The 57,014-nt window shown below is 69.0% G+C and carries 52 protein-coding genes (1 of these 52 running past the window's edge); 22 read left to right on the plus strand and 30 right to left on the minus strand.

The genetic code is table 11. The annotated features are described in order from the left end of the window. Nucleotides 1-319: 319 nt before the first annotated feature. From xerC to LW840_RS12675, 20 genes are all read right to left on the minus strand, one after another. On the minus strand, nt 320-1,300 hold the full coding sequence (gene xerC, locus LW840_RS12580; protein WP_291269137.1) for a tyrosine recombinase XerC: 981 nt from the start codon (nt 1,298-1,300) through the stop codon (nt 320-322). Next, a complete protein-coding gene (gene trmFO, locus LW840_RS12585; protein WP_291262851.1) occupies nt 1,297-2,646 on the minus strand; it encodes a methylenetetrahydrofolate--tRNA-(uracil(54)-C(5))-methyltransferase (FADH(2)-oxidizing) TrmFO in 1,350 nt (449 codons plus the stop codon). The genes xerC and trmFO overlap by 4 nt, the downstream gene beginning before the upstream one ends. After that, entirely contained in the window at nt 2,643-5,183 is a 2,541-nt protein-coding gene (gene topA / locus LW840_RS12590; protein WP_291262850.1) for a type I DNA topoisomerase, read from the minus strand. The genes trmFO and topA overlap by 4 nt, the downstream gene beginning before the upstream one ends. A gap of 4 nt (nt 5,184-5,187) precedes the next feature. Next, nucleotides 5,188-5,625 (minus strand): DUF494 family protein, encoded by a 438-nt coding sequence (locus LW840_RS12595; RefSeq protein ID WP_291262849.1) that lies wholly within the window; start codon nt 5,623-5,625, stop codon nt 5,188-5,190. A 3-nt stretch (nt 5,626-5,628) separates the two neighbouring features. Continuing rightward, nucleotides 5,629-6,165, minus strand: coding sequence for a shikimate kinase (locus LW840_RS12600; protein ID WP_291277091.1), 537 nt, complete (start codon nt 6,163-6,165; stop codon nt 5,629-5,631). Between the two features lie 24 nt (nt 6,166-6,189). Further along, nucleotides 6,190-7,386 carry a chorismate synthase gene (gene aroC, locus LW840_RS12605; RefSeq protein WP_291269135.1) on the minus strand — a complete coding sequence of 399 codons (1,197 nt, stop codon included), beginning with the start codon at nt 7,384-7,386 and terminating at the stop codon, nt 6,190-6,192. 212 nt (nt 7,387-7,598) lie between these two features. Next, nucleotides 7,599-9,989 (minus strand): hypothetical protein, encoded by a 2,391-nt coding sequence (locus LW840_RS12610; protein ID WP_291277092.1) that lies wholly within the window; start codon nt 9,987-9,989, stop codon nt 7,599-7,601. Between the two features lie 22 nt (nt 9,990-10,011). Beyond that, nucleotides 10,012-12,354, minus strand: a complete 2,343-nt coding sequence (locus LW840_RS12615) for an AMIN domain-containing protein (protein WP_291277093.1) — start codon at nt 12,352-12,354, stop codon at nt 10,012-10,014. Further along, nucleotides 12,351-12,905: a hypothetical protein gene (locus tag LW840_RS12620; protein ID WP_291273986.1), complete on the minus strand. Its 555-nt coding sequence runs from the start codon at nt 12,903-12,905 to the stop codon at nt 12,351-12,353. Before LW840_RS12620 ends, LW840_RS12615 begins: the two co-directional genes overlap by 4 nt. Then, the gene (pilO, locus tag LW840_RS12625) at nt 12,902-13,519 is read right to left on the minus strand and encodes a type 4a pilus biogenesis protein PilO (RefSeq protein ID WP_291273987.1); all 618 of its coding nucleotides are present in this window, start codon (nt 13,517-13,519) and stop codon (nt 12,902-12,904) included. The genes LW840_RS12620 and pilO overlap by 4 nt, the downstream gene beginning before the upstream one ends. 7 nt (nt 13,520-13,526) lie before the next feature. Next, nucleotides 13,527-14,291 (minus strand): PilN domain-containing protein, encoded by a 765-nt coding sequence (locus LW840_RS12630; RefSeq protein ID WP_291266612.1) that lies wholly within the window; start codon nt 14,289-14,291, stop codon nt 13,527-13,529. 19 nt (nt 14,292-14,310) lie between these two features. Further along, on the minus strand, nt 14,311-15,354 hold the full coding sequence (gene pilM / locus LW840_RS12635) for a type IV pilus assembly protein PilM (protein WP_291266611.1): 1,044 nt from the start codon (nt 15,352-15,354) through the stop codon (nt 14,311-14,313). Nucleotides 15,355-15,579: 225 nt separating this feature from the next. After that, nucleotides 15,580-16,632, minus strand: a complete 1,053-nt coding sequence (locus LW840_RS12640) for a hypothetical protein (RefSeq protein WP_291277094.1) — start codon at nt 16,630-16,632, stop codon at nt 15,580-15,582. Beyond that, on the minus strand, nt 16,629-17,510 hold the full coding sequence (locus tag LW840_RS12645; RefSeq protein ID WP_291266609.1) for a hypothetical protein: 882 nt from the start codon (nt 17,508-17,510) through the stop codon (nt 16,629-16,631). The genes LW840_RS12640 and LW840_RS12645 overlap by 4 nt, the downstream gene beginning before the upstream one ends. Next, nucleotides 17,507-17,929: a hypothetical protein gene (locus tag LW840_RS12650; RefSeq protein ID WP_291277095.1), complete on the minus strand. Its 423-nt coding sequence runs from the start codon at nt 17,927-17,929 to the stop codon at nt 17,507-17,509. Before LW840_RS12650 ends, LW840_RS12645 begins: the two co-directional genes overlap by 4 nt. A gap of 57 nt (nt 17,930-17,986) precedes the next feature. After that, on the minus strand, nt 17,987-19,189 hold the full coding sequence (locus LW840_RS12655) for a HAMP domain-containing sensor histidine kinase (RefSeq protein WP_291268482.1): 1,203 nt from the start codon (nt 19,187-19,189) through the stop codon (nt 17,987-17,989). Between the two features lie 118 nt (nt 19,190-19,307). Beyond that, nucleotides 19,308-19,673: a prepilin-type N-terminal cleavage/methylation domain-containing protein gene (locus LW840_RS12660; protein ID WP_291268483.1), complete on the minus strand. Its 366-nt coding sequence runs from the start codon at nt 19,671-19,673 to the stop codon at nt 19,308-19,310. A gap of 211 nt (nt 19,674-19,884) precedes the next feature. Continuing rightward, complete coding sequence (locus LW840_RS12665; protein WP_291268484.1) at nt 19,885-20,271, minus strand: prepilin-type N-terminal cleavage/methylation domain-containing protein; 387 nt, start codon at nt 20,269-20,271, stop codon at nt 19,885-19,887. Further along, a complete protein-coding gene (locus LW840_RS12670; RefSeq protein WP_291277096.1) occupies nt 20,258-21,637 on the minus strand; it encodes a sigma-54 dependent transcriptional regulator in 1,380 nt (459 codons plus the stop codon). Before LW840_RS12670 ends, LW840_RS12665 begins: the two co-directional genes overlap by 14 nt. Then, nucleotides 21,637-23,313 (minus strand): ATP-binding protein, encoded by a 1,677-nt coding sequence (locus tag LW840_RS12675; RefSeq protein WP_291268486.1) that lies wholly within the window; start codon nt 23,311-23,313, stop codon nt 21,637-21,639. Before LW840_RS12675 ends, LW840_RS12670 begins: the two co-directional genes overlap by 1 nt. A 168-nt stretch (nt 23,314-23,481) precedes the next feature. On the opposite strand from LW840_RS12675, the gene LW840_RS12680 reads away from it, so the two are divergent. The 3 genes from LW840_RS12680 to arfB are packed head-to-tail and all read left to right on the plus strand — an operon-like array spanning nt 23,482 to nt 26,110. After that, nucleotides 23,482-24,840: a hemolysin family protein gene (locus LW840_RS12680; RefSeq protein WP_291261730.1), complete on the plus strand. Its 1,359-nt coding sequence runs from the start codon at nt 23,482-23,484 to the stop codon at nt 24,838-24,840. A 53-nt stretch (nt 24,841-24,893) separates the two neighbouring features. Next, the gene (locus LW840_RS12685) at nt 24,894-25,646 is read left to right on the plus strand and encodes a class I SAM-dependent methyltransferase (protein ID WP_291268487.1); all 753 of its coding nucleotides are present in this window, start codon (nt 24,894-24,896) and stop codon (nt 25,644-25,646) included. A 47-nt stretch (nt 25,647-25,693) separates the two neighbouring features. Continuing rightward, nucleotides 25,694-26,110: an alternative ribosome rescue aminoacyl-tRNA hydrolase ArfB gene (gene arfB, locus LW840_RS12690; RefSeq protein WP_291268488.1), complete on the plus strand. Its 417-nt coding sequence runs from the start codon at nt 25,694-25,696 to the stop codon at nt 26,108-26,110. 57 nt (nt 26,111-26,167) lie between these two features. Here arfB and LW840_RS12695 read toward each other — a convergent pair whose 3' ends face one another. Then, nucleotides 26,168-26,899, minus strand: a complete 732-nt coding sequence (locus LW840_RS12695) for a hypothetical protein (protein WP_291268489.1) — start codon at nt 26,897-26,899, stop codon at nt 26,168-26,170. A gap of 108 nt (nt 26,900-27,007) precedes the next feature. Here LW840_RS12695 and LW840_RS12700 point away from each other — a divergent pair, with 108 nt between their 5' ends. From LW840_RS12700 to LW840_RS12740, 9 genes are all read left to right on the plus strand, one after another. Continuing rightward, nucleotides 27,008-27,442: a hypothetical protein gene (locus tag LW840_RS12700; RefSeq protein WP_291268490.1), complete on the plus strand. Its 435-nt coding sequence runs from the start codon at nt 27,008-27,010 to the stop codon at nt 27,440-27,442. Nucleotides 27,443-27,556: 114 nt separating this feature from the next. Continuing rightward, nucleotides 27,557-29,788 carry an ABC transporter ATP-binding protein gene (locus tag LW840_RS12705; protein WP_291269842.1) on the plus strand — a complete coding sequence of 744 codons (2,232 nt, stop codon included), beginning with the start codon at nt 27,557-27,559 and terminating at the stop codon, nt 29,786-29,788. 3 nt (nt 29,789-29,791) lie between these two features. Next, nucleotides 29,792-31,138, plus strand: coding sequence for a biotin/lipoyl-binding protein (locus LW840_RS12710; RefSeq protein WP_291268492.1), 1,347 nt, complete (start codon nt 29,792-29,794; stop codon nt 31,136-31,138). Further along, nucleotides 31,135-32,634 carry a TolC family protein gene (locus LW840_RS12715; RefSeq protein WP_291261723.1) on the plus strand — a complete coding sequence of 500 codons (1,500 nt, stop codon included), beginning with the start codon at nt 31,135-31,137 and terminating at the stop codon, nt 32,632-32,634. The genes LW840_RS12710 and LW840_RS12715 overlap by 4 nt, the downstream gene beginning before the upstream one ends. A 197-nt stretch (nt 32,635-32,831) precedes the next feature. Then, nucleotides 32,832-33,023, plus strand: a complete 192-nt coding sequence (locus LW840_RS17605) for a CPXCG motif-containing cysteine-rich protein (RefSeq protein WP_343213684.1) — start codon at nt 32,832-32,834, stop codon at nt 33,021-33,023. Then, nucleotides 33,016-34,488 (plus strand): CHAD domain-containing protein, encoded by a 1,473-nt coding sequence (locus tag LW840_RS12725; protein WP_291277097.1) that lies wholly within the window; start codon nt 33,016-33,018, stop codon nt 34,486-34,488. The genes LW840_RS17605 and LW840_RS12725 overlap by 8 nt, the downstream gene beginning before the upstream one ends. A 7-nt stretch (nt 34,489-34,495) precedes the next feature. After that, a complete protein-coding gene (locus LW840_RS12730; protein ID WP_291277098.1) occupies nt 34,496-35,704 on the plus strand; it encodes an HDOD domain-containing protein in 1,209 nt (402 codons plus the stop codon). 16 nt (nt 35,705-35,720) lie between these two features. Beyond that, on the plus strand, nt 35,721-36,152 hold the full coding sequence (locus LW840_RS12735) for a hypothetical protein (RefSeq protein ID WP_291268495.1): 432 nt from the start codon (nt 35,721-35,723) through the stop codon (nt 36,150-36,152). After that, a complete protein-coding gene (locus tag LW840_RS12740) occupies nt 36,149-36,580 on the plus strand; it encodes a S4 domain-containing protein (protein WP_291261718.1) in 432 nt (143 codons plus the stop codon). The genes LW840_RS12735 and LW840_RS12740 overlap by 4 nt, the downstream gene beginning before the upstream one ends. 105 nt (nt 36,581-36,685) lie before the next feature. Here LW840_RS12740 and LW840_RS12745 read toward each other — a convergent pair whose 3' ends face one another. Further along, complete coding sequence (locus LW840_RS12745; RefSeq protein WP_291269580.1) at nt 36,686-36,961, minus strand: hypothetical protein; 276 nt, start codon at nt 36,959-36,961, stop codon at nt 36,686-36,688. Nucleotides 36,962-36,980: 19 nt separating this feature from the next. After that, the gene (locus tag LW840_RS12750; protein WP_291269581.1) at nt 36,981-37,418 is read right to left on the minus strand and encodes a RidA family protein; all 438 of its coding nucleotides are present in this window, start codon (nt 37,416-37,418) and stop codon (nt 36,981-36,983) included. A 24-nt stretch (nt 37,419-37,442) separates the two neighbouring features. On the opposite strand from LW840_RS12750, the gene LW840_RS12755 reads away from it, so the two are divergent. After that, a complete protein-coding gene (locus LW840_RS12755) occupies nt 37,443-38,579 on the plus strand; it encodes an alanine racemase (RefSeq protein ID WP_291269582.1) in 1,137 nt (378 codons plus the stop codon). Nucleotides 38,580-38,632: 53 nt separating this feature from the next. Here the strand turns inward: LW840_RS12755 and ybaK are convergent, their stop codons facing one another. Next, nucleotides 38,633-39,103 carry a Cys-tRNA(Pro) deacylase gene (gene ybaK, locus LW840_RS12760; protein WP_291261714.1) on the minus strand — a complete coding sequence of 157 codons (471 nt, stop codon included), beginning with the start codon at nt 39,101-39,103 and terminating at the stop codon, nt 38,633-38,635. 35 nt (nt 39,104-39,138) lie between these two features. Here ybaK and LW840_RS12765 point away from each other — a divergent pair, with 35 nt between their 5' ends. From LW840_RS12765 to LW840_RS12790, 6 genes are all read left to right on the plus strand, one after another. After that, entirely contained in the window at nt 39,139-40,470 is a 1,332-nt protein-coding gene (locus LW840_RS12765) for a DNA polymerase IV (protein WP_291267891.1), read from the plus strand. Nucleotides 40,471-40,588: 118 nt separating this feature from the next. Beyond that, complete coding sequence (locus LW840_RS12770) at nt 40,589-40,852, plus strand: hypothetical protein (RefSeq protein ID WP_291267892.1); 264 nt, start codon at nt 40,589-40,591, stop codon at nt 40,850-40,852. Nucleotides 40,853-41,041: 189 nt separating this feature from the next. Continuing rightward, nucleotides 41,042-42,034, plus strand: a complete 993-nt coding sequence (locus LW840_RS12775; RefSeq protein ID WP_291261711.1) for a sodium-dependent bicarbonate transport family permease — start codon at nt 41,042-41,044, stop codon at nt 42,032-42,034. Between the two features lie 10 nt (nt 42,035-42,044). After that, nucleotides 42,045-42,371, plus strand: coding sequence for a hypothetical protein (locus LW840_RS12780; protein ID WP_291267894.1), 327 nt, complete (start codon nt 42,045-42,047; stop codon nt 42,369-42,371). 1 nt (nt 42,372) lies between these two features. Next, nucleotides 42,373-43,104 carry a carbonic anhydrase gene (locus LW840_RS12785; RefSeq protein ID WP_291261709.1) on the plus strand — a complete coding sequence of 244 codons (732 nt, stop codon included), beginning with the start codon at nt 42,373-42,375 and terminating at the stop codon, nt 43,102-43,104. After that, nucleotides 43,104-44,018 (plus strand): LysR family transcriptional regulator, encoded by a 915-nt coding sequence (locus tag LW840_RS12790; RefSeq protein WP_291267896.1) that lies wholly within the window; start codon nt 43,104-43,106, stop codon nt 44,016-44,018. The genes LW840_RS12785 and LW840_RS12790 overlap by 1 nt, the downstream gene beginning before the upstream one ends. Nucleotides 44,019-44,036: 18 nt before the next feature. On the opposite strand, the gene LW840_RS12795 is transcribed toward LW840_RS12790, so the two are convergent. Continuing rightward, nucleotides 44,037-45,662, minus strand: coding sequence for a PAS domain-containing sensor histidine kinase (locus tag LW840_RS12795; RefSeq protein ID WP_291273921.1), 1,626 nt, complete (start codon nt 45,660-45,662; stop codon nt 44,037-44,039). A gap of 107 nt (nt 45,663-45,769) precedes the next feature. On the opposite strand from LW840_RS12795, the gene LW840_RS12800 reads away from it, so the two are divergent. Beyond that, nucleotides 45,770-47,638, plus strand: coding sequence for a heavy metal translocating P-type ATPase (locus LW840_RS12800; RefSeq protein ID WP_291267898.1), 1,869 nt, complete (start codon nt 45,770-45,772; stop codon nt 47,636-47,638). A gap of 26 nt (nt 47,639-47,664) precedes the next feature. On the opposite strand, the gene LW840_RS12805 is transcribed toward LW840_RS12800, so the two are convergent. Next, on the minus strand, nt 47,665-48,798 hold the full coding sequence (locus LW840_RS12805; protein ID WP_291273923.1) for a GGDEF domain-containing protein: 1,134 nt from the start codon (nt 48,796-48,798) through the stop codon (nt 47,665-47,667). Between the two features lie 157 nt (nt 48,799-48,955). Continuing rightward, nucleotides 48,956-50,746: an acyl-CoA dehydrogenase C-terminal domain-containing protein gene (locus LW840_RS12810; RefSeq protein WP_291261704.1), complete on the minus strand. Its 1,791-nt coding sequence runs from the start codon at nt 50,744-50,746 to the stop codon at nt 48,956-48,958. A 219-nt stretch (nt 50,747-50,965) separates the two neighbouring features. On the opposite strand from LW840_RS12810, the gene sppA reads away from it, so the two are divergent. Beyond that, nucleotides 50,966-52,861: a signal peptide peptidase SppA gene (sppA, locus tag LW840_RS12815; protein ID WP_291277099.1), complete on the plus strand. Its 1,896-nt coding sequence runs from the start codon at nt 50,966-50,968 to the stop codon at nt 52,859-52,861. A 71-nt stretch (nt 52,862-52,932) separates the two neighbouring features. Here sppA and LW840_RS12820 read toward each other — a convergent pair whose 3' ends face one another. The 3 genes from LW840_RS12820 to LW840_RS12830 all read right to left on the minus strand — a co-directional run bounded on the left by LW840_RS12820 (nt 52,933) and on the right by LW840_RS12830 (nt 56,035). Continuing rightward, the gene (locus LW840_RS12820; RefSeq protein ID WP_291261702.1) at nt 52,933-53,310 is read right to left on the minus strand and encodes a hypothetical protein; all 378 of its coding nucleotides are present in this window, start codon (nt 53,308-53,310) and stop codon (nt 52,933-52,935) included. Nucleotides 53,311-53,440: 130 nt separating this feature from the next. Next, nucleotides 53,441-55,588 (minus strand): TonB-dependent receptor, encoded by a 2,148-nt coding sequence (locus LW840_RS12825; protein ID WP_291277100.1) that lies wholly within the window; start codon nt 55,586-55,588, stop codon nt 53,441-53,443. A 48-nt stretch (nt 55,589-55,636) separates the two neighbouring features. Next, complete coding sequence (locus LW840_RS12830) at nt 55,637-56,035, minus strand: hypothetical protein (protein WP_291273925.1); 399 nt, start codon at nt 56,033-56,035, stop codon at nt 55,637-55,639. 407 nt (nt 56,036-56,442) lie between these two features. Between LW840_RS12830 and LW840_RS12835 the strand changes: the two genes are divergently transcribed. After that, nucleotides 56,443-57,014: the start of an MBL fold metallo-hydrolase gene (locus tag LW840_RS12835; protein ID WP_291261699.1), read on the plus strand. Its footprint extends 850 nt past the window's final position; only the first 572 of its 1,422 coding nucleotides appear in the window; it begins with the start codon at nt 56,443-56,445; its stop codon lies off the right edge, out of view.

Here is a 57,014-nt window from a genome sequence, read left to right on the forward strand (position 1 = left end):
ATGTGCGGTGGCAATCTCGATGCGGAGCGGGCCGCGCACATCCTGCTTGGGGGCATGCCGCATTTCCCGAGCGGTACGGGCGAGTTTCTCACGGTACGCTGAGGATGGCCAACAGCTGTGGCGCTGGTGCACATCGGCAACCGCCTGTGGCATACGCGCGATGGGGGGTACGCGCGCCGTCGGCGCGTTGACTGACAAGGCAGGGAGCAGGGTGCAGGGGTCAGATGGCAAGGGGGAGGGGGCGAACACGCCGCCTTCCCTCTTTGCCCTGATCCCCGTCGCTCTGCCCCCTGCCTTGCCAACAGACGCCCATCCTCACCTACGCGCGGGGGTGCGCCTGCCGGTACACCTTCTTGAGGCGTTCCACACTGGTGTGCGTGTAGATCTGCGTGGTGCTGATGCTGGCGTGGCCGAGCAGCTCCTGCACCGCGCGCAGGTCGGCGCCGGCGTCCACCAGATGCGTGGCGAAGCTGTGCCGCAGGGAGTGGGTCGTGAGGTCGGCGCCCTCACTCACCGCCTCCAGCAATTGCACCATGGCGTGCTGCACGGCGCGCGGGCTGATGCGACTGCCCCGTTCGCTGAGGAAGACGGCGCCACGCGCCACCCGACCGGCTTTCACCCCACCCACCTGCTGCAGCAGCGCGTCGCGCTTCATCAGATAGTTGCGCAGGGCACGCTGGGCATGATCGCCGAGCGGGACGATGCGCTCCTTGCGGCCCTTGCCGCGCACCTTGACCTGCTGCGACACGAGATCGAGATCGGCGAGGTCCACGCCACGGAGCTCGGAGAGCCGGAGGCCGCTGGAGTAGAACAGCTCCAGCATGGCCAGGTTGCGCACGTCGGTGAAGGCGAGGCTTTGGGCACGCGTGGCGGCGTGCTGGAGCAGGGTCTCCGCCTGCTGGCGGTCGAGATAGGCCGGCAGCGTCCGCGGCAGACGCGGCGTGCGGACGGCGCGGGCGGGATTCACGTCCACCCGTTCGTCGCGGTGCATCCAGCGATAGAAGCTGCGCACGGCGCTGAGCTGCCGCGCGATGCTGCGCTTGGCCAGGCCGCGCCGCGTGAGATGGGCCATGTACCCGCGGATGCTCGTCCGCGACAGCTCGTTCCAGTCCCACCCCTGCGCTCCATGCAGCTGCGCCAGCCAGGTGGAGAATTCACGCAGGTCGCGGGTGTACGCGGCGCGCGTGTTGGGCGACAGATCGCGCCCCTTTTCGAGGTGCACGAGAAACTCGCGGATCTCCGTGGGGAGCGGCACCTCGGGGAGCGACTCCGGGAGCGACTCGTGCGGAGCGTCGCTCACGCCACCGCCGCCGCCAGCGCGTGCGCATCCCGCCAGGCGCTCACCTGCGCCAACCCACGTTCGGCGAACAGCTCGCGCTTGCGTGCCTTGTCCTTGAGCACCCTGGGGGGCACGCCGTCGAGTTCGTCGAGCAGGCCGAAGTTGGCGTTCATGGGCTGGAAGTGCCGGGGATCGGCCTCGCGCAGGTAGCGATAGAGGGCGCCCATCATGGTCGTGGGGGGCGGCACGACTGGCGTCTCCCCGCGCAGCAGGCGCGAAAGATTGATGCCGGCCAACAGCCCCGTCGCGCTGCTTTCGGTGTACCCCTCGACCCCCGTGATCTGCCCGGCGAAGAGGGTGGTGGGCGCATCGCGCAGCGAGAGGTGCGGCGTGAGCGCCGCCGGGGCATTCACGTAGGAGTTGCGGTGAATGCTGCCGAAGCGCAGAAACTCCGCCTGCGCGAGCCCCGGAATGAGCCGGAAGACGCGGGCCTGTTCGGGAATGCGCAGACGTGTCTGGAATCCCACGAGGTTCCACATGCGACCGGCCCGGTCTTCCTGACGCAGCTGTACCACCGCGTGCGGACGCGAGGCGCGGCGGGGGTCCTGCAGCCCGACCGGCTTCATGGGGCCGAAGCGCAACGACTCGCGCCCGCGCCGCGCCATCTCCTCCACCGGCATGCACCCTTCGAAGTAGGGCACGTGGTCGAACTCGTGCGCGGTGAACTGGTCGGCCGTGGTGAGCGCGTCGATGAAGGCCTCGTACTCGTCGCGCGTCATGGCGCAATTGAGATACGCGCCGTCCTCCCCGGCCCCCTCCATCGTTTCCTTGCCCCAGCGTGACGCACGGAAGGCAATGTCCTGATCGATGGACTCGACCGCGATGACCGGGGCAATGGCATCGTAGAAGGCAAGCGACTCGACCCCCAGCCGCGCCCGAATGCGCTCGGCCAGCGCATCGCTGGTGAGCGGTCCGGTGGCCACGATGCCGACGTCGGGGAGTTCGCGCACTTCCTCGCGCGACACGGTGATGCGCGCGTGCCCGTGAATGCGCTCGTGCACCCCCTGCGCAAAGAGCGCACGGTCGACGGTGAGGGCACTGCCCCCCGGCACCCGGGCCTCGTCGGCACAGGCGAGGATGAGCGAGCCAAGGGCGCGCATTTCCGCCTTGAGGAGGCCGTGCGCGTTGGTGGTCTCGGTGCTCTTGAACGTGTTGGAGCAGACGAGTTCCCCCAGGCGGTCGGTCTTGTGCGCCGCCGTTCCGCGCACCGGGCGCATTTCGTGGATGACCACGTCGTGCCCCCGCTCCGCCAGCTGCCAGGCGGCCTCACTGCCGGCGAGGCCGCCGCCCACCACATGGACCGTCACGCGACCTCCGCCACCTCGACATCCTCGGGCGTGTGCACATCCCACTCGTTGCCGCACTTGATGCACTTGCGGAACGAGCCGCGGGTCTTGTTGGCCTTGGCTTCGGCGCCCACGTAGCCGCACTCGGGGCACGTTTCCGCCACGGGCTTGTCCCACACGACGAAGTCGCAGTTGGGGTAGTTCTCGCAGCCGTAGAACGCCTTGCCGCGCTTCTTGCTGCGTCGTTCCGCGATTTCCCCGCCGTCCTTGGGGCACTTCACGCCGGTGGGCATGCTGCGCGTACCGCGGCACTTGGGGAACTTGCTGCACCCCAGGAAGTCACCCGAGCGCCCGTGGCGCACGACCATGGGCGCCCCGCACTCCTGACACAGGTAGCTGGTCAGTTCCGCCGGCTTCTTCTCGCCCTTGATGGGGCGCGTGTACTTGCACGCCTTGGGATGATGCTCGCAGGCAACGAAGGGCCCGAAGAAGCCGCCCTTGGCCACCAGTTTGCCCCCGCAGTCGGGGCACTGTTCCGAGGCGAGGGCCGACAGGTCGTAGGCCTCCCCGATGAGTGCGGGGAGGTCTTCGTCGTGGAGGTTCTTCTTGATCTTCGACCATTCCTCGTCGAGCACCGCCACCCACCCGGTCTCGCCGTCGGCGATCTTGTCGAGTTCGAGCTCCATTTTGGCCGTGAAGTTCACGTCGAAGAGATCGGGGAACTTCTTCACCATGACCTTCTCCACCGTCTCGCCGAGCGCGGTGGGGAAGAAGCGGCGCTGCTCGAGCAGCACATAGCGCCGTTCGGCGAGCACCGAGATGATGCTGGCGTAGGTGGACGGCCGCCCGATGCCAAGTCGCTCGAGTTCCTTGACCAGCGACGCTTCCGAGAAACGCGGCGGCGGCTCGGTGAAGTGCTGGGTGGGCGTGATGGCCTTGACCGGCACCCGCTCACCCTGCTCGAGGAAGGGGAGCGCCTGCTCGTCTTCCAGCGCCTTCGAATCGCCCTCTTCGCGCGCCTCGCGGTAGAGGGCGAGGAAGCCCTGGAACTTGACCACCGAGCCGGTGGCGCGGAACAGGTACGCCCGCCCCTGCGTGGGAATGGCGAAATCGACCGTGGTCGTGTCGAACACCGCCGGCGCCATTTGCGACGCCATGAAGCGCTGCCAGATGAGTTGATAGAGCTTGAACTGGTCGGCCGTGAGGAACTTCTGGATGGCCTCGGGGCGACGCGCCGGATCGGTGGGGCGGACGCCTTCGTGCGCGTCCTGGGCGTTGGCCTTGCCACTGGGATACAGCTGCGGCTGCGCGGCGAGGAACTCGTTGCCGAACTGCGCCCGCAGCGACTCGCGGGCGGCGTTGGCGGCATCCTCGGAGACGCGCGTGGAGTCGGTACGCATGTAGGTGATGAGACCCGTTGCGCCATCCACGCCCACGTCGATGCCTTCGTACAAGTCCTGCGCCAGGCGCATGGTGCGCTTGCTGCCGAAGCCGAGCTTCTTGGCCGCTTCCTGCTGCAGTGTGGACGTGGTGAAGGGGGCCGCCGGATTCTTGCGACGCTCGCGCCGCTTGACTTCGGTGACTTCGAATTCCTTCCGTCCCTTGAGGTCGGCGAGGATGCGCTCGGCCTCGGCGCCGTTGGGGATTTCCGGCTTCTTCCCGTCCACCTGATGGAGCTTCGCCGCGAAGGGCTGCTGCCCCTTCTGCAGGTCGGCGGCGATGCTCCAGTACTCGACGGGGGTAAAGGCGCGGATTTCCCGTTCGCGCTCGACGATGAGCCGGAGCGCCACCGTCTGCACGCGTCCGGCGCTCAGCCCCTTCTTGACGGTCTTCCAGAGCACGGGGCTGGCCTTGTACCCGACCAGGCGATCGAGGACGCGGCGCGCCTGCTGCGCCTCGACTTTCTTGTTGTCGATATCCATGGGCTTCGCCATGGACCGCTGCACCGCGTCCTTGGTGATCTCATGGAACATCACGCGACGAATGGGCGCCGACACGGCATGGCGCTTGGGTTGCGTGAAATACTGTTCGACATGCCAGCCGATGGCTTCGCCTTCGCGATCGGGGTCGGTGGCGATGAAGATCTCGCGCGCGCCCTTGGCGATCTTCTTGAGGTCGGTGAGGATGTCTTCCTTGCCCTCGATCGTGACGTATTCGGGTGCGAAGCCTTTGTCGATGTCGATGCCCAGCTTCTTGGCGGGCAAGTCACGGACGTGTCCCACGGTGGCGCGCACGGTATAGCCGCGGCCGAGGTACTTGCCGATGGTCTTGGCCTTGGCGGGCGACTCGACGATGACGAGCGAGGTCCCTCCGGCCGTGTTCGGCTCCACCTCCTCCTCGACCTCCACGGCAGCCACCTTGCGGGCGCTCTTGCGTGCGGTGGCCGGGGCGGCGGCTTTGCGAGCCGTTTTCCTGGCGGCCTTCTTGGCCGGGGCCGGTACGGCGGCCGCTGTTCGCGCCGCCGCCTTCTTGGCGGGTGCCTTTTTCGCGGCCGAGGCGGAGGCGGACTTCGCCGCACCCTTCCCGGCCGTCTTGGTTGCAGCCTTTTTTGTTGGCATCAGCTCAGTGAATCAGGGGGTGCTCGCCGCCCATGGCGCCATCATCGAGGCCGGCGTCATCCGCGAGAGAGCGAATGTCCGCGAGCGTGATGCGGCCGTCGACATGGACGAGCGCGCGCTCCACCAAATGTTCGAAGTCGTTGAGGCTCACCGCCCCCGAGGCATACAGCACGACCAGGTAGCCCCAGGCTTCGGTGGTGAACCGGCCACGTTCGTGAGGCCCCTGTACCCGCAGGGACGGCTCACGGTCGGTGTCGGTGGTACGCTCGGTGCCGCCGGTGGGCGACGCCCCAGTATCGCTATACAGCAGGGAAAGAATCTCACCGATCTGACGCCGATCGTATCCTTTCGACGAGAGGTACGCCTCTACCTCCACCACATCCGTGTCGGCAGCAAAGCGCTCTCGCAATTCGTCCAAAACCGGCGCCCAACGATCGTCCATTTCCTAACCTATCCCCGGCGTCCCCCCGTGGGCAAGTTTGACCACGGAATCTATAACCTGTTGCGATGTAAGGCTTTCCACGTCCAAAACGACATCGGCTTGCGCATAGAGCGCGCGTCGAGCCGCCCACAGCTCCCGCATCTTCGCTTCCGGATCGGCTTCCTGCAACAACGGTCGCACGTGGCGGGATCTGGCAATTCGCCGCATGGCCTCCTGCGGCGATACCCGCAGGTGCACGATTCGTCCCGGCGGCCTCAGCAGTTGCATGACACCGGGGTTGGTGACCCACCCCCCGCCGGGCGCGAGGACCATTGGGGCGGCCGTCGCGAGTTCGCGCGTGAGGAGGCGCTCCAGCTCGCGGAAGGCGGCCTCTCCCGAGCGGGCGAAGTACTGCGCCACCGTGCAGTGGACGCGCCGTTCGATCTCGGCGTCGAAATCGAGGAACGGTCGCCGGAGCTGACGTGCCACGACGCGGCCGATGGTGGACTTCCCCGCCCCGGGGAGGCCGACGAGCACGAGATGGCCGTCGCTCTGGGTCACGGGCGAACGCGCAGCGGCTGCCGGTCAGCGCTCGACGCGTTCGTCGAGGCGCGCGAGGTAGGCGTCGAGATTGCGCTGCGTCTCCCGGAGGGAATCGCCGCCGAACTTTTCGAGCAGCGCCGAGGCCAGCACAAAGGCGGCCATGGCTTCGGCGATGACACCCATCGCCGGCACGGCGGTGACATCACTGCGCTCGGCGACGGCCTGCGCGGCCTCCCCGGTGGCCATGTCCACGGTGCTGAGGGGGCGCATGAGGGTGGCAATGGGCTTCATGGCCACGCGCACCACGAGGTCCTCGCCCGTGGTCATCCCGCCCTCGGTGCCACCGGCGCGGTTGCTGCGCCGGCGGAGATGGCCGGCCCGCGTGCGCCCCGCGGCGGCTTCGATTTCGTCGTGCACGTCGGCGCCGGTGCGCCGCGCCGTCTCGAATCCCAGCCCGATCTCGACGCCCTTGACGGCAGGGATGGAAAGCATGGCCTGGCCGAGCCTGCCATCGAGACGCGTATCCCAGGAGACATGCGAGCCCAGTCCCACCGGCAATCCGCGCACGACCACTTCGCAGATCCCGCCGAGGGTGTTGCCCTCCTTTTTGGCCGCATCGATGCGCGCCATCATGCGTGCCTCCGCCTGGGCGTCGAGGGTGCGCACCGGCGAGGCATCGGCGGCCGCATTGAGATTGTCGGGCAGGGCGTCGGGGCGGTCGGCGTCGATACCGCCCAGGTGTACGACATGGGAGCCGATGTGCACCCCGACTTCCCGGAGGAGCACCTTGCAGATGGCGCCGGCGGCCACGCGCGCGGTGGTTTCGCGCGCCGAGGCGCGTTCGAGGATGTCGCGGGCGTCGCGGCGATCGTACTTGAGCAGCCCGGTGAGATCGGCGTGGCCCGGGCGCACCCGGGTGACGTGCCGTTTGCGCGGGCCATCCGCATCGGCCTCGCGGGGGGCGGGGTCCATGATGTCGACCCAGTTCTTCCAATCGCTGTTGCGCACGAGCATGGCGATGGGGGACCCGAGCGTTTCGCCGGCCCTTACGCCGGAGAGGAACTCGATGCGGTCGGTCTCGATCTGCATGCGCCGTCCGCGCCCGTAGCCCTGCTGACGGCGCGCGAGCTCGCCATCGACGTCGTCGGCGCGCAGCGGTACGCCGGCGGGCATTCCCTCGAGAACGGAGACGAGCGCTGGACCGTGCGATTCGCCGGCCGTGGTGAAGCGGAGAGGCATGGTCGCAACGTACCGAGCGGCGCCTCGATATGGAAAGGGCGCGCCGACGGCGCGCCCTTCGTGACACGGGAGGGAGCAGAGCGCAGGGCGCAGGGGGCGGGAAGCAGGAGACACAGGCGTGGTTGCCCCCTGCCCCCTTCCTCCTGCCTCCCTGCGACCTGCTGCCTTCCGTGTAAACGCACGGGGCGCGTCCTGAGACGCGCCCCGTGTCGTTACTGGCAGGTGGTGGTGAAGTTGTCTGGCAGTGCCACCAGCGTCACACCGCGGATGGTGGCGCCGACGAGTACCAGCTGACCGTTGGGGCGGACCGTGGCGCGCACCGGACCGATGATCGGGTCGCGGATGGGCACGGTGGCGATCCGCCGATAGCAGTAGGTATCGAAGACATCGATGACCGGCTCGCTCGACGCAACGAACGCCAGCCGCGTGCGCAGCGGCGTGGAGTTCGCGCTGTTGTTGAGCGGATGGAAGTCGAGTCCACCGCCGCTGGGCCGGCTCTGCAGGATGCCCTGCAGGCGCAGCGTGTTGTCGAACAGGTACGTGGAGTCCCCCTTCACCGCGTTGAGTTCACCGTCGAAGTTGATCCCGACCCCCTGGACGCGGGCGAACGTGTTCGCGATGAAGTCGCTCACATCGACCGGACGGGAGATGCCCCGATCAATGACGGGCAGCGGCGTGCCGTTGTCCAAGCCCCGGGTGACGTCGTAGGTGAGCGCACGGCTGCCGAGCACCGGTCCGCCTTCGCCGATGATGGCGCGCCGGAAGTTGCCGGAGTTGCGCACGTAGGTGGTATCCCGGAAGGCCAGCTGATCGAGGCGTGCCACCACGGAGTAGTTGAACGTGCCGTTGGGGGTGACGATGGACTGTCGGAACGGCAGCAGTACGGAGTCGGCGCCCACCCCACCGGCCGCAAAGCGCTCGATCTCGAGCGTGTCGGAGCGGTTCTGCGTCTGCCCCATGGCCTGCTCGAAGAAGAAGTGCGAGGAGTTCTTGTTCAGATTCTCCCAGCGCACCGTGCCCTTGTTGGGGAAGGGCGCGCTCTGCCCCGGGGTGGGCGTGGTGGAGTACACCGCCACGACGTCACCGCAGGGGGTCCCCGGGTTGGGGGAGGCCACACACGTCGTCGCGAGGTACTGCGGACGGTCGCTGAAGTCGTAGACGGTGCGCTGCGTGATGACCTGATCGGTGAGCTGCGACTTCACGCTGGTGACGGAGTACACCATGATGTTCGGCAGCGGGTACCGGTACACCTCGCGGCCGGTGGGACCGGCATTGAGGTTCACGTAGCTGATGTTCGTACCGCCCGAGTTGGCCACCAGCAGCGTATCGCCCATGGCGCCATCGCGGTCGCGCGGCCAGGCGGCAAGGCCCCAGGGGCGCGACCCCACGCCCACGGGGGCGCGGAAGGTCGAGTCGGCCAGGTTGAACACCTCGAGCCAGTTGCGCTCGATGTTGGACAGGTAGAGGCGATCGGTGCGCGGCACGTAGATCGCATCGGCAATCTGACCGCCGCCCGGCAGCGGATTGGTGTACCCGGCGACCACCTGGACGCTATCGGCCCGCACGGCGCCCGATCCGAAGCGCGCCACATCGCGACGTCCGTTCGCGTTGCGGGCGAAGCCGGCGATGGTGACGGTCGTGGGGAAGACGTTGACCGGGAGGCGCGACCGGAAGGTTCGGACGAGCGTGGAGAAGGCGCCGGTGGACGTTACCGAGTCGGCCACCAGGAGCTGGCCCGTGAGGGAGCGGACCTCGTACCCGATGACACTGATGCCCACCGGATCGGTGGCCTCGACGAAGACGGTGTCGCTCACCTCGACGCGGCGGGAGACCCCGGTGCGCACCACGGGAATGGTGTTCGCGTTGGCCGGGCTCTGCACCGCATACGCGACCGCGGTCCCGAGCACACGCTGATTGAGCGAGTCGGTGACGAAGGGCGTCACGTTGATGGTGGCGCCGCGCACCGTGTCGGGGATGGTGAGCGTGTCGAGGATGGCCAGGGAGTCGCGCAGCGGTGAGGTGAAGCCGAGCGAGTCGGCGGCATTGAAGGCGCCGCTGATCTGATAGCCGAGCGTCCGCACCTTGTAGCGCGCCTTGGCCGAGATCGAGAGCACGAGGGCTTTGCCACTCACCACCGGCGACGCGGCGACCGGGCTGGTGATGATGGCGCGCGGCGGCTCGAGGTTGCCGACCGTGAGCGCCACGAGCGCGGTGTCGCTGAAGTTGCCGGCGCCGTCGATCGCGACCGATCGCGCGTTGACGGTGGCGCCGATGGGCGCGCTGGAGGGCACCTTCACGTTCACCGCCAGGGTGAGCGAGGTGACCGCGCTCGTCATGGTGGTGTCGTACGTGGCGGTGATCCCGCCCGACAGGAACAGGCGAACGCGCTTGAGCCCGATGTTGTCGGTGGCGTTGATGGTGACCGACACGAGGGTGTCGGCCACGGCGTTACCCTTGGCGATGGTTACCCGCGGCTTCACCGTATCGGCGAAGGGCGGGTCGATCACCTCGTCGCCGCTGCAGGCGCCGAGGGCCACGGCGGCCACGAGGGCGCCGAGGCCCGCGCGCAGGCGCGGCCGGGGGGTGGAGAGGAGTGAGAGCATGTCGGGTATGTTCCTCGTCGCGTCAGCGGCCCGGCGGCGGCGTGATGCCTTCGTCCAGGATGTGCGGCGTGACCAGAATGAGCAGGTCGCGCTTGGTCTCGTTTCTGGAGTTCTGCGAGAAGATCCGGCCCACGAAGGGGAGGTTCATCAGCACGGGGATCCCGCTGCGGAAGCGCGTGGTTTCCGTGACGGTGAGCCCACCGATGACGGCCGCTTCGCCGTCGGCCACGAGCACCTGCGATTCGGCGCGCTGGCGATTGAAGATCACGCCCACGTCGGTCTGCGAGATTTCCGCGCTCGAGTTTTCCGCCTTGATGTTGAGCAGCACCATCTTGTTGTTGGTGATCTGCGGCGTGACGGAGAGCTTGATGCCGGCTTCTTCCTTCGACACGGCGGCACGCGGGAAGAACGTGGCCGCGTTGGGGGCCATCTGGCCGCCGCCGCCGCCACCACCGCCCCCGCCACCACCGCCACCACCGCCACCCTGCGCACCCTGGCCGCCGGCGTCGATGACGCGGATGGGGATTTCCTGGCCGACGAAGATTTCGGCGCTGCGGTTGTTGAGGATCGTGATGCTGGGCTCCGACTGCACGTCGGCGAGCGACGAGGTCTGCAGGGCGTTGAGGAACGCCGTCAGCTGGTAGCGACCCAGGGCCGTGCTGTAAATGAGATTGAGCGCGTTCGGCTTGATGGCGTTGTTGGCGTTGGCGATACCGGCGATCGCGTTGCCGCCGAGCGCAATGCGGGCCGGCCCCTGGAAGGGCTGTCCGCCACCGGTGGCATCAGGCACCCCGTCCCCGTCGGTGTCGACCGGCGTGAGCGTGTTGGGGTCGGTGCGCGGCACGAGCTGCTGGAAGAACTGCCGATTGCCGGTGCCGAGGTCGTAGGCGAGCCCGATGTCCTGGATGCCCGTGCGGTTGACGAAGACGATCTTCGCCTTGATGGCGACCTGCGGCGTGCGGATGTCGAGCTGCTGGAGTCGCGACACGATTTCCGGCAGGCGCGACGGCACTTCGGTGATGATGAGCTTGTTGGTGGCGCTGTCGGCGGCCACGGAGCCGCGCACGACGCACCCCTGCCCGCCCATCTGCTGCTGCGCGCCGCCACCCTGGCCACCGCCCGGATTCATGGACATGCCCATTTCGCGGCCGGTCTGCATGGTGGCGAGTCCGGTGCAGTCACGCGCCAGGAGCGCCTGCACGGTGCCCTGCAGGACGGCGGCCTTGGCGTAGTTGACGTCGACGATCTGGGTGACGAGCGGCTCCAGCGCCTGGTTGGAGGCGAGGTTGCGATAGCTGTCGACCGAGATGATCCCACTGGCGTCTTCGGTGGCGGCGAGCCCCTGGGACTGCAGGATGGCCTGGAGTGCCACATCCCACGGCTTGTCGGCGATGTCGGCAGTGACCGTGCCTTCCACATCCTTGCCGACCACGATGGTGCGGCCGGAGAAGGTGGCGAAGGCGGCGATCACGTCGCGGATGTTGGTGCCGTCGTACGAGACGGTGATGCGCGGCTTCTGCTGTTGGCGGCGCGCCGCGGTGATGGACGCGGCCGATGCCGGGGTGCGCGGCGTGAGCATGTCATCGGACGCGCTGTGCCGCGGCTCGGCTTTGGCCTCGACCGTGGCCGGCTCGTTTCTGGCCGGTTCTGCCTTGGCCGGTTCTGCCTTGGCCGGTTCTGCCTTGGCCGGTTCTGTCTTGGCCGGCTCCGCCTTGGCCGGTTCTGCCTTGGCCGGCTCCGCCTTGGCTGGTTCTGCCCTGGCCGGCTCCGCCTTGGCTGGCTCCGCCTTGGCTGGCTCCGCCTTGGCCGGCGCCGCCGGTGTTTCGGCATTCGGTGCGGTGCCCGCGGGCACCACGACGGGTGACTCGAGGCGTCCGGTGGCAACGGCCGTGACGTGGGCCGCGGAGCGTCCCGTGCTCCAGCGCGCAAACGACGAGACCGTGGCCTCGATGTTGATGCGGACGCTGTTGCCGTCACGTTCCACCGTGTACTGGTGCGCGGCATCGAGGTCGATGACGAGGCGCGCCGTATCCGCGCGGAACTGCGCAAGGCGCACGTTGCGCACGGCGCCGCGGGCCTTGCCGTCGTAGTTCGACCGGATGGAGAGACTGGCGCCACCCAGGTCGACAACCAACCGGGAGGGATTGTCGAGCATGAAGTGATTGAGCGCCACGGCGGCATCGACATCGAGCACGATGGCGGTACCGTTCGGGGCGGGCGCGACCTCGAGTCCGCGCACGCGCCCGCGAATGGCGGCGTCGTTGGTGATGGCCGTGGCGGCCGGGGGGGCGGTGTGTACCGCAGGGGCAGGCGAGCCGCCTGCCAGAAGCGCGGCGATCACCGCAACGGTCGTCGGTCCCATCATGGATTCCTCACTTTCGTCGTATCGCTGCTCAGCGGCAGCGTCTCCTGCCGATTGAATCCGAATTCATCGATCGTGAACTGCACCGCCTTCTGGCGGATCCCGCTGACGCGCAGGCGGCCGAGCTGCTGCCCGACCCGCACGCGGTACTGCGTCTTGGAGTAGGAGTCGCGGAGAATCGCCACCGAGTTGCCGCCGGCGGGGTCGAAGGCCACCGCGGTGAGGCGGAGGTCGCTCAGCAGCGGTCGCACTTCACTGCTCGACATGAGCGACTTGTAGGGATCGCGACGTCCGCTCCCGCTGTAGGCGTACGATTCCCGCTGGAGCGTGATCTCCGAGGGGATCGCGCTCTTCCGGGCGTTCTCGCGCGGTGTGCGCGTGGTCTTGGCGGCGGGGGCCGTCTTGACGGGGGCCGTCTTGACGGCGGCCGCGCTGACGGTCCCGACCGAGTCCCTCCGGACGGTGGTGACGCGGGGCTGCTGAGCAGCGGCGTCCGGGGTCAGCATGACACTGGCGAGCGCCGCACCCATGAGCAGGCGGAGGGCGGAGATCATGACGACCGCTCCTTCGCGCGCGGCGCAGGCGCGGTGCGCTCGACGTAGGTCTGCAGGGTAATGGTGGCGGCCAGGGATCCCTTCTCCGACGTGCGGACACCACTGCGCTGGCGATTGGTGGTCCCGGCGGTGATGGCGAAGTTCACCGGCGCCACGATGCGCGCGAGGGACCCGACGTTGGCGAGGAACTCGCCGAACTGGTGGTACCCACCGATGATGGTCACCGTGTAGCGATAGGTATCGAAGCGATCGCCGGCCACCACGGGCTCGGGCACGACCCCGCCCACATCGAGTCCGGCGCGGCGAGCGGCCGTACTGACTTCCTCGAGGAGTGCGGGCACTTCGTTGCCGGTGGGTACGAGGCGGCGCATCACGGTGAGCGCCGAGCGATTCTGCGCCGCCTGCGATCGCAGCTGTTCGATGCTGCCGCTGTCGAACTCGCGTGCCGCCTTCTGATTGGCCACCTCGAGGGTGGCGATGCGGGCTTCATCGGCCGCCAGCTGCTCGTTCTTGGCGGCGTAGGGGTACATCCAATAGACCACCGCAAGCGTGATGGCGGAAAAGCCGATCAGCAGCTTGATCTGGTCTCGTTGGGCGGTTGGGAGGAGGGCCATAAACAGCTCAGCGAACGGGGACGACGAGCGGCGTCGTGCGAACGACACCCGGGGGCGGAACTTCGTATTCGGCGTGGAGCTCGAACTGCGTGACGTCCTTGCCCTCGACGATCACGATCTCCGACTTGGACAGCGAGACCTTCTGCACGAACGGCGAGCTTTCGAGCTGGCGCATGAACAGCGTGAGCGCCTGGATGTCCACGGTCTGGCCGACGATCCGGAAGCCGAGGGGCGGGTGCACGGTGATGGTATCGGCCGGCGCCTTCTCGTCCGTGTCCTTGCCCTTCTTCTCTTTGGCCGCCTTGGGCGCCGGGGTGGTCTCGGTGGAGTCCATGCCGGGCGGCAGTGGCGTCTTCGTGGTCTGCTCCATGACGGTGAGCCACGTGTACGCCGGCAGGGCGCGGCTCACCTCATCGAGGATGTGGGCCCAATTGTACCGATTGTCATCGATCGTGCGGATGATCTGCAGCTGTCGCATCACCGAGTCGCGCTCGGCCGTCAGCTTGTGTCGCGCCGACAGGACCTTGGCGTAGCGCGTGGAATCACGAACCGCTTTTTCGACGCGTGTGCCGAGTTCGGTGGCGCGGGCGCTCTGCGCGGAGAAGAGCAGACCCACGGCGGCCACCGACACCACCACGGACGCGGCGGCGCCGATGAGCCACGGATCGCGGATCCCGGCCGCCAGGGCGGAGAGCGAGCCGAGGGAGATCCCGCCGCCGGCGCTCTTGCCCTTCTTCCTGGCGCCGGGGAGCAGGTTGATTTCGATCATCATGAGTCGTTTCCTCGGGCGCTCAGGCGGCGGCGCGCAGCGCGAGTCCCACCGGCAGCATGAGCAGCGGCGCGATCTCGTCGGTGGACAGGAACTCGAGCGCCCCTTCGCGGACGTTCAGCTGGGCCAGTGCATTGGCCGACTGCACCGGAATGCGGAGCCGGTCGGAAAGCCACGGCAGCAGTCCCGGCACGCGCGACCCGCCGCCGCACGCGTACATGGCGCGGATCTGGCCGAAGTTGCGCTGTGACGTGGAGAGGAAGGTGGCGGCGCGCACGAGGCCGATGGCGATTTCCTCTCCGCGCGCCGCCACGATGGCATCGAGCATGGGGATGCGATCGTAGCCCCGCAGCAGGTTCTCGGCGTCTTCGGCGCTGATGCCGTGCTCGCGCTGCAAATCCTCGCGAAACCGGCGGGTTCCGACGCCGAGGTCGCGCGTGAGAATGGGTACGCCGTCGTCGAGGATGTTCAGATTGGTGGTTTCATTGCCCACGTTGAGCAGGGCAATCGTGCCGTTCAGCGCTTCCGGATAGTTGAGTTCGAAGGCGTTGTGGAGGGCGAAGGCATCCACGTCGATGACGGCCGGTGCGGCGCCCGATTCGGTGAGCAGTGCCTGCTTGGCCTCCACGAGATCGCGCTTGGCAGCCACGAGCAGCACGCTCATGTCGAGGCCATCGCCATCGGGGTCGAGGACCTGGAAGTCGAGTTCGACCGAGTCCATGTCGAAGGGCACATGCTGCTCCGCCTCCCAGCGCATGAGCTCGCGGGCCTGTTGTTCCTTGACCCGTTCCATCTGGATCTTCTTCACGATGACGTCGCGTCCGCCCACGGCGGCCACCACGTACTTGGTCTTGGCCCCTGTGGCGGCGATGGTCTGCCGAATGGCGTCGGCCACGATGCCATGGTCCATGACTTCCCCTTCGACGATGGCGGTGTCAGCCAGCGGCGTGATGACCACCTTCGCCAATTCGGGGACCGGGCCGCTGTGGTCGATGACCACGGCCTTCACAAGCCCTGAACCGACATCGAGCCCGACAGTGAGTTGCTTCCGGCCGAAGAGCGCCATAGGGACGGGGGGGTTGCACAGTGGTTGCTTTCGTATGTCCCGCACCAAACCGGTGAACGGGACGGATTGACCCGCCCTGAAACGGGCGTGTCACCCTTGAAACGACCCGTACCTCGCGAGGTAACGCTCCCCGTGGGGAGACGGGTGGGTACGGGGGTCGACTTCGTGATACTGTCGGCCTGCGGTCCGGGGGCCACTCCCGAGGTGTGACGCGGGGGCGCCCGGTTATCGGGACAGGCGGTGCCAGAGGGAGAACGGCGCCAGCGAGGGACGAGCGCCGATGGCGAGTGCCATCTGCACGGCACAGCGGTCGTAGCGCACGGTTCCGGTGGTGCCGAGCGTTACCCCTCCGGTACTGGTATCGGTTGCGACGACCGCCCCCTGCACCGTGAGCTGTGCGGCCGCGGCGTCGAGGTTGCCGAGTACCACCAGCAGGCCGGTCACATGCAGCGCTCCGGTCACTGTGGTATTGCCGTCGAGCACGAGCAGCCCCTGCCACGACGACGGGCCGGTCACGGCGATGGACGGGGCGCGGAGGATCACGCCAGCCCACCCGTGAGACGCAGGCAGAGGCCGCGGTGTCGCATTCCAGTGCCTCACCGGGATCTGAGGTCCGAGTGCCTGCATGGCCCCGTGCGTGCGCAGCCGGAGATCGGCTGGCGGTGGGCGCCATGGTGGCGGCGCGGTCCACGCCTGCGGTGCGGCGGCGGCAACCCCAGCGGCGACCACGTCGGGCACGCTCGCCGTGTCCCGATCCGCACCGCAGGGGGAGTTTGGCTGCTGCTGGTCGAGGCCGCTCACGACGGCACCGCCGGACCCATGGAGCGTACCGGCCGTGCTGATGGCGGCCATGATGGGGAACGGTGGGGGCTCAAGCCAGACCGCGCGCAGCAGTTCCCGGGAAGTGACGTCGAGGCGGCGTGCGGCCTGCCCGTGGCTCCGGGCACGCAGAATGAGCGTAAGTGGATGCAGCCGCTGCCATTCGACCACGACCGGCTGCCGCGCGGTGGTCACCGAGAGCAGGCGTCGGGTGCCGACCCCCGTTTCCCATAAAGAGTCCTGGGGCCAGCGGGCGAGCGCGGTGCCGAGTGCCGCTTCGGCGCGATACTCCGCGTCGTCGGCCCCCAGCGAGGCCCGGGCACCGCGCGCGCCAAGCAGCGCCTCGTGAATGAGGGCGAGGGCGAGCAGCGAGGAGGCAGCAAGTGCCACGATGACGAGGGGCAGGACGAAGCCGCGGCGGCGCCGCGGGCAGTGCACGCCGTGGCGACAGGTCATCATGGTCGTTGCCGGTAGGCCGTGGCCCGCAGCGGCATCACGGCCGTGACCGTATCAATGACTGGCTGGGGTGTGCGACTGGCGCGCCGCCGGTGGCTGAACGTGACCTGTGCCATGGCAATGCGTCCGCGACGGTTGCTGGCGGGTGCGGGGAGCGGTCCCACGGGTGCCCCGGTCGCGTCGAGCAGGCGTATGCGTACGCCGCCGAGGGCGGCGGCCTGCAGCGGGCCGGCGACTGGCTGAATGGCATCCCAGACGGCGCCGTCGCGACTCTGGCGCCCCCACCACCAGGCGCTCCCGCTGCGGTAGTGACGGTAGCGCACATCACGATGCACGGTGAGCGGCCCGCTTGGGGAAAACGGCACGGCACCCGAATCGAGTGGTACGCGCCAGCGACGGCTGGTGGTCGACCTGTCGGTACCGCAGCCGGTCCCACCAACGACCGACGGCGGGGCGGTCACCGCACGCTCCGTGGCCACGGGCGTGTCCACGGGCGTGGTGGTGGTCTGCCATCCTCGCACGCGATCACCCGGACGCACACCGGCGAGCCAGGCATCGGCGCTCTGGTCCGGGACGGCCACCACGACCGCGTGTGGCGCCGAGCGGTCGCAGAGCAGCAAGACGCCCAGGGGAGACTGGAAGGCCAGCAGGGTGTCGGATACGACCAGCAGGTCCTCGCCGCGGAGGGGCGCAAGCTCGCCGGCCAGCATGACGCTGACCTGTCGCAGTTCACGCGACGACGCCAGCCGGGCGGATTGGGCGTGCACCGTACGGGCGATGCGCAGCAGCAGCAGGGTGGCCGCCGTTGCCACCAGCAGCGCCACCGGCAGCGCCACGAGCAGCTCGACCAGCGTGGTACCTGTCCGCGGGAGGCGCGTCATGGCTGGCACCACGAAGAGGCGAAGGCCACGTGCTGTTGCCGAGCCGCGCGTGGCGCGGAGCCGGCCGTTCGGGCACGGGTGAGCGGCGAGCGGTACCACGTGACCCCGACAGCCACCGCCGGCAGGGCCCCCTGCCGGGTGCTCGTGACGACGTAGTCGACTCCTGCGCGGGTTGCCTGGTAGCGGGCGACGGCCGGTGCGGCGCAAGGCGCCGCGAGGAGGGGGGCGAGGTAGCTGGCGGTTTCCCGCTGTACGGCATGGTGATGAACCGCCGCGTCGATGAGTCGCGCACTGCCGGCGGCCACCAACAGCATGACGGTGCTGCCGCCGGCGAGGAGCACGAGAGCGACGCAGCTTTCGACGAGCAGCCGGCCATGCCGCGGGCGCCGGCCGGAACGGAGCAGTGAGGGGGAGCGCATGGCGACACGATAGGTCACCCGCGCGCCCGCTCCGTCACCAAAATCGTGCCGACCGGATCAAATCACCGCTTCACCGTTGGGTGGGGTGATGGGCCGGACCCCGCTGGCGTGCAGCGGCAGCAGAATGACGAACGCCGCGCCACCTTCGCGCGCCCGCTGTACCCAGATCGTGCCCCCGAGATTCTCGATGGTACTGGCCACGATGGCGAGCCCGAGGCCGGTGCCCTTCCCCGGTTGCTTGGTGGAGAAGAACGGTTCGAAAATGCGTTCGGCATCTTCGGGCGCCACGCCGGTCCCCGAGTCGGCGAGGACCACCTGCAGGAAGCGCGGCGGTGACTCCGGGCGGGCGAGCCAGGCGAGCGCGCGCTTGCTGGGGCGATGCGCCCAGCGCTGGGGGTGGGGGTCGGTGCGGCGCTTTTCGAAACTGTCGCCGAAGGCGGTCGCGTCGTTGATGCGCGACCGGATCACGATCTCCCCTTCCCGATCCATGGCATCAACGGCATTCAGCAACAGGTTCACGAACGCCTGCTCCAGGTCATGGCGCTCGGCGTACACCACGCCGTCGGGCGCCTCGAGCTGACGCGTGACGCGGAAGCGCCGGGTGATGCCCTGGTCGGCGAGCAGCCGCAGCACATCCTCGATGATGTCGTCGACGACGATGGGCTTGGGGGTGAGGCGACGGGGGCGCGCGTAGTCGAGCAACCCGCGCATGATGCGATCGATGCGGGTGATCTCGCGTTCCAGGGCATCGAGTGGTTCCGTGGTGCCCTGCACATCCTGCGTGCGCATGCGGAGCAGGTGCGCGTAGTTGGCGATTGCCGACACCGGATTGCCGATTTCGTGCGAAATGCCGGCCGCGATGCGCCCCATGGTGGCGAGTTTTTCGACGCGCATGCGCGACTGGGTGGCCGCCGCCATCTGCTCGGTCATGTGGTTGATGCTGGTGGCCAGCTGGTGGAACTCCTGCGTGCTGGCCGGGGGCACCAGCTGCGCCACATCGCCGCGGGCAATGGCATCGGCCGCCTGCACGCAATGGCCGAGCGGTTCCTCGATGAGGCGTGCCACGAGGCGCTGGAGAATGCTGGCCGAGAAGAGGGCGACGACGAAGACGAAGACCACGACGAGGGGCCACCGGATTCCCGCGGGCAGCTCCTCGGTGAACCACATGGTGGTGATGATCGCGATGATCAGTCCGGCGCTCGCGGCCACGAGCACGCGTTGCAGACGATCGTGGATGCTGGGGCGCTTGATCTCGGGCACGGGCAGAGGATGCGCTCACGGACCTGCCGCCGCAACCGGGGGAACGGCGAAAGGGCCGGGCAATCGCCCGACCCCTCCCCCAATGACCCGGTCGGCGCCGCCGCCCGGGTCATGGTGCTTACTCGCAGACCGGCTCGCCTTCCGGGTTGGCGCCCGCTTCCGAGCCAACGCCGATCGTGCACGTGACCGCGGTCGACCCGTGCGTGGCGGTCGCCGACCAGCCGGTGGCGGTGCCTTCCTGCGTGATCGACACGCCTGACGAGCCCGGCGGGGTGGCCGGGATGCTCGCGTAGCTGTTGTCGTCGGAGTACACGGCCTCGTTGGCCGACACGAGGTTCTTCAGGTCCGACTTCATGGCGGTGATGTACGCCTTCTCCTTCGTCTGGGCGAACTTCGGGATCGCGATGGCGGCGAGGATGCCGATGATGACGACGACGATCAGGAGTTCGATGAGCGTAAAGCCCTTGCGCGTACGATGCTGCATTGGTTTGGATCTCCAAAGGGGGGGATTGTCGCGATGCCGGGAGTGGCGGGTCGCGCGACACCATCGCTTATGGCAACAGGCTTGCCACCGCGCCGTCCTGACTGTAAAGCATTGTCCGACAAGGCCTTTCATCATTTCCACGAGGCCGGGACCTATCCGCTGCACCTTGCGATTCGCAAGAAGTGTTGCAGCGTGCAAGCGGTGCCGCGACTCACCACCCCGCCTCGAGACAGGTGGGCTGCGTTCCCCCGCCGGACTCGAGTTGGCAGGTGATGCCCGGCAGGCCGGGGTGAGTGGCCGTGGCCGACCACTCGTGGGCGGTGCTCCGAAACGAGATCAGGGTGCCCGAACTGCCCTGCGTCGGAATGTCGACGTTGGCGTAGGAGCTTTCCGTCGTGAAATGCGTTTCGGCCATGGTGGCGATGTTGCGCAGGTCGGCCTTCATGGACACGAGGTACGCCCGCCGTTTGGATTGCCCGAACTTCGCAATGGCGATGGTCGTGAGGACGGCAAAGAGCACCACCACGGCAAACAGCTCGATGAGGGTGAACCCCCGGCGCCGGGGCGCGCGGAGCGCCGGGGCGCTAGGCCTCGCCATATCGCGCCAGTTTCCGGTACAGCGTGGAGGGATCGATGCCCAACATGTCGGCCGCGCGGCTCTTGTTGCCGCCCTCGTTCTGCAGGACCCACTGGATGTACGCGCGCTCGACGGCTTCGAGGGTGGGGGAGACGGGGGGGCGCTCCGCGACGAACGGTTCGGCGCGGCGCGCGGTGACCCGCTCGGGGAGCGCGTCGGGACGAATGCGGTCGCCCGGCGAGAGGATGACGGCGCGCTCGAGGGCGTTTTCGAGTTCGCGCACGTTGCCCGGCCACGCATACGCCATGAGTGCGTCGAGCGTGTCATCGGCCAGTTCCTTGACCGGCTCCTGCCGCAGCTGTGCCGAACGGGCGAGGAAGCCCTCGGCCAGCAGCGGAATGTCGTCGGGGCGCTGCCGCAACGGGGGCAGGTGCACGGCGATCACGTTCAGGCGGTAGAACAGATCGGCGCGGAAGCCCCCCCGCTTGATTTCTTCTTCGAGATCACGGTTCGTGGCGGCCAGCACCCGCGTGTTCACGGGCTGCGCTTCGGTGGCGCCCACGGGAATGACTTCGCGCTGCTGCAGCACCCGCAGCAGCTTCACCTGCGTGGACGGCGTGGTTTCGCCGATTTCATCGAGGAAGAACGTCCCGTGGTCGGCGGCGGCGAAGAGCCCCGTCTTGTCCTTCACCGCTCCGGTGAACGACCCCTTCACGTGGCCGAACAGCTCGCTTTCCAGCAGCGACTCGGGGAGCGCCCCGCAGTTGATCGACAGGAAACTGTGGTCGGTGCGGGCGCTGAGGTCGTGGATGTACCGGGCGATGACCTCCTTGCCGGTTCCCGACTCCCCGGTGATGAGCACCGTGGAATCCGTCGGGGCCACGGTCTCGGCCAGCTGCAGCACGTCCAGCCAACTGCGGCTGCGACCGACGGGACGGGAGGTGCTGCGCCGGTCGCGTTTCCTGAGTTCCTGCTGCAGCGAGTGGTTTTCCACGCGCAAGCGCCGGTGCTCTGCCGCTCGGCTGAGAATGGCCACCAGTTCGTCGTTGCGGAAGGGCTTCTGGATGTAGTAGAAGGCGCCTTCGTTCACCGCCTGCATGGCCGATTGCAGCGTGGCCTGCGCGGTCATGAGGATGACCGGCACTTCGCCGTCCATCTGTCGCGCATGACTCAACACCTGCACGCCGGTCACGTCGGGCATGCGCACATCGGTCAGCACGATGTCGGGCTTGATCTCGTTGAACTTCTCGATGCCCTGTCGACCACCCTGCGCCGTGAATGGCTGGAAGCCCTGGGTCTTGAGCAGAATGCGCAGGGAGTCGAGGATCCCCGTTTCATCATCCACGACCAGGACGCGCGGTGCGGCGTCGGCGGAAACACAGCCCATCAGGAGGTCACTCGCGGCAAAGCATGGTCAGGCAGGTGCGTGACGCCGGAGGTATCCGGCGCCACGGGCAGCACGATGGAAAAGCGGGTACCCTGCGGCAGGCGCTCCACGAGCACCACGCCGCGGTGCGCCTCGACGGCGCGATGCACGACGGGGAGGCCGAGCCCGACCCCCCCGGCCTTGCCGGAGACGAAGGGTTCGAAGAGCCGCTCTCCGAGCTCGTCGGAGAACCCCGGCCCATCGTCGGTCACGGTGATCGTGAGGAGCTCGCCGGTGATGGCCACCGCCGATCCATGCGGACCGTCGGGTGCGTGCCGGTCGGCTTCGACGAAGATGTGGCCCGTCTCGCCCACCGCCTGGATCGCGTTGAGCACGAGATTGAACACCGCGCGATGCAGCAGGTCCTCGTCGCCGTGAAGCCGCGGGAGATCGGGACCGATACTTACCTGCACCTCAACGCCGGCGTGGCGATCGGGGTGCGACGCGGCCAGCATGGCGGCGGTGTGCACGAGGGCGCCCACATCCAGTGTATCGAGGCGAGTGACACGCGCCCGCGCGAAGTCGAGGAAGTCGGCCAGCAGCCGACTGAGCCGGTCGGCTTCGCGCACGATCAGCGCGTGGAGGACGTGCTCGTCATCATCGTCCGGCGCCCCCTGCGGCAGGCGCAGTCGCGAGAGTTGCTCGGTGGCGCTGCGGATGGCGGCCAACGGATTGCGGATCTCGTGCGCGAGCGAGGCACTCAGTTCGGCCACCGCCTCCAGCCGCTCGGCACGGATATGCAGCGCCTGCAGGCGCTTGCTGTCGGAGATGTCCTGAAAGATGGCGGTCGCCGTGACACTGCCGTCGGGGCGTGCCCCGTCGGCCACCGTCGTCGACACGCCAATGGGCACCTCGTCGGCGCCGCGGCGAAGGACCCCTTCCGCCCGCGTGGTGCGCACGCCGTCGCGCGCACTCCGTTCGAGCAGCTCCACCAGATGCGGCGATACCTCCCGCAGCGACGGCAGCAGTGGCTGGCCGATGAATGCCCGCAGGTCGATGCCGAGCAGTTCGGAGGCCGCCGGATTGGCGTAGAGCAGCCGCTCGCGGCCATCCACGGTGATGATCCCGGAGCGAATGGTGCGGAGGATCTCCGCGGCTTCGAGCTGCACCTTCGCCAGCTGTGCGGCGAGCGCTTCGCGGCCCGATCCGGCCAGGCGCAGGCGCGCCGCCACGAATCCGGACCCCACCGCGACCACGGCGAAGACCGCGAGCTGCACCCCGACGCCAGCAAAGGGGGTACCCGTTCCCGGGCGCCACCAGATCACATCGATGGCGTAGAGCACGCAGGCGGCGGCGGCGACCGCGAGGCCACCACGGAACGGGAGCAGCAGCGACGCCCCCGCGATGACCAGGATGTACAGGGCCGCGAACTGGGAACTCCAGCCGCCCGTGATGTGCACGACGGCCGTGACGAGGAGCAGATCGAGCGCGCACTGCGCACCGTAGAACCAGAGCCCGAGGGGCCGCTGCGTGAGCTGCGCGTAGAACGCCGACCCGACGGTCGCGAGGGTGGCGACGGCAAACGCCAGCGTGGCCAGGAGGGTGTCGGCGGGCGCCGCCTGACTCCAGACAAACACGGCGGCCACGAGGATGGCGCACGCCAGGGCCACGCGCGCAAGCCAGACCCACCGCAACATGCGCCGGGGGTCGAGCAACTCCTGTATGGGGTCGTGTGGAAGGGCCGGCGTCGGTCTCACGCGCGAATCGTTGCAGGGTCGTGCAAATTGCAGCAGCGGTCAGGGGCCCCGAGTCTTGCAGATTGCACTACCCTGACGAATCAGCCGCCCGCCCGTTTCCTTTGGGTCATGTTCGCCGAACCTGCGTTGTCTGCCGACCCCGCGCTGTCGATCGGGACCATTTCGATCCGGCTCCTGTTCGTTTTGGTCCTGGTGCTGCTCAATGCCTTCTTCGTGGCAGCCGAGTTCGCCCTCGTGGCCGTACGACGGAGCCGGATCGACCAGATGGCCGCCGAGGGGGACCGCAGCGCGGCGGTCGTCCAGCGCGCGCTCTCGCAACTGGACCGATACATCTCCGGCACCCAGCTGGGGATCACGCTGGCCTCGCTCGCCCTCGGGTGGATCGGGGAACCGGCGTTTGCCGTTTTGGTGGATATGGCGCTTCACCAGGTGGGGATCACCCCGGATCCGGGGGCCGAACACACCGGTGCCGGGATCGCCGTGGCCTTTCTCGTGATTACGTTCCTGCACATCGTGCTGGGCGAGCTGGCGCCCAAGTCGGTGGCGCTGGCCCGCCCGGAAGGGGTGAGCCGCCTCGTCGCCCGACCGCTGATGCTCTTCTCCCAGGCCATGTCCCCCTTCATTGCCATGCTCAACGGCACGGCCAACCGCCTGCTGGCCCTGGGCGGGATCGAGCCCGTCTCCGAAGGGGGACACGTGCACAGCCCCGAGGAACTGCGGCTGCTGGTCATGCAGGCCCGCGCGCACGGGACACTCGACGAGAGCGACTCGGCCATGCTCGCCGGGGTCTTCGATTTCCACAACAAGCGGGCGCTGGACGTGATGCGCCCTCGCACGGAAATGGTGGCCATTGCCGAGGATGTCGAGCTGGAAGAGCTGCGGGAGATCATGCGCCGGGAACGGTATTCCCGGTATCCGGTCTTTCGGGACACGGCCGACGATATCGTGGGGGTCTTTCTGGCCAAGGACTTCTGGCTGGCCGATGATCCTGAGTCCTTCGCCCTCCGGGACCATCTGCGCGAACCGCTCTTCGTTCCGGCGAGCCGGGCCGCCGAGCGGGTACTCGACGATTTGCGACGCACCCGGGCCCATCTGGCCGTGGTGCTGGACGAGTACGGCGGCACCGCCGGCATCGTGACGATGGAAGACCTGGTGGAGGAGGTGGTGGGGGATATCGCCGACGAGTACGACCCCTTGTCGCGGGACGCCCTGATGTTCGACGGGGTCCTTGAACTGGCGGGCTCGATGTCGCTGGTGGACGTGCGATCGGATCACAAGCTGCCCATCCCGGAAGGAGACTGGAGCACGCTGGGCGGTTACGCGTTCGCCGCCCTGGGGCGCCTGCCCCGTGTGGGAGACCGGGTGGGGTATCCAGGCGGCGAGCTGGAAGTCGTGGCCATGGATGGCCGCCGAGTGGCGGCCCTGCGTGTCCACCGTCGCGCAGAACCTGTTGCCGGAGTGCCATGATGATGCGGCGACACGCGCGGTGGACCGTTCTGTCGTTGGGGATACCTCTCGTATTGGCGTGCCGACCGGCGGGGGAGCGGGTGGTGCTGCGGAACGGCACGCCCGGTGTGGCCGTGGGTTCGGATACGGTCACCCCTGCCGCCCAGGCTGGCGCTCAGGCGGCGGACTTCCCGCCTCCGGCGAGAGAGGTGGCCGACATTGTGGCGCCGCGATGGACCGCCGAGGATGATCGCGACGAAACGGGAGAGTTCGACACGGTCGTGAAACTGGCCCGGATCGCCCGCGGTCAGGCCGTGGCGGACATCGGCGCCGGCGACGGGTACTACGTGGCGCGGCTGTCCCCGCTCGTGGGGAGTGAGGGGGTGGTGTTTGGCCAGGACATCATGCCCGAGTACTTGGCCCTGCTGCAGCGTCGCGTCGTTCGCGATGGGCTCTCCAACGTGCGCGTGGTGCTGGGCGAAGCACATGATCCGCGCTTGCCGGCGGGGAGCGTGGATGTCGCGCTCATGATTCACATGTATCACGAGATTTCCCAGCCGTTTGCCCTGTTGTGGAATCTTGCGTCGTCGATGAAGCCGGGAGGACGTCTCGTGATTCTCGATTTGGATCGCCCGACCTACGGGCACGGCACGCCGCCGTCGCTGCTCGACTGCGAGCTGTCGCGCGTGGGGTACCGGCGCCTGTCGCGGCGCGAGACGGGGCCCGAGGAGTATGTGGCGATCTACGCGGCGCCGACGCCGGCGCAGCGCCCTGCACCGGCCGCCATTTCGGCGTCGCTTCGGCGCACGCCGTGCCGGGCACCATGAACGGCGCCGACGGTCCACGGTCGCCGCGAGGCGAGGAGACGGACGGCGTGACCGTGGCGCCAGGGGTACACATACCAGCGACCGAGTTGCAGCTGTCGGCGATTGCCGGCGGCGGCCCAGGGGGACAGCATGTGAACCGCAGCGCGACCCGCGTGGTGCTGCAATGGAACGTGCGCGCCACGCGGGCGTTGCGCGCCGAGCAGCGGGAGCGGGTGCTGGAGAAGCTGGCCTCGCGTCTGGACAGCGACGGGGCGCTGCGCATCGTGGCCGGGGAATATCGCAGCCAGCTGCAGAATCGCCGGGCGGCGCTCGAGCGACTGCGCCAACTCGTGGCGCGGGCGCTGGTGGTGCCGCGCGCCCGCAAGGCCACCACGCCCACCTTTGGCTCGGTGCAGGAGCGGCTGAGCACGAAGCGGCAGCGCGCGGAAACCAAGCGGCAGCGACGCCGGCCGCTGGACGATTGAGGGCCGGGCGTTGGGGCGCGGCGCTCCTCCTGCCGCCGCGCCCACCCCTCCGGTGGTTCAGAACGCGATGATGTTGGCGCCGAGGTAATAGGTAATGAAGTCGGCGCGCCCGCGAACGGGCACCGGCACCGCGTTGTTCTCGAAGGCCTGCCGCACCCGATCGGAGGTCAGGTAGCGCACGTCGTCATGGCGGAGAAAGCGGGCCCCGAGGTCGAGGCGGACGGGGAAGTTGCCGCCAGTGAGGCGAAGGTAGCTGCCCACCGCTCCACCGTAGGCCCAGACGGCATCACTGGAGTTCGTGGTGCGAGCGAAAGGCGAGTTGACGTTCTGCGACCCTTCGACATTGCTCTCGGTCCAGAAGACCGAGAAGCCGCCGAGCACCGTGGCGTAGGGCGTGAAGGCCCCGGTGGGCCCAAGCAGCTGCGGGCCAGCAACGACGGACATGATGTTGCTGGACGTGCGCAGGTCGAGCTGCACGAGCCCTCCGGTTCCGGCCAACGGAATGCGCCGCCGGCTGTTGGCGTACGAGACGAAGGAGAAGTCACCGCGCACATTGAGGAGCTTGTCGCGGTCGAGCGCGCGGAGGACGTAGCCGCCCAGCCCGAAGCCGTTGTTGGTGTTGGCAGCGAATTCGCCTCTGGGTTCGGTGACCTGAAAATGGAGGCCGAGCGCGCCGAGACCCGACGGGACTCGCGCATCGTCGGTGCGGGGGCGCGGGGTATCCTGGGCGGCGGCCCGTCCACTGACGAGGAGGAAGGCGGCGGCCAGCATGGCGTGATGGAGGTGCATAGCGGCTCTATACGCCGAACGGGCGCGAAGGTGTCACGGATGGGCTCCCGAAAGTTTCCAGGGACGTCCCTTGAATCCCGACCGAGGGAATCGACATTCTTCCCCGCTATGCCTTTCCGCCACGTGTCCACGCTCTGGCTCTGGTTGGCGCTCCTCTGCGGAGCACCGGCCGGCAGTGCCCATGCGATCGCGCCGCGTGCGCCGATCGCGGAGGCCGTGGTCGCGAGTTCAGCGGTCGCGCCTGCCGTCGCGCCGCGGGCGGTAGACGCGCCCGCGCTGCGCCCGGCGCTTCCCGGCGCCCCGCGGCTGTCGGGGGGTGAGCCGGCCGAACACCGCCAGTCGCGCTCGTGGCACCGCAGCACCAGCCGCCGCTCCCAGCGGGACGCCGGCGGCCTGCTCACCGCGTCGGGGGGGACGGGGATCATTCCTGCCCCGGTGGCGTTGTATCGTGAGCGTGCGCCATGGCAGCGACGCGGTGCCTTTGCGGGACGCGTCACGGGTCGCTTCGCCGCCCCGCCGCGCGCGCCGCCCGCGCACAACTGACGAACTGCTGGACATCGCCCGTTCCCTCCGCACGTTTTCCTGCGGGTGGGCGGGCAGGCACAACGCGCCTCCGCGTTCGTGCTCCGCCCTTCCTCAGTCCCTTGAATTGCGAGCATGTCGGCACAGGCAACCCGCGTCAATCAACGCATCTCCGAGTCGCTCGGCCTCGACGTCGAGCAAGCCCGCTGGCGGGCGCTGACGCGCCAGATCTCTCCCCAGGACCCGCTCCCCGGTCGCATCCGCTCCATTGGCGGCGCCGTGGACATCGGGTTCCTCGACCGCACGCTGAGCCTCGAGGAGATACGGACCGCGATGGCGAAGGGGCAGCTGCCGCTGGTGTTGCTCAGCCGCGACGGCGGCGACGCCATTGTCCTGGATCGTGACGAGGAGGGGCATGCGCGCGCCTGGCTGGTGGGCCGGGATGGCGCCGAGCAGCGCATCGATGCCGATGCGCCCCAGCTGGCCGACGCGGTCGTGCGCCGGTTGGGGCACACGGGTGCCGTGCCGGCGCTGGCTCCCATGGCGCTCCGGTCACCGGTGGCCATTCAGGGAGATGGCGCCCCGCACAGCCCGCTCGAGGGGCATGGCGCACACGAGGCGGAACATCTTTCGCCGATCGACCGCACCTTCGCCCTGCTGGCACGGGAAAAGCGCGAAATCACCACGGTGTTCTTCTACGCCACGCTGGCGGGCGGCCTGAGCCTGATCCTGCCGCTGGCGGTGGGTGGCATCGTGCAGCTGGTGCAGGGACGCCTGTTCCTGCAGCCGGTCGTCGTGCTCATTTCGTTCGTCATTCTGGGCACGATCGTGGCCGGGGTGCTGCAGATCGGCATCCTCAAGGTCGTCGAGCGCATCCAGCAGCGCATCTTCGCGCGCATGGCGCTGGAGTTCGCCTTCCGCGTGCCGCGCATGAAGTACGCCTCGTCGCTCGAGCAGAACCTGCCGGAGCAGATGAACCGGCTCTTCGAGGCGGTGGCCATCCAGAAGGGCATGCAGAAGCTGCTCATCGATGTGCCCACGGCGCTGCTCACCGTGCTGTTCGGCCTCATCCTGCTCACGGTGTACAGTCCGTGGTTCTCGCTCTTCGCGGTGGTGGTGATCTTCATTCTGTACATGATCATCCGCCTGACCGGACCGGAGGGGCTGGCCACCTCCATCGTGGAGTCGAAGTACAAGTACAAGGCGGTGCACTGGCTGGAGGAGATCGCGCGCGCCTTCCACGCCTTCAAGTATGCCGGCGACTCCACGTTGCCGGTGGAGCGCATGGATGATGTCATCACGGGGTACATCAAGTACCGCAAGAAGCACTTTGCGGTGCTGGTGAAGCAGACGATCGCGCTGATCGGCTTCAAGACGTTCATCACGGCGGCCGTGCTCATCATCGGGGCCACGCTGGTGCAGACGAATCGCCTGCTGCTCGGGCAGTTCGTGGCCGCCGAAGTGGTGATCGTGACGGTGCTGGTAGGCGTGGAGAAGCTCATGACGAGCCTGTCCACGGTGTACGACGTGCTCACGTCGGTGGACAAGTCGGGGCACGTGGCCGATCTGCCGCTCGAGGCGCGCGGCGGCCTGGCGCCCATCCACACGCCCGGCACGGGGGTGGCCATCGAGACGCGCGACCTGCGCTACCGCTATCCGGGTGCCAAGTCGCCCTCGGTGGATGGCGTGTCGGTGCGCATCGCGCCGGGGGAGCGGGTGGCCATCATGGGCGTGGACGGCTCGGGGCGCAGCACGCTGGTGAAGCTGCTGGCGGGGCTCATCGACGATTACGACGGCACCATCCGCTTCGACGGCATCACGCTGCGCGATCTCGACCGGCCGGCGTTGCGCGCACGCATTGGCCAGATGCTCTCGTGGGGTGACCTCTTCGATGGCACCATCGAGGAGAACATCAGCGTGGGGCGTGCGCACATCACGCCGCTCGACGTGCGCGAGGCGCTCGACGACCTGCAGCTGACCGACGAGATCCAGCATCTGCCGCAGGGCATCCAGACGGAGCTCACCAACGGCGCCCGCAACCTGCCGGCCCACCTGGCCAACAAGCTGCTGGTGGCGCAGGGCATCGTGGGGCGTCCGCGCCTCGTCGTGCTCGACGACTTCTTCCAGAACCTCGACGCGTCGTCGCGGTCGCTCATCATCCGGCTGCTCACCGATCGGGAGCGGCACTGGACGGTCCTTACCGTATCCCACGATCCCCAGCTGCTGTCGGCCTTCGACCGGGTACTGGTGGTGCACGACGGCAAGGTACTGCGCGATGGCACGTTCCAGCAGCTTCGCAGCGATCCGCTCTGCCGCAGTCTCCTGCACGAGTACGTGAACGAATCCCCGGCCGCGAACGGCGCCTGATCCATGGCCTCCTCCGACATCAACATCGAGCGCGAACTCAAGGCGCTCCCCCTCGAGACCACGACCCTGCTTGGCGCGGCGGACAGCGGCCGTGTGGTGTCCCGCTGGCTGATCGGCATTCTGCTGGTGCTCGTGGCCATCATGTTCCTGCCCTGGCAGCAGAACGTGCAGGGCAACGGCAACGTCACGGCGCTCAGTCCGGCCGACCGTCCCCAGCAGCTGCAATCGCGCATCGACGGCCGCATCGAAGCGTGGTTCGTCTCCGAAGGCCAATTCGTGAAGAAGGGCGACTCGATCGTCCGGATCTCCGAAATCAAGGAAGAGTACCTCAACCCGAACGTGCTGCCGCTCACGCAACAGCAGCAGTCGGCCAAACAGAGCGCGATCGAAGAGAAGCTCAACAAGGCCGCCGCACTGTCGCAGCTGATCGAGCGGCTCGAGCAGCAGCGGGACTTCAAGCTGCAGCAGACGGCCAACAAGGTGTTGCAGTACCAGGCCGAGGTGCGGCAGGCCACCCTCGAGGATTCGGTGGCCCGCGACCAGCTGCGTCGGCGTGAGCGCCTGTTTCGCGACTCGCTGGGCCTGGTTTCGGTGAACGACCTGCAGACCTTCCAGATTCGCGTGCAGTCGGCGGCGGCGAAGCTGGTGGAGAAGCAGCAGATGCTGGCCATTACGCAGACGGACCTGCAGAGCATTCCCGCCGAGTACGGCGAGAAGATCGCGAAGTCGCGCTCCGACCGCGCGGCCACGCTCGCCGAGGTGAGCGAGGGGCGCTCCGATGTGGCGAAGCTCAAGGACAAGGTGGGGTCGCTCACCCTGCGCAACTCGTTTTACGTGATCGAGGCCCCGCAGGATGGGTACGTGGTGCGGGCCACGCGCGCCGGCCAGGGGGAAATCGTGAAGGCGGGTGAGCCGATCGTGAGCATCCAGCCGGCGCGCCCCCGCAAGGCCGTGGAGCTGTACGTGAAGCCGATGGACGTGGCGCTCCTCAAGCCGGGGCGCCATGTGCGCGTGTTCTTCGATGGGTGGCCCGCATTGCAGATCTCGGGATGGCCGCAGGTGGCGGTGGGCACCTTCGGCGCGCAGGTGGCGGTCATCGACCAGTTTCCGAGCGCCGATGGTCGCTTCCGCGTGCTGCTGGTGCCCGACACCACCCACGATGAAGACTGGCCTGCCCAGTTGCGGCTGGGCACCGGCGCCGAAGGATGGGCGATGCTCGACAACGTGACCGTGGGGTGGGAACTGTGGCGTCAGCTGAACGGCTTCCCGCTGTCGATCAAGCCCGGCGACGCACTCTCCGGCGATGAAGTGGCGGGCGGCAAGGGCAAGGATGGCGGAGGCAAGAAGTGACGGCGACGTGGCGACTGGCAGCCCTGCTGCTGCTCGGAACGGCGCTGCCCGGCCGCCCGGTTGGCGCCCAGGCCATGTCGGCCGCCGACAGCGCGCGGCTCCGCACCAGCGCGCTCATCGGCATCGTGGTGGATACCTCCGGCACGCCGTTCACCTTCCCGGCGTTCGTTGACGTGGTGCTGGCCAACCACCCGGTGGCGCAGCAGGCGCGCCTGGTCTCGGAGCAGGCCCGGGCCGAGCTGCGGCAGGCGTGGGGGGCGTTCGACCCCAAGCTCATGGCGTCGTGGGATCAGAAGCGCTATGCCGGCACGGAGTACTTCAAGTACTTCGATGCCGAACTCAAGCTCCCGCTGCCCATTGGCGCCGACGTGACGCTGGCGTTCGACCGTACCATGGGGCGCTACTTCAACCCCGACCGCCGCACGGTGGGGAACGGCACCTTCTCGGCCGGCATTTCGCTCCCCCTGGGGCAGCGCATCATTACCGACGAGCGGCGCACGGCGCTGCGGCAGGCGCGCGCCGCGCGGGATGCGGGCGACGCCGACCGCATCGGCATCCTCAACAAGCTGCTGTTCTCGTCGGCCAAGGATTACGGCACCTGGTACGAAATGTGGCGGCGGCGCGCGATCGCGCAGGAGGGGGAGGCGCTGGCCGACTTCCGCCTGCGCGCGGTGCGCCAGCGGGTGGCCAACGGCGAAAGCGCGCCCATCGACACCGTCGAAGCGTTGTTGGAGCTGCAGCGCCGTCAGGTTACGCGCTTCGAGACCGAGGCCGCGTTCTACGTGGCCACGCTCAACCTCATGGCCTACCTCTGGGACGACGCCGGACGCCCTGCGGCGTTGCCGGAGAATGCCAAGCCGGTGCTCGACGGCATCGGGCGGGGTGGCATCGATTCGCTGCGCCTCGATGGCCTGTTGGCGCTGGCTACCCGGCGCAACCCGGACCTGCTCAAGGTGCAGGCCAAGGTGCAGCAGGCGGAGGCCGAGCGGCTGCTCGCCACGCAGGGGCTCATTCCGCTGGCCGAGGCCAAGCTGGCGGGGCTGGCCGAGCGCGGGAGCGACGCCGCCTTTTTCAATCGTGAGCGGCTGGACAACAACTACAAGGCCGCGCTCACGTTCAGCACGCCACTGCTGTTTCTCAAGGAATCGGGCAAGTTCGCCGCCACCGGTGCCAAGCTCGAGTTTCAGGAGTTCGAGCGCGACCGGCTGCGCCGCGACGTGGAGTTCGACGCCCGGGCCGCCATCTTCGAGCTGTCGAACCTGCAGCGGCTGCTGGACCGGCAGGCCGCCAACGTCCGCAACGCGCGCCTTCTGCGCGATGCGGAGCAGGTACGCTTCGAGAACGGTGAAAGCACCCTGCTGATTCTCAACCTGCGGGAACGGCTGGTGCTGGACGAGGCAACCAAGCTGGCGGCGCTGGAGGCCAAGGTGGCCTCGGCGCGGGGGGCGCTGGCGCTGGCCACGGGTGATCGAACGCTCATCACGGATCAGCGGTAGATTGGAGCATGGCCGAACGGATCTGGGATGACGACGCCGACTACGCCGGCGACCTCGACGAGGAGCAGGAGGAGGACGACCTCGACGAGGGGTACGAGGATGAGGACGCCGAGGATGACTCGGATGAGGCACTGGACGACGACGACCTGCTCGACGAGGAGTTTCCCGCCGGCGACGGCGCGGCGGACTCGTCGGGGGTGGTGTTCTGCCCGTACTGCGGCGAATCGGTGGAGATCACGCTCGATCCTGGCGGCGGCGCCAACCAGCAGTACATCGAAGACTGCCAGGTGTGCTGCCGTCCGTGGGTCGTGTCGGTGAGCTACGACGACGATGGCACGGCGCAGGTGTTCGTGGACGCCAGCGACGATCACGACGAGCACGATGACTGAGGGGCGCACGCCGTCGGCCGACGACGTGCGCCAGCTGCTCGTCGAGGGCCTGCGCCGGCCAGCGCAGGAGGGCGCGCGGCTGGTGGCGCTGCACTGGCTGCATCAGCTGGCGGCAACCCGCTCCACCTGGCGCGCCATGCAGGAGGCGCAACGGGCGGGCACGCCCTCGGCATCGGGCGAGGCGGGCGACGTGGAGGCCACGGAGTTGCTGCACAAGGCGCGGGTGGCGCTCCGACGCCTCCGCGCGACGGCGCGCGAAAACGCCCGCGTGCTGGACGGGGCCATGGACCGGCGGGCCGCCCGATCGCTGCGGGCGCTCGGTCAGGTCACCAATGCGGTGCGCGATGCCGACGTGCAGCGCACGTGGCTCGAGACGGAGGAGTCGCGACTGCCGGCCGCAGCCCGTCCGGAAGCGGCGGCCCTGCGTGCATGGCTGGCCCGTCGGGCGTCCCCATCGCGCGAATTGGTCGAACGCGCCTTTGCGGCGCACTTCGACCCGATCGAGGATCGGCTGTTCGCCCGACTGGGGCAGTACGAACTGCTCCGGCGCGTGGGCATCGATTCGGCGCCCATGCCATTTGCCCGCCACCTGGCCACCCGTATCTGGCGCGCCGGAAACCGGTTGCGGCGCGACATCGAACGGATCACCGACGTGCAGGCGCAGGACGCCATGCACGAGGTGCGCATCCGACTCAAACGACAGCGCGCGCTGTTGTCCCCGTTCGCGAAGACCCGTCCGGCCATCGGGGCCTGGTTCGATCTGGCCACCCGTGGGCAGGATGTCCTGGGGGCCCTGCGGGACGCCCACCTGCTCGCGCGGCGCGCGCACAAGGCCGGATTGCCGGTGCTGGAGCGCACCCTGCAGGACATCGTGCTGGCGCATTTCCAGCTCTTCCAGCAGGACTGGGGCGAGCGTCTCGACGATGTGCTGCGCACGCTCGACGCCGCGGCCAACGCCTTGCGGGCCGAGGGGTCCCCAATGACGGCCAGTGGGCTGCCCCTGGAGATCGAGCGCAAGTACCTGCTGCGCGCCTGTCCGCCGGCGGCGCGCGCGGTGGCCCCGGTGCGGATCGAGCAGGGGTGGATCCCCGGTCAGGCCCTGCGTGAGCGCCTGCGCCGACGTACCGCGCCCGACGGCACCGTCAGCTGCTGGCGCACGGTGAAGCTGGGGCCGGCCGCCGCCCGCGTGGAGGTGGAGGAGATTGCTCCGCCCGCGCTCTTCGGGGCCATGTGGGAGCTCACGCGCCCGGCGCGCGTGCTCAAGGACCGGTATGTCGTGCCGCACGGCGCGCATACCTGGGAGATCGACGTGTTTCTGGATCGCGACCTCGTGCTGGCCGAAGTGGAATTGGGTGATGTGACCGAGGCGGTCACGCTGCCGCCGTGGCTGGCGCCGTATCTCGAGCGCGACGTGACGGGCGATCCGGCGTACTTCAACGCGACGCTCGCGCGGCCGGCCGAGTGAGCGGCCCATGCTGATCTCCCTCACGCCGTTGCGTGATCGCCGGGAACGCGTGATGGGCTACGCCCTGAGCGCGTATCCGGAGGATACGGCCGGCGCGCCGTTGAGCCCCGACGATGAGGCCCGGCGCACGCTCGAACAGGTACCGCAGCTGAGCCGGATGGTGGGGCGCAGCCTGGTGGTGCCGATCACGCCAGCGCTGGTGCGCGACGGCACGATTTCCCGCTTCGCCTCGCTCGACGCGGTCTGGCTGGTGGCATCGGAAGCACTCGACGACGCCATGACGCAACGGGCGGTGGACCGGCTTATCGGCTCCGGTCTTCACTTCGCGCTGCAGGGATTTCCCGAGGTCGAGCCCCTGCCTCCGTCGCTCGCCGGCAGCGCCGTCGTACTCGATGCGGCCCGCACGCCGGCGCCCCTGTTGGAACGCCGTGTGCGCGTGCTGCTCGAGGCCGGGCTGCGTCCGCTCGTGCGCGGGGTGGACGACCGGGCGACGCGGCATCGCGTCCTGTCCGCCGGGGTGCTGTTGTACACCGGACGCCAGCTCATCCGCGGCGCGTCGGCGGCTGCCGATCGCACGACCGAGGACAGCATCCTGCGCGCGATTGCCATGCTGGCTGCGTTCAGCGATGGGCGGCCGCCCGATGAATCGTTCGACCGCTTCGTGCGCGACGACCCGCACGTGGCGGCGTCGCTGCTCAAGGCCCTGTCATCGGCCGCAGTGGGGGCGCGTGGTCCGCGCAGTGTGTCGCGCGCCATCACGATGCTCGGCCGCGACGCCATCATCGAACGGCTCGTCGCGGTGACGGCGCGCCTCATCGGGGAGGCGGCCCATGACCCGGAACTCGCGTTGACCGCGCTGCGCCGGGCGCGCCTCTGCGAACGGGTGGGCACGGCGCTCGACGAGGCGCCGCACCCCCGGGCGCGCGTGGTGGCCGGACTGCTGTCGACGCTGGAGTTCGCCCTGGCCTCGCCTTTGCCCATCATCGCGCAACGGCTGGCCCTCCCGCCGGCCTTGCGCGACGCGCTGGACGCGCGCGAGCAACCGCTGGGGCAGTTGCTCGACGTGGTGGACGCCATGGAGTACGGCTGGTGGGACGATCTCGTGATGCGGTGCCGGCGTTTGGGCATCCGGCCGCAGATGGTGGCGGATGCCTGGCTCGAGACATGGAAGAGCGCACGCGTCGAATTGGGCATCATCCGCCCTGACTCCTTCTGAAGGCACCGGAGCAGACATGGCCGAAACGGCACGCGAGTACCTGATTCACCGCTTTCGCGGCGACGCGGAGGCGCTGCGTTCCCGCTGTGAGGTGCTGCAGCGCGGCACGACGGTGCCGGGGCCGGACCTGCCCACGTCCCGCCAGATGGCGACGGCGTGCGAGACCGTGGTCCGCATGCTCGAGGCCGTGGCGCCGCATGACGACGCCGCCGCCGAGTTGTCGGCGCTGGTAGCGCTGATCCCCGTGCTGGACCAGCACGCCCGGGGCCACGCGGCGTCGCCCCCGGTGCGCGCCGTGTTCGCCGGTGCGGCCACCCGCATTCGCGAGGTGGAGGCCGCCGAGCAGCGTGCGGCGCGGTTGGTGGCCGATGAGGGGGATGCCGACCATGCCGATGGCGATGCCGACGACGACCGCGTGGAATGGGCGGAGGAGGGCGACGAGGCATGAGCGGGGTGCACGACGTGCCGGACGACGCGTTGCCGACGCCGGCGGGCAAAGTCCGCCTCGACAAGTGGCTCTGGGCGGCGCGCTTCTTCAAGACGCGGGCGCTCGCTGCCGACGCCATCGACGGCGGCAAGGTGGACGTGAACGGCGACCGGGCCAAACGCGCCAAGCAGGTTCAGGCCGGCGATGTGGTACGCCTGCGGCAGGGGCCGGTGGAATGGGTGCTCGCGGTGCGGGACGTTGCGGAGCGCCGCGGATCGGCGGAGGTTGCCCGCGGCCTGTACGAGGAAACGGCCGACGGGCGTCGCCAGCGCGAGATCGTGACGGAGCAGCTGCGGCAGATGCCCACGGCATTCTCGCACGGTGACGGCAAACCGGGGAAGCGCGACCGGCGCGCACTGCGTCGCTTGAAGGGCGGCACCGACTGGTAGCCCCGTGCCGGCGGCCGGCATCATGCGCCTCGTTTCACTGCGGGCACGGTCGTCACAATTCGCGTGGCCCGCCGCGCGCGACCGGCGTGCCCGCCCTCCCGCCCCTCACAGCGCTCCCAGCACGGCCTCCGCCCGGTGCACGATGCGCTCCGTCGTGTCGGCGGGCGTCGTGCAGATCACGGGGCAGCCGCCTGCGGTGCGTTGCGCGGCGTCCCCCTCACCGGCCAGCGGCCCCGCGATGACCAGCTGCACGCGGCCATCACCAAGACACTTGGCCAGTTCGGCGGGGCGGCTGGCGCTGCGCACCTCGTAGCGGTGCTCACGCAGGGCGGCCTCGAGGGGCTGCCGCCAGCCGCGATCGGTGCTGAAGACGGCAATCATGCGGCCCCCGCCGACCCGCTCATGCGGGGGGGCGCGCGGCCGGCACCGCCGCGATGGCGGAAATCTCCACGAGGATGCCGCGCAGCTGCGCCCCCACGACCGCCCGCGTGGGAAACGGCGGCGAGAACACGGTACGATACACCTCGTTGAATGTCCCCCAGTCGTTTTCGTCGGCGAGATACACGGTGACGCTCACGACATCGGCCAGCGTCGCGCCGCCGGTGCGCAGGATGCGTTCGAGGTTGGCCAGCGTCACGCGCGTCTGCTCCTCCACCGTGGTGCCCATGATCTGGCCGGTGGCCGGATCGCGCGGGGTCTGCCCGGAGACGAAGAGCAGCTGCGCGCCATTTGCGGTGCGCACGCCGGGAGAGTAGGCTCCCGCAGGCGGTGGCAGGTCGGGAAGAACAACCGGCGTCCACTGGCGCTCTGGCGCCGGGGTGTGCTGGGGTTCGGACATTTTCAGGATGGCGGAGGTGGGGCGGTGGCAACGTATCTCGAGCAACTCGAGACGCCGGTTCCGGTCGTCGATCTCGACCGGCTCTCCCACAATCTGGACCGCATGGCGGCATACGCCACCCTCCACGGGCTGCGATTGCGGCCGCACGTGAAGACGCACAAGTCGCCACGCATTGCCGCCGAGCAGCTGCGTCTGGGGGCCGCGGGGCTCGCCTGTGCGACGCTGCGTGAGGCGGAGGTGATGGCGGAGGTGTGCCACGACCTCCTGGTGGCGTACCCGCCCGTGGGGGCGGCGCGCCTCGAGCGCCTGGCCCGGCTGCCGTCTCACGTCCGGTTGGCCGTGGCGGCCGACGATGTACAGGCCCTCGATGCGCTCGCCGTAGCGGCCCGACTTGGGCAGCGCACGATCGATGTGCTGGTGGAAGCCGATCTGGGCATGCATCGGGTGGGTGTCACCGCGCCGGGAAAGGCCGTCGCCATGGCGCGCCACATCGACCGGGCCTCGTCGCTGCGCTTCGCCGGCCTGCAGTTCTACCCCGGTCACGTGCGGGCGCACGTCAAGGATCAGGACGCGGGACTGGCGCAGGTGGGGCACGATCTGGCGGAGTACATCGAGGCGCTCACGGCGGACGGATTGCCGCCGCACACGGTCAGCGGGGGGTCCACTCCGCTGGCGTGGCGCATGCACGAGGTGCCGGGCGTGAACGAAGTGCGTCCGGGCACGTACGTGTACAACGACCGCACGACCGCGCAGATCGGCGCCTGCGACTGGGAGGACTGTGCTCTCACCGTGCTCGCCACGGTGGTGAGCGTGTCGGTGAAGGGGCAGGCGGTGGTGGACGCCGGCACCAAGGCCCTGGGGCGTGAGCCGCTGCGCGCCGAGGGGGATGGTTACGGCGCGCTGCTCGACCACCCCGATGTGCTCGTGACGCGCCTGTCGGAGGAGCATGGAATCCTCGACCTGTCGCGTTCCTCATGGCGCCCGCGTCTGGGTGACCAGGTGCGCATCGTGCCCAACCACGTGTGCATCGTGGTGCACCTCTTCGACGAGATCATCGGGGTGCGCGGCCATGCGGTGGAAACGCGCTGGCCGGTGACGGCGCGCGGACGCGACTCCAACCGGGAGCTGGACCGCGCGCCAAGCGGGCCGCGGGCCGTCTAGCGACGTCCCGGCTGTTCCTGTCGTCCGTTTGTCCGCCGCTCGCCGGACGAGGGTCAGCGGCGGGCGATGGCGGCGGTCACGCCGCCAGTCATGCTCAGCAGGTCGCCTGCGGCCAGCGCAATTTCGAGTCCACGGCGCCCGGCACTCACGTGAATGCGCGGGACACGCTGCGCACTGTCGTCGAGCACGAGCGGCAGGCGTTTCTTCTGCGCCAGCGGGCTGATGCCCCCCACGACATAGCCCGTGGCACGCTCTGCGGCCTGGGGGTCGGCCATGCGGGCGCGGCGGCCACCCACGGCGTCGGCAAGCGCCTTGAGATCGAGCGTGGCCGTCACGGGGACGACCGCGCAGGCCAACCCCACTCCGTCCACGTCGGCCACCAGCGTCTTGAAGACCGATTCGGGATCGAGCCCGAGGAGGGTGGCGGCCTCGAGGCCGTAGGAGTCCGCGCGCGGATCGTGCTCGTAGCTGAGCACCTCGTGCGGAACGCCGGATTTCCGGGCGAGGAGAATGGCGGGGGTCACCCCTGCACGTTGCACGCGTGCGGTAGCTTTCCGCCATGCCCCCCGCTCGCCGCATTCTGCTCGTGGACGCCGACGCGTTTTTCGTGGCGGTGGCCCGTCAGGTCGATCCGGAGGGGGCCGGTCGTGCCGCCCTGCTCATCGTGGGTGGCCGCCCCGGGTCGCGCGGGGTCGTGTGCAGTGCCTCATACGAGTGCCGCCGCTATGGGGTCCGCTCGGCCATGCCCATTGCGCGCGCCTTGGCGCTCTGCCCCGAGGCCCTGTGCGTCCCCGTGCCGCGGGCGGCCTGCAGTGAACGCAGCCGCGCCATCCAGGGGGTGCTCGGGCGGTTTGCTCCCGTCGTGCAGGCCTCCAGCATAGACGAGTGGTATTGCGACCTCGCCGGCACCGAAGCGCTCTATGGCCACGAATCCCTCGCCGACACGGCGCGGCGCATCCGCGCGGCAGTTCTCGAGGCCACGGGACTGCATGTCTCCATCGGCGGCGGCACCTCGCGCCTGGTGGCGAAGATGGCGGTGGAAGTGGGGAAGCCGAAGCCGGGGAGCGGTGCCACCGGCGTGCACTGCGTGGCCCCAGGCGAGGAAGCGGAGTTTCTTGGCCGTTTCCGTCTGGCGGAACTGCCCATGGTGGGGCCACGGCTGGCGGAGACGCTCTCTCGCCTGGGCCTGGAGACGGTGCAGGAGGCGCAGCGCTGGCCGGAGGAGGCGCTGGTGAGCCGGCTGGGCGAGCGCACGGGGCGATGGCTGGCGCGACGGGTGCGCGGCGTGGACGACAGCATCGTGTCACCCCGGGAGCGCCAGAAACAGGTGAGCCGCGAGGACACCTTCGCCCGCGATCTGGATGACGACGACCTGCTGGAGCGGGAGTTGCTGCGGCTGGCCGTCCGCGTGAGCGCCGACCTGCGTCGGCAGGCGCTCCGGGCGCGCACGGTCACGGTGAAGGTGAAAGACACGGATTTCCGGGTGCGGTCGGCGCAGCGCACCCTGGGTGGATTCATCGAATCGGAAGGGGCGGTGCTCAAGGCCGCCCGCCCCCTGCTCCGTCAGCTGCGCCGCAAGCGCCGCGTGCCGCTGCGGCTGCTGGGGATCGCCCTGTCGCACTTCGACGACGAGGACCGGGGCGCCCCCCTGCCGACCACCCAGCTGGGGCTGTTCGCCGAGCCCGCGGCATTGACCAGCCCTGGCGCCTGCCGCGATGGCGGTGGGGACGGAGGCGGGGCCTCTCCTTTCCCGGAGCCCACGGAGTCGGCGCGGGACCGTGCGCTCACCCGGGCACTGGATCGCATCCGGGAGCGTTACGGCAGCGAGGCCATTCTTCCTGCTCGGCTGGTGGCCCCGGCGCACGAGACGGGGCCAAGGGTGGAAGAATGATCCGGGTCCCACTAGGTTCCCCCCGTTGCGACGGACCAGCGTTCCGGTGGATGGTGCACCGGCTGGCGCTGGTGCCGCGTGTCGCCGATTGCAATCACAACCTGCTCAGGGTGTCTTCATGAGTGCTCAGCAGTACGATCCGAACAAGTTGGGGTGGGGCGCGGCCCTCGTGACCTGCGTCTTCACGGCGGCGCTCGGTTTCGGCGCGTGGACCATCCACAAGAACACCTACCGTCACCCGCGCGACCCCATGGCGCAGCAGGTGTACTACGAGCGCGATCAGGCCAAGCATGCCGCGGGCGGCGATCACGGTGCCGCCGCCGATCACGGCGGCGGTGGTGATCACGCGCCGGCGGCGGCGCCCGCAGGCGAGAAGCACTAGCTCCAGCAACCGGCTGCACCGGAGAGAGGCGCCACCACGTGGCGCCTTTTTTCTTGCACGTTTTCATCCATAGGTTTTTCAAATGTAATTGCGCCTAACATTCGATTTGGATTATGCACTGGGTTCACGCAGACTACGGCCGTGACGCATCGCGCCTGACCGCGCCCACGTCCCCCTCCACCGCACCCCATGATCGAAACGCTCAAGGCCAACCTGCTCTCACCCATTCCCCTCGCCTTCGCGCTGGGCATCGTTGCGCGCCTGGTGAAGAGCGAGTTCTCGCTGCCGAAGGACATCTACAGCGCGCTGTCCATCTACCTCCTGTTCGCCCTCGGCCTGAAGGGCGGGGTGGAGCTCTCACACGCCAGCTTCGATGCCATCGTCGCGCCCGCCGGGGTGACGCTGCTGCTGGGGTGCATCACGCCGCTGACGGCCTACGCGGCCATGCGGTACGTGGGCCGATTCAATGCCAGCGACTCGGCCGGGATGGCGGCACACTACGGGTCGGTGAGCGCCGTCACGTTCATCGCCGCCCAGCAATTCATGGTGCGCGTGGGCGCGCCGGCGGAAGGGTACATGCCCACGCTGCTCACGCTGCTCGAAAGCCCCGGCATTCACATTGCGCTCGCGATTGGGGCCATTCAACGCAACAAGCAGCTGCTTGCCACGGGCGGTCACGCGGCCGCGCAGGGCAGCATGAAGGAGGTGCTGCACGAGGTACTCACCGGGCGCACGATGATTCTGCTGGTGGGTGGCCTGATTGTGGGCTTCTTCATGGGCGAAGCCGGGTGGAAGGCGGTATCGCCGTTCTTCGACAGCGGCTTCAAGGGCGCGCTGATGCTCTTCCTGCTGGAAATGGGGGTGGTGGCCGGCGATCGCCTCGGTGACCTCAAGAAAGTGGGGCCGTTCCTGCTGGGTTTCGGCATTCTGATGCCCCTGGCGCACGGCGCGCTGGGCGTGGTGCTTGGCGAGTGGGCGGGGTTGTCGCCGAGTGGCGCCGCTGTCCTTGGCACGATGGCGGCGAGTGCGAGCTACATCGCCGCGCCGCCCGCCGTGCGCCTCACGCTGCCGGAAGCGAACCCCACGTACTCACTCACGGCGGCGCTCGCGATCACGTTCCCGTTCAACATCCTCGCCGGAATCCCGATCTTCTACGCGCTTGCACAGCGCCTTGCCGCCTGAGGTCACGGTCATGCTCACCTTTCCGTTCAAGCTGGTCACGATCATTGCCGAGCCGGTGCTGGAGCCGCGCATCACGCAGGAACTGCGTCGCCTGGGCGCCACCGGGTTCACGGTGGTCGAGGGGCGCGGCCAAGGCTCCCGGGCGCTGCACGCCGCCGAGATCCCGGGCATCAACGTGCGGATCGAGACCATCGTCCCACCCGACGTGGCGGAGCGCATCGTGGATCACATCGCCCGCAGCTACTTCACCGACTACGAGGTGATTGCCTACCTGTCCGACGTCGCCGTGGTACGCGGCGACAAGTACCGCCAGTCCCCCAATCCCGGAGGCCTCTGACATGTGCACGTCTTGTGATATTCCCACGCCTCGGCCTTCGCGCCGGGCCTTCCTGCACTCGGCCACCGTGGCGGGGGCGGCGCTGCTGGGCGGCAGTGTGGCGTCCGGCGCCCTGGCCGCGCCGGCGTGGGCCCACGGTTCCCCCCGCACCATGCCTGACCCGTTCCCCGATCCCGCGGCGGCGCTCGCTGCGCTGTACGAGGGCAATGCGCGATTCGTGAACGGCCAGGTGATGGCGCCCAACCGCAACATGGCGCGACTCAAGGAAGTGGCGGCGGGACAGAAGCCCTTCGCCGCCTTCCTCGGCTGCGCCGACTCGCGTGTGCCCATCGAGATCGTCTTCGACCAGGGCTTCGGCGACATCTTCGTGACGCGCATCGCCGGCAACGTGGCGGATCCGGCCATCATCGGGTCGCTGGAGTTCGGCACCGAGGTGCTGGGGGCGCAAGTCCTGTACGTGTTGGGCCACACGAAGTGCGGCGCCGTGTCGGCCACCATGGCGGGCAACGAGGTGCCGGGACAGATCTCCACGCTGTACCAGCACCTCCGGCGTGCGGCCAAGGAAAGCGGCGGCGACGTGAATCGGGCCATTGCGCGCAACGTCGAGGTGCAGGCGGAGATTCTCAAGGAAGCCTCACCGGTGATTGCGCGACGGGTGAAGGCCGGCACGCTCGTCATTGCCGGCGGTGTGTATGACCTTGACACCGGCACGGTGACGCCGGTCTCTGTCTAATGGCCCCGCTCTCCCTCAACACCCTCAACTACCAGCATCTCCTGTACTTCTGGGTGGTGGCGCGTGAAGGCAGCATCACGCGCGCCACCGAGGTCCTGCATCTCACGCAGCCCACCATCAGCACGCAGCTCAAGCAGCTGGAGCGGTCGCTGGGGGCGGCGCTGTTCGCCAAGCGCGGGCGCCACCTCGTGCTCACCGAAACGGGGCACCTCGTCTTTCATTACGCCGACGACATGTTCCGCACGGGGCGTGAGCTCACGGAGGCGCTCGCGCGCGGTGATGCACGACTCCCCGCCAAACTGGTCGTGGGCATCTCCGACTCGCTCCCCAAACTCACCACCTGGCGGCTGCTTCGCCCGGCGCTCGACGCCCTGCCGGGGCTGCGCCTCACCTGCCGCATCGACAAGACGGAACGGCTGCTCGCCGACCTGGCGGTGCACGCGCTGGACGTGGTCCTCACCGATACGCCCGCATCGCCGGGGCTGCCCATCACGCTGTTCACGCACCTGCTTGGCGAATGCGGCCTCACCGTGTTCGGTACGGAGGAGCTGGCGAACAAGCATCGACGCAAATTCCCGGGGTCGCTGGACGGTGCGCCCTTCATCATGCCGACCAGCAACACCGCCATGCGCCGCTCGCTCGATGCGTGGTGTGTGGCGCAGGACGTGCGCCCCGACGTGGTGTGCGAGGCGGAAGATGTGGCGCTCCTGCAGGTGTTCGGCCAGGCCGGCATGGGGCTCTTCGCCGCCCCGTCGGTGGTGGAGGCGCAGATCCGGCGCGCCTATCATGTGCGCGTGGTGGGCCGACTGCCCGATGTCCGGGAGCGCTTCTATGCCATCAGTGCCGAGCGCAAGCTGGCGCATCCGGCGGTGGTGGCGCTGAGCGAAGCGGCGCGGACCCGGTTGTTCGGGTGAGGTGCGCGGCCGAATCCCCTACGCCGGCACGGTGAACCAGAACTCGGCACCTTTTCCCACTTCCGAGTCCACGCCGATCTCGCCGCCATGGGCCTCGACGATGCCCTTGGCGATGTAGAGGCCGAGTCCCGACCCGGCGCGCAGCAGGCGGGGGGCCTGGAAATAGCGCTCGAAGAGGCGCGGGACGTCGTCCATCGCGACCCCCGGCCCCGTATCGCGCACGCTGATGCGCAGCATGTCGTCGTGCTGCGCCGCCGCGAGCACGATTTCACCGCCGTGCGGCGTGAAGCGCACGGCGTTGCCCAGCAGATTGGAAAGCACCTGCTGCAGGCGATGGCGATCGGCCAGCAGCACCGGCAGGTCCTCATCGAAGCGGCGCACGAAGCGCAGCGCCGCATCGATCATGACCGGTTCGAACATGTCCGCGCATTCCTTGAGGAGCTCCGCCGCCGGGACGCGCCGCCGCTCCACACGCAGGCGTCCCGCCGAGATGCGTGAGACATCCTGCAGATCCTGAATGAGCCCGTCGGCCTGACGCGCGGCGGCGCGCACCGCCTCGACCTCGTCGCGCGCCATGTGCGCCTGCTCCACCTCGGGCGAGATGGCGTCGGCGTCCCGCTTGAGCACCGCCCCCGTGAGCATGACAATGGCATTGACCGGGTTGCGCAGGTCGTGCGAGACGATGGCGAGCATTTCGTCGCGCTCGCGCACGGCGCTGCGCGACTGCTGATACAGCCGGGCATTTTCGAGGGCGAGCGCCGCCAGCCCGGCAAACTGGTCGGCCACCTGCTGCTCCTCGAGCGAGTGCGTCGCCGCCGGGCGGGTGCGCACGAGGTGCAGCGCCCCGAGCGCGCGCCCGCCGGCACGCAACGGCACGAGCAGCACCGCGCTGGCGCCAAGCGCTTCGGCGCGCGCGCGTGACGCCGCATCGCGGAAGTTCGCCGTGAGCCAGGCGCCGACATCGGTGATGCGCTGCGCCTCGGCTTCGTGCGCCACCCGCGCCCCACTCGTGGGCAGCGGATCGAGTTCGAGCGGCTCCGCCACGCGCGACAGGAGCGCGGCCGTGTCCTCGTGACGGTGTGGGTCCATGTGCGTGGCGGCCGCCCGCCGCATGGCCCCATCAGCGGTGAGCAGTTCGAGCAGGCTCCATTCGCCAAGCAGCGGCACGGGCAGCTCGGCGATGGTGGCCATCGTGGACTCCACGTCGAGCGAGGCCGCCAGCACCCACCCGGCGGTGGCGAGCAGCTTCTGTCGCTCCTCGCTCCTCACGCGTTCACTCACATCGCGCAACGTCACCATGAAGGTGCGTTCACCGTCCATCGTGACGCGGGCGATGGACGCCTCGGCGGGGAACATCTCCCCATTCCGGCGCAGCCCGGCAATGGCACGGCGATGGGCCATGATCCGCGCATCCGCCGGACCTTCGGCAAAGGTGCGCATGTGGCCGCGATGCACCGCGCGCGCGCCCATGGGGAGCAGCCGGTCGAGCGGCTGCCCCAGCATGTCGGCTTCGTTCCATTGAAAGATCTGTTCGGCACCGCGATTGAAGCGCACGATGCGGAAGCGGTCATCGAGCGCGATGATCGCGTCGGCGGCAATGTCGACGATCGCGGCAAGCGCCGCGTGGGAATGCGTATCGGCCATACCAGACCAAGCTAATCAGGATTCGCCGAGTCCGTGATTTCACCCTTGCGGGGCGCGGAACCGACACGCATGGATGGATGGGTACGCCGCGCGATTTTCCAACCTTCATGCGAAAAGCCGATTTGTCCTTCCCCATCTCGCCTCCGCCGCTGATCGCGCTCGCGTTCCTTGTGGCTGGGTTCGCCACGCCACTCGTGCTGCCGGCCGACCCGTGGCGCGATCGCGTGTGGCTGCTGGGGCTGCTCATCACCGGCGTGCCGGTGGCGTGGCGCACGCTACGCGGCATGCTGCGGGGCGAGTTTGCCGCCGACGTGGTGGCCATGCTGGCCATCGTGGGGGCGCTGCTGCTGGGGCAGCCTCTGGCCGGTCTCGTCGTGGTGCTCATGCAGACCGGGGGCGAGGCGCTCGATGCCTATGCGGTCGCGCGCGCCTCGAATGCAGTGGCGGCCCTGGAGGCTGATGCCCCGCGGACCGCGCACCGCGTGCGCGAGGGGCGCGTGGAGGACATCGATGCCGGCCTCATCGAACCCGGCGACTCCCTGCTGATTCGCCCGGGGGAGCTGGTGCCGGCCGACGGCGTGGTGCTCGACGGGACCTCGCATGTGGACACGTCGCGCCTCACCGGCGAGCCGGTGCCGGTGCGAACGGCGGTCGGTGCCCGACTGCTGTCGGGCAGCGTCAACCAGGAAGGCGCGTTCACCATGCGCGCCGAACGGCGTTCGCAGGAAAGCCAGTACGCGCGCATCGTGGACCTGGTGCGCAGCGCGCAGGCCTCGAAGAGTCCGTTGCAGCGCACCGCCGATGTCTGGGCGGTGTGGTTCACCCCGCTCACCCTGGTGGCCTGCCTGGTGGCGTGGCTGGTCTCACACGACTGGACCCGCGTGCTGGCCGTCCTGGTGGTGGCCACGCCGTGCCCCCTCATTCTCGCTGCGCCGGTGGCCATCATCGGCGGCATCAATCGCGCGGCCCGGCGCGCCATCATCGTGCGTCATGGCGCCGCACTGGAGGGGCTCTCGCGTGTCGACACCGCCGTCTTCGACAAGACGGGAACCCTGACCGTGGGCAAGCCGCAGGTGGCGCGGGTGATCGCCGGCAACGGCAGCGATCTGCGCACCGTGCTGGCCAAGGCCGCCGCCGTGGAACAGGGCTCGGGACACCTGCTGGCGCGCGTGATCGTGGCCGAGGCGGAGGCGCGTGGCGCGACGCTGGTCATGGCCACTTCGCTGCACGAAACGCCCGGCCGCGGGGTGACCGGTGAGGTGGCGGGCGAGTGGGTGGTGGTGGGATCACCGGACTTCGTACGCGAACGACTGCTGGAGCGCGTGCCCGCGGCAGCCGGACTGCTGACGACCATGGACAGCGGCGCCACGGGGCTGCGCGCGTATGTGGGCACCGCGGGTGGCGACGTGGCGCGCATCGAATTCGCCGACCAGGTCCGCCCGGAGCTCGCCCCCATGTTCGAGGCGCTGCGGGCGCTCGGCTTGCGCGACCTGTACCTCTTCTCGGGCGACCGGGAGGACAATGTGCGCGCCATTGCGCAGGCGGTGGGGATCTCGCAGTTCGCCGGCGACCTGACCGCGCAGGACAAGGCCGCCCGCGTGAGCGCCATCGAGAAGGGCGGCCGCCGGGTGCTCATGGTGGGCGACGGGACCAACGATGCGCCTTCGTTGAGTACCGCCACCGTCGGGGTGGCGCTGGCGGGGCACGGCGGCGGAGTGGTGGCCGAGGCCGCCGACGTGGTGCTGCTTGTGGACGATCCGGGGCGCATCCCCGAAGCGGTGGCGATCGGGCGCCGGGCGCTGTACATCGCCCGCCAGTCCATTGGCGTGGGGCTCGGGCTGTCGCTCGTGGGAATGGGCTTTGCGGCCGCCGGCATGCTCACACCGGTCGCGGGCGCCCTGATTCAGGAAGCGATCGATGTGGCGGTCATCCTGAATGCGTTGCGCGCGTCAAGCGGTGGGCGCGCGAGCACCTGACGACGGCCCCGCAGGCGCCGGCACCGTCAGCCCGTGGGCAGCGGGGGACCGTCCGCCACGCAGACCCGCTCTCGGGCATGCTGCTTGGCCTTGTACAGCGCCTTGTCGGCGCGGGCCACCCAGTCGGCCACCTCTTCGTGCCCCTCGAGTTGCGCCACGCCCACGCTCGCCCCGATCGCGAACTCCATGTTCGGGTGTGGCGCCGGCATGAGACTGAGCTGCTCCTGCAGCCGCCTGGCCAGCGTCACCGCCACCTTCCAGTCGGTGTTGAACAGGATCACCGCGAACTCGTCGCCCCCCAACCGGCAGAGCACGTCACTCTGGCGCAGAAACGTCGCGGCGAGGGCCTTGCTGAGGTTCACGATGGCCGCGTCACCCGCCTGATGGCCGTACATGTCGTTCACGAGCTTCAGCCGGTCGATGTCGAGCATGAGCAGCGCCACCGGCTGCCGCCCCAGAGAATGCATCTGCCGCGCCCGCGACGCCACGACATTGAAGTGCTTGCGGTTGCCCAGCCCCGTGAGCGCATCGGTGGTACTTTCGCGACGGGCCTCTTCCAGCTGCTGACCCACGCGTTCGAGCTTGTGACCAAGACTTGCGTACTGCTCCTGCTGCTGCTCACGACGGGTCCGCAGCGCACCCTCGATGGCGGACACGGCCCCGAGGACCTCCTGCTTGATGGAACCGGTCTGCATGCGCTGCAACGCCGTCTTCGCCCGCTCCATCTGCTTTTCGGTGGTGGCATCCGTCGCGTGGTCCACCAGCACCGCCTTGTGCACCGTTTCCACGCAGGCCCAGAGGGCGTCGCGGAGCTCATTGATGGAGGCCTCGACGTACCGGTGCTCGTCGCGTCGCTGCTCGGTGACGGTGCGGACCACGCCGTTCCAATCACGTGCCGACACGCCAACCGATGCGTCGTCGCGCTCGTCGAGCGCGCAACCCATGGTGGCATGGCGGCGCCATCTGGTCAGCTCGCGTGAGAGCTCCTCCCCCGATCGGTCGGGGAGGTCGATGGGATACCGCGACAGGGCGGCGAGGATACCGCCAAGCGCATCGAGCACCAGCCCCAGACCGTCGTCGACCGGAGCGGACGGCTCGCGACCTGCCACCGGCGCGGCGGCCGGGGCGGTGGTGGCCGTCCGCACCGCGGCGTCAGTCACGCCGGTGGCATGGCTTCCTTCAGACGCCGAGAACGATTCGGAGCGCTTGTGAAAGAACATGGTGTGAGTGAGAGGCTGCCAGAGGGCTTCGGCACCACACACACAATGCTTGAGGCAGGGGGCGGCCTCCGGCCCGGACTGTCACACGGCAGGCACGTCAGAACTCGTCTGCCGACAGCGCCATGATGGGCGCGCTGCCGGCCTGGATGGCCGAGAGCAGTGTGGCGGTGCCGGGAAGGACGCGCCCGAAATAGAAGCGGGCGGTCTTGAGCTTGGCCTCGTGGAAACGCCGGTCCTCCGTTCCCGCCGCCAGCTTCTGCTGCGAGACCGTGGCCATGCGCAGCCACTGCCACCCCACGGCCGTATAGCCCATGAGGTCGAGATACTCGCTGGCCGCCGCGCCCACTTCGTCGGGGTTGGCGAAGCCACGCTCGGCGAGCAGCATGGTGGCCTTCTGCAGCTGATACAGCGCCGTGCCCAGCGCCTTGGAAAAGTCCTCCAGCCCCGCCACCGCCGCGGCGGCATCCACGTCGGCTTTCACCTGCTCGAAGAAACGCCGCACCAGTCGGCCGCCCTCCATGGGCAGCTTGCGCCCCACCAGATCGAGCGCCTGCACGGCGTTGGTCCCTTCGTAGATCTGCGCGATACGGGCGTCGCGCACGTACTGCTCGATGCCGTACTCCTTGATGTAGCCGTGCCCACCGAGCGTTTGCAGGGCGATGTTGGTGTTCTCGAAGCCCCGGTCGGTCAGGAAGGCCTTGATGACCGGCGTCATGAGCGCCACCAGATCGGACGCATCCTGTCGCACGGCGTCATCGGGGTGCCGATGCTCGAGATCGATACGAATGCCCACGGCGTACGCCAGCGACCGCATGCCCTCGTTGAGCGACTTGATGCGCAACAGGCCCTTGCGCACGTCCGGGTGCACGAGGATGGGGTCGGCCACGCCGTCGGGGTGCTTGGGACCGGTGAGCGACCGCCCCTGCAGCCGTTCCCGGGCATAGGCGCGCGCGTTCTGGTAGGCCACCTCAGAGAGCCCGAGTCCCTGCAGCCCCACGGCCAGGCGCGCGCCGTTCATCATGACGAACATGGCCCGCATGCCCTTGTGCGGCTCGCCCACCATCCAGCCCGTGGCCTGATCGAAGTCCAGTACACAGGTGGCACTGGCCTTGATCCCCATCTTGTGTTCCACGCTGCCGCACGTGACCCCGTTGCGGGCGCCAAGCCCCCCGTCTGCCGTAGGGAGGAACTTGGGGACCAGGAAGAGGGAAATGCCCTTGGTGCCGCTGGGCGCATCGGGCAGCTTGGCGAGGACGAGATGCACGATGTTCTCCGTGAGATCGTGCTCCCCGGCGCTGATGAAGATCTTCTGCCCGGTAATGGCATAGGTCCCATCGGCATTCGGCACCGCGCGCGTGGTGAGGATGCCAAGGTCCGTGCCCGCGTGCGCCTCGGTGAGGCACATGGTGCCCCCCCAACGGCCGTCGATGAGGCGGGGGAGGAACCGCTGCTTGAGCTCCGCCGACCCGTGGCTCATGAGCGCGCTGTAGGCACCGTGCGAGAGCCCGGGGTACATGGAGAAGGAGAGATTGGCCGAGCAGAGCAGCTCCTCCATGACGAAGCGCACCATTTCGGGGAGCCCCGTGCCACCGTACGTCGGCTCAGCGCTGATCGCGGTCCATCCGTCGGCGGTGTAGCGCTGATACGCCTCCTTGAAGCCTGCGGGGGTGGTCACGACCCCGTTCGCGAGATGGACCCCCTCGGCGTCACCGCTCTGGTTGAGCGGAAAGAGCACTTCTTCGCAGAAGCGTGCCCCACCGGAAAGCACTTCATCGATCATCTCCGGCGTCGCGTCCTCGAACCCCGGAAGCGCGGCGAGCTGGCCAATGTCGTGCACGTCGTGCAGGAGATAGCGGATGTCGTCGAGCGGCGCGTGGAATGCGGGCATGGACTGGGCTCGGGAAAGAGGATACCGAAAGCTGCGCCCCCGACCATGCGACGGCAAGGGCTTTTGCGACGGTAGCGTCATGTTTATGCGGTGGGGCGCATGCCCCGACGGCGCATGGGGCCGCGTCAGCCCTCTGTCCCGGAACCTGCCACGGCCCTGCCCCGTATCGGTTAATGTGCAGCATCCCGAACGCTCGCCTTCCATGGAGCCCCATTCGTCATGAAGCAGTTCTTTGCGGCGCTGGCCGCGAATCTCGTTACGATTGCCGTGTGTGTGGTGGTCGGTCTTCTGTTGATCGCCGGCATTGCGGCGTCGGCCGGATCACGGCCAGCCACCGAGGTGCGACAGGGGGCGGTGCTGGTCATCGACATCGACCGTCCGCTCTCCGACCAGCCCGCGCATCCCGAACGACGCGGCTTCTTTGATGACGCCTTCGAGGCTGGCGGCTCGGCGCTGCCGCTCCGTTCGGCGCTGGTGGGGGTGCGCGCCGCCATCGACGACGATCGCATCAGCGGCATCCTGCTGCGCGGCACCGTCACCGGCGACGGCACCCGGTCCGGCTACGCCGCGCTGCGGGCGCTGCGCGAGGCGCTCGTGGCCTTCGCGGCGAAGAAGAAGCCCGTACACGCCTACCTCGTGAATCCCGACGCGGCCACCTACTACGTGGCGTCGGCGGCAAGCACTATCACGCTCGATCCGTTCGGCTCGCTGCTGCTGCCAGGACTCGTGTCGGAGCAGCTCTTTCTCACCGGGCTGTTCGAGAAGTACGGCATTGGCGTGCAGGTGAGTCGTGTGGGGCGCTTCAAGGCAGCGGTCGAACCGTTCACGCGCCGGGACATGAGCCCCGAGAACCGGCAGCAGGTGGCGTCCTATCTGGGTGACCTGTGGAGTGAGGTGAAGCGTGGCATTGCCCGCACACGCGGTGTGGACACGCTGGCGCTGCAGGCCCTGGTGGATGCCCAGGGCATCATTGCGCCGGCCGAGGCGCAGTCTGCCAGGCTGGTCGATCGGGTGGCCTATTTCGATGTGGTGCTGACCGACCTGCAGAAGATGGCGGGAGTCGCGCCCGCCGACAGCGGCAGCGCCGCGGCCGGTGGTGCCGACAGCAGCCGTTCGGCCCGTCTGGCGGCCGCCCTCGATCAGCCGACGCTGCCGCAGATCACGCTCGACGACTATGCGCCTCTCGCGGTGGCGAAGGAACGACTCGTGGGGGCCAGCCAGGCCATTGCCATCATGTATGCCGAGGGGGACATCGTGGACGGCGAGGGCGGTGCCGGCCAGATCGGCGGCATGTCCTTCAGTCGTGAGCTGCGGGCGCTGCGCAACGACCGCACGATCAAGGCGGTGGTGTTGCGCGTGAACAGCCCGGGCGGCAGCGCGGTGGCCTCGGAACAGATTCAGCGCGAACTCACGCTCATGGCACAGGTGAAGCCGGTGGTGGTGTCGATGGGGTCACTGGCCGCGAGCGGTGGGTATTGGATCAGCACGGCGGCCGCGCGCATTTACGCCGAGCCCAACACCATTACCGGGTCGATCGGCGTGTTCGCCCTCGTACCGAACATCCAGGCGCTGGCCAACCGGCAGGGTGTCACGTTCGACACGGTCAAGACGGGGCGCTATGCCGACCTCTTCACCCTGGCGCGTCCGCGCACCGAGGCGGAACTCGCCGTGCTGCAACGTGGCACCGACATGGTGTACGACGCCTTCCTGCAGCGGGTGAGCACGGCGCGCCGGCTCCCCCTCGATTCGGTCCGCGCGCTGGCCGAGGGGCGGGTGTGGTCGGGCGTCCAGGCACATCGCCTGGGGCTCGTGGACTCCTTGGGGAGCCTGCAGGATGCGGTGAAGGCGGCGGCGGCGCGGGCGAAGCTGACCGGCGACTACGACGTGCGCGAGTACCCGCACGTGAAGACCACCACCGAGAGGCTGTCCGAATTGCTGGAGGACAAGCCCACGCCGGTGGCGGCACAGCTCGATGCAGCGGTACAGCAGTTGGGTGCGCGCGGGGCAGCGGCCGAGCTCGTGCGTGACATTACGCGCGAACTCGGCGCGCTCATGGCCTACAACGATCCGCGCGGCGTGTACGCGCGGATGCCCTTCATCCTGCGGGTACGCTAGGCGGGTACGCTAGGCGGGTACGCCAGGCGGGTGCGTCAGGCGCGTGCACCAGATGCACGCGCCTGGTGCGGTCAGTCGGCGATGACGGGCGTGGACCACGCGCCGTACGTGACCTTGCGGTGCGCCTCGAGGCGGCGCGCCTGGGCTTCCCACGTAGCCAGTTCGGCGCGCGACCGCGCGAGGTGCGCCGCCGCCTTCGCGATGCACGGCGCGATCCCGCGCGCCTGCACATCGGCGAGCGTCCATTCGGCGGCCTTCACGCGCGCGTGCGCAATGGCCATCTGCTCCACGCAGCGCGTGGCGTGATAGCTGCTCCAGGCGTCGACCGGGCGGTCATCGTCGATGCCGTAGAGCGCCCAGATGCCGTCGGTGGTCGGAATGGCCTCGAGGAGAAAGCCGTCGAAGTCTTCGGGGATGGACAGCGCGCCATCGGTGCTGTGCATGCTCATGGGGAGGGTTCGTTGAGGTGAGCGGAACAGATGGTGTGTTGGGAGACCCTAACTCAAGCCGGCGCGTTGGCGTCACGGTTCCCGCCAGCAACAGGAGCGGCCGGCGCGGTGGCACAGTGCCGCGGTGCACTCACCGCCACTGGAGACTGGTCAGGAAGGTGAGGCGGCGCGGCAACCCCGGCTCGAAGAACCGGTTGCGCGTGGCGTTGATGACGAGGCTGCTGGCGTGGCGCCGGTCGAAGGCGTTTTCGAGCGACACGGTGGGCTGCAGACGGAGGCTGCCCACGGCGGCATCGAGTCCGGCGCGCCAGTTCCACACCGCGTAGCCAGCGCTGGTTACCGTGCCGCCGTCGTTGGCGCTGGCCGACGACGACGCGGTGACCTCGACGCTGCTCCAGAACGCGCCGCGCCGCCCCGTGCCGAATGCCTGCAGGTAATGCGCGGGAACGCCGGGGATGGCCTTGCCGGCAAAGGAGGTATTGCCCACCACATAGCGGTCGAAGCGGAAGCGCGACCAGGTATACGCCGCTCCCGTCTCGAACGCCGGCCATGCGGCGCGCACACTGGTTTCCGCCCCCGTGCGGGTGGAGCGGCCAGCGTTGCGGAACGCCCGGCGCCCCGGCTGATTGGGCACGTCGAAGGGCACCAGCTCATCGAGCACGACGGCGCGGAAGAGCGCCACGTCGGCGCGCACCCGGCCACCCAGCAGCGTCTGCGCGCCGATCTCCGACGTTCGTGTGCGCTGGGGGTCGAGTGTCGCGTTGAGCCCCGCCGCGCCCGTTTCCTGATTGGTGAGTTCGGTGACCGTGGGCGTTTCGAAGGCGGTGGAGAGATTGCCGTAGAGCGACCACTGCGGACGTACACGCCAGACCAGCCCCAGCATGGGGCTCACCGCCTGCAGCGACCGATCGCCGGAGTCGTCGGCGTTGCGCGGCGTAATGAAGCGATCGCGCACACGGAACTGCACCTGATCATGGCGCAGCGCGACACTGGCGAGCAGGCCGTGCGGCGCTTCCACTTCGACACGCCCATACGCCCCCACGCTGGCCGCGCGCTCCTGCTGATCGAGCCGAGTGGCCCCGCGCTCATTGCCCGGCTGCGGACAGAGCGCCGTGGCCGGGGCCGTCGCGGCAACGGCCGCGCAATTCTCGTAGTTGAAGCGCTCGTCGCGCACCCGTTGCGCATCGACCCCCGCCCCGAGGCGCACCGGCCACGCGAGCCGCGCCACACGCCACGCGCCATGCACCCCGCCGCCCACCGCCGCGCGGTCCACCGCCACCATGGCAAACGGGAGCGGATTGTCGAGCGTGCGGGCGCTCGTGAAGAGCGAGCCGCGAATGGTGCCGCCCGCCACCTCCCGTTCGCCAAGCAGCGCCAGCTGCGTCTGCACGACCGCCTTGCGGGACCGCCGCGTGATGTTGAGCGAGTCGGGGAGGCGCGGATCGCGCGCCAGCTCCTCGGCCGTGAGCGCGCCGGTGTTCTCGGCCCGTGGGGCATCGTAGTGCGTGGCCTGCAGCTCGAGGCGCGTGCCGGCCACGGTGGCGAGGCCGCGCGCGAACAGGCTCGACGCGTCGAGCCGCGACCAACGACGCGGCCCGTCGCCCTGGGTGCGCGTGGCCGACAGCAGCCAGCCGGCGCGTTGCCACCACCCGGTACTGTCGGCCTGACTCCCCGACAGCTGGACGTTGCCGCGCTGCCATCCCCCACCGTCCCACACGCGCGCCTGCGCCGTGAAGGGCACCGCCGCCGGTGCGCGCGAACGCATGTCGATCACGCCGCCAGCCGCGTTCCCGTACAGGGCGGCGGCCGTACCGCGCACGATGTCGATGCGATCGATGGTTTCGAGGTCGATCCAGTCGGTGGGCGTCTGCCCGTCGGGGAGCGACACCGGCACCCCGTCGCGCAGCACCCGCACGCCCCGCACGCCAAAGGCCGAGCGCGCGCCGAAGCCGCGAACGGCGATCCGCTGGTCCTGCGACGGATTGGCGCGATCCTGCACCTGCACCCCGGGCACCGCCAGCAGCAACTCATTGGCGCCGGCGCGGCGCAGCGCCGGTCGCGCCGACAGCGGCGCGGTGGAGACGGCGAACGGCAGTTCAAAGGGCGTCCGCTCGACATCACGGGTCACGCTCACCCGCAGGGCACGCAGGGTCTGCGTACTGTCACGCCGCACACTGTCCGTGGTCGGGCGCGCTTGTGCCGTCAGGTCGGCACCACACAGGAAGACCGCAACCAGCAGCGGCGTTGGCGCGGAGGGGAACACCAGGGATCTGAGCACCCTGCGATCTAGCGCGACGACGGGACGGAGGGAATCCCCAGGTGACCGCTACGGCGCCTCGCCGACACAGGTCGGCGGCCGCTCGGACGGATCCTCGTCGAACAGTTCGCCGGTCCGGGAACACACCACCCCGGTATTCGTGTCACGCACCTTCATGAACCAATGCGACGGGGAGGCGTTGGAGGCGAGCACCCGATGCGACGTGGGCAGGGCCATGCCCTGCGCCTTGAGCTCCGGCCACGTGGCGAAGCGCTGATTGAGGAGCCGGAACGCGGTCTGCTGATCGTACACGCGGGTGAGGGTCCCGGACACCTCGGCGCGGCTGCGGTCGGTGCGGGCGTTCCCCCGTACCTTCACGCCCACCGCAGCGAGCGTGAGCAGCAGGAAGGCCACGATCACGCTGCTCACCAGCACCTGATCCTGGTCGGCGCGCCTGGTGGAGGGCACACGCGCCGGTGCGCTGGCGACCGGCGGCTTCGCCGAGGCCCCGGGGCGCGGTGCGGGTTTCCCCGATGCGGGCGCCGTGCGGGGACTTACTGTAGACGACAGTGGCCCGCGGGCCCGCGGGTCCGGCGGCATTGACTCCCTCACCGGTGCACTCAGCCCCAACGGCGGCAGCGGCGCTGCGCCCAACGGACGCTGCGCCTGCCGCATCCGATCGGCAGCCAACGTGGAGGGGCGGCGGCGGGGCGGTGGACTGGACATTTCACTCATTGTACGAATTGGACGATCCGCAGACCATCGCGGTCGCGACGCAGAGCGTCACGGCCGCGGCATTGTTGCAGACATCCCCGGCATCGCACGATTCGTCACCAGTCCCTCCGTATTCCTTTCCGCCCCCGTAGCTTGTTGCCATGTACTTCCGCCAGTTCTACGACACGTCGCTCGCCCAGGCGAGCTATCTCATCGGCTGTCAGGCTACCGGTGACGCCATCGTGGTGGATCCGCTGCGCGATCCCCGCCCCTACCTCGACGTCGCCGCGCGCGAAGGGCTGCGCATCACGCACGTGACGGAAACGCACATCCACGCCGATTTCATCTCGGGCGCGCGCGAACTGCATGCCGCAACGGGCGCGCTGCTCCTCCTGTCCGCTGAAGGCGGCCCCGACTGGCAGTATGCGTTTGCGGCGCACGACGGGGCGACGCTGCTCCACGACGGGGATGTGATCATGGTGGGCAACATCCGGCTCGATGTGTTGCATACGCCAGGGCACACGCCCGAACATCTGAGCTTCGTGGTGACCGATACGCCACGCGCGGCGGGCCCCATGGGTGTGCTCACGGGCGACTTCGTATTCGTGGGCGACGTGGGAAGACCGGATCTGCTCGAAAAGGCCGCCAAGGTGGCGAATACGATGGAAGCCGGGGCTCGCACGCTCTTCCATTCACTCGAGCGGTTCCGCGCCCTCCCCGACCACCTGCAGGT

This window comes from Gemmatimonas sp., assembly GCF_021298855.1.
Taxonomy (GTDB): domain Bacteria; phylum Gemmatimonadota; class Gemmatimonadetes; order Gemmatimonadales; family Gemmatimonadaceae; genus Gemmatimonas.

What these genes read in the sequence shown, in the direction of transcription:
- LW840_RS12790 (WP_291267896.1), top strand. Translation starts at nt 43,104, where the DNA reads ATGGCCCCGCTCTCCCTCAACACCCTCAACTACCAGCATCTCCTGTAC.
- aroC (WP_291269135.1), bottom strand. Translation starts at nt 7,386, where the DNA reads ATGCCTCTCCGCTTCACCACGGCCGGCGAATCGCACGGTCCAGCGCTC.
- LW840_RS12705 (WP_291269842.1), top strand. Translation starts at nt 27,557, where the DNA reads ATGTCGGCACAGGCAACCCGCGTCAATCAACGCATCTCCGAGTCGCTC.
- LW840_RS12810 (WP_291261704.1), bottom strand. Translation starts at nt 50,746, where the DNA reads ATGCCCGCATTCCACGCGCCGCTCGACGACATCCGCTATCTCCTGCAC.
- LW840_RS12780 (WP_291267894.1), top strand. Translation starts at nt 42,045, where the DNA reads ATGCTCACCTTTCCGTTCAAGCTGGTCACGATCATTGCCGAGCCGGTG.
- LW840_RS12610 (WP_291277092.1), bottom strand. Translation starts at nt 9,989, where the DNA reads ATGCTCTCACTCCTCTCCACCCCCCGGCCGCGCCTGCGCGCGGGCCTC.
- LW840_RS12615 (WP_291277093.1), bottom strand. Translation starts at nt 12,354, where the DNA reads ATGATGGGACCGACGACCGTTGCGGTGATCGCCGCGCTTCTGGCAGGC.
- LW840_RS12750 (WP_291269581.1), bottom strand. Translation starts at nt 37,418, where the DNA reads ATGTCCGAACCCCAGCACACCCCGGCGCCAGAGCGCCAGTGGACGCCG.
- LW840_RS12730 (WP_291277098.1), top strand. Translation starts at nt 34,496, where the DNA reads ATGCTGATCTCCCTCACGCCGTTGCGTGATCGCCGGGAACGCGTGATG.
- LW840_RS12675 (WP_291268486.1), bottom strand. Translation starts at nt 23,313, where the DNA reads ATGTTGCGGTGGGTCTGGCTTGCGCGCGTGGCCCTGGCGTGCGCCATC.
- LW840_RS12670 (WP_291277096.1), bottom strand. Translation starts at nt 21,637, where the DNA reads ATGGGCTGTGTTTCCGCCGACGCCGCACCGCGCGTCCTGGTCGTGGAT.
- sppA (WP_291277099.1), top strand. Translation starts at nt 50,966, where the DNA reads ATGAAGCAGTTCTTTGCGGCGCTGGCCGCGAATCTCGTTACGATTGCC.
- LW840_RS12680 (WP_291261730.1), top strand. Translation starts at nt 23,482, where the DNA reads ATGTTCGCCGAACCTGCGTTGTCTGCCGACCCCGCGCTGTCGATCGGG.
- pilO (WP_291273987.1), bottom strand. Translation starts at nt 13,519, where the DNA reads ATGGCCCTCCTCCCAACCGCCCAACGAGACCAGATCAAGCTGCTGATC.
- LW840_RS12740 (WP_291261718.1), top strand. Translation starts at nt 36,149, where the DNA reads ATGAGCGGGGTGCACGACGTGCCGGACGACGCGTTGCCGACGCCGGCG.
- LW840_RS12695 (WP_291268489.1), bottom strand. Translation starts at nt 26,899, where the DNA reads ATGCACCTCCATCACGCCATGCTGGCCGCCGCCTTCCTCCTCGTCAGT.
- LW840_RS12640 (WP_291277094.1), bottom strand. Translation starts at nt 16,632, where the DNA reads ATGATGACCTGTCGCCACGGCGTGCACTGCCCGCGGCGCCGCCGCGGC.
- LW840_RS12785 (WP_291261709.1), top strand. Translation starts at nt 42,373, where the DNA reads ATGTGCACGTCTTGTGATATTCCCACGCCTCGGCCTTCGCGCCGGGCC.
- LW840_RS12645 (WP_291266609.1), bottom strand. Translation starts at nt 17,510, where the DNA reads ATGACGCGCCTCCCGCGGACAGGTACCACGCTGGTCGAGCTGCTCGTG.
- LW840_RS12725 (WP_291277097.1), top strand. Translation starts at nt 33,016, where the DNA reads ATGACTGAGGGGCGCACGCCGTCGGCCGACGACGTGCGCCAGCTGCTC.
- topA (WP_291262850.1), bottom strand. Translation starts at nt 5,183, where the DNA reads ATGCCAACAAAAAAGGCTGCAACCAAGACGGCCGGGAAGGGTGCGGCG.
- LW840_RS12775 (WP_291261711.1), top strand. Translation starts at nt 41,042, where the DNA reads ATGATCGAAACGCTCAAGGCCAACCTGCTCTCACCCATTCCCCTCGCC.
- LW840_RS12795 (WP_291273921.1), bottom strand. Translation starts at nt 45,662, where the DNA reads ATGGCCGATACGCATTCCCACGCGGCGCTTGCCGCGATCGTCGACATT.
- LW840_RS12820 (WP_291261702.1), bottom strand. Translation starts at nt 53,310, where the DNA reads ATGAGCATGCACAGCACCGATGGCGCGCTGTCCATCCCCGAAGACTTC.
- LW840_RS12595 (WP_291262849.1), bottom strand. Translation starts at nt 5,625, where the DNA reads ATGGACGATCGTTGGGCGCCGGTTTTGGACGAATTGCGAGAGCGCTTT.
- LW840_RS12765 (WP_291267891.1), top strand. Translation starts at nt 39,139, where the DNA reads ATGCCCCCCGCTCGCCGCATTCTGCTCGTGGACGCCGACGCGTTTTTC.
- LW840_RS12660 (WP_291268483.1), bottom strand. Translation starts at nt 19,673, where the DNA reads ATGCAGCATCGTACGCGCAAGGGCTTTACGCTCATCGAACTCCTGATC.
- LW840_RS12650 (WP_291277095.1), bottom strand. Translation starts at nt 17,929, where the DNA reads ATGCGCTCCCCCTCACTGCTCCGTTCCGGCCGGCGCCCGCGGCATGGC.
- LW840_RS12700 (WP_291268490.1), top strand. Translation starts at nt 27,008, where the DNA reads ATGCCTTTCCGCCACGTGTCCACGCTCTGGCTCTGGTTGGCGCTCCTC.
- LW840_RS12710 (WP_291268492.1), top strand. Translation starts at nt 29,792, where the DNA reads ATGGCCTCCTCCGACATCAACATCGAGCGCGAACTCAAGGCGCTCCCC.
- LW840_RS12735 (WP_291268495.1), top strand. Translation starts at nt 35,721, where the DNA reads ATGGCCGAAACGGCACGCGAGTACCTGATTCACCGCTTTCGCGGCGAC.
- LW840_RS12745 (WP_291269580.1), bottom strand. Translation starts at nt 36,961, where the DNA reads ATGATTGCCGTCTTCAGCACCGATCGCGGCTGGCGGCAGCCCCTCGAG.
- LW840_RS12665 (WP_291268484.1), bottom strand. Translation starts at nt 20,271, where the DNA reads ATGGCGAGGCCTAGCGCCCCGGCGCTCCGCGCGCCCCGGCGCCGGGGG.
- LW840_RS12620 (WP_291273986.1), bottom strand. Translation starts at nt 12,905, where the DNA reads ATGATCTCCGCCCTCCGCCTGCTCATGGGTGCGGCGCTCGCCAGTGTC.
- LW840_RS12630 (WP_291266612.1), bottom strand. Translation starts at nt 14,291, where the DNA reads ATGATGATCGAAATCAACCTGCTCCCCGGCGCCAGGAAGAAGGGCAAG.
- pilM (WP_291266611.1), bottom strand. Translation starts at nt 15,354, where the DNA reads ATGGCGCTCTTCGGCCGGAAGCAACTCACTGTCGGGCTCGATGTCGGT.
- LW840_RS12770 (WP_291267892.1), top strand. Translation starts at nt 40,589, where the DNA reads ATGAGTGCTCAGCAGTACGATCCGAACAAGTTGGGGTGGGGCGCGGCC.
- LW840_RS12800 (WP_291267898.1), top strand. Translation starts at nt 45,770, where the DNA reads ATGCGAAAAGCCGATTTGTCCTTCCCCATCTCGCCTCCGCCGCTGATC.